A 57671-nucleotide genomic window follows, 5' to 3' on the forward strand; every position below is an offset into this window, starting at 1 on the left:
GCCGGCCGCGAGCATCGCCGCGGCTGCTTCCTCCATCGCGAGAATCTCCGAGCGGCGAGCCGCGACAGAAGCCGGGTCCGAAGGGTCGAACCCCGGATCGGCCACGTCGTTGCTGCGGTGCTGTTGCATGGACCCTAGTCTACCGGACCGGTCCGATTGTCGGGAGGGTCGTGCATAACTTTTTCAGGCTCCCGAAGCCACATGCGGGCGTTCACGGGAGGTATCCCCAGAAACGGCAGGCACTCAGCTTGGTCGATATTCGTAGCTGTGTGCGATTAGCCGCACTGTGTGCACGTGAAATAGCATTCACAAAAGTCTAACGAGGCGGAAGCTGGTCCCGAGGGGAATGCTCACGAAGGCCCCGTGACCCGCCGACGCCCCGACCCGCGCCATCACGGGCGCGCGCGCCCATCTCGCGCGCCCACCTCGCGCGCCCACCTCCGTGCCTACTTCCGTGCCGGTTCAGCCAGCAGCTCTCGGAGCGCGGTCAGCATTCGCGGGGCCTGGAAGCCTCGTCCGCGAGGAGTGACTCTGAGAGCTCCCAGAGTCTGCGAGCGGCATCAGGGTCGACGGCGTGCGGGACGACGCCGTGCACGCCGTCGGTGACCTCCTCGACGAGCTGCGCCGGGTGGCAGTCCTCGTAGTAGGCCGGCGTGCCGGGTCCGAGCTCGGCGCGGGTTGCGACGTACACGGACGTCGCGGCGCCCTGCTCGGGTGTCTTGCTCGGGAAGCGTCGCTTCATGTCGGCGAGCACCTCGGGGTCCCAGTGTCGCTGCAAGTTCGTCCAGATCCCTCCGGGCATGAGCGCCGCGGCCGTGATGCCGCGGTCGGCCCAGCGCCGCGTCGCCTCGAGCGCGAAGAGCACGTTCGCGGTCTTCGACTGCCCGTAGGCGAGCCCGGAGTCGTAGTCGTCCCCGACGAAGAAGGGGTCGTCGAAGCGGATGCCGCTCGAGGCGTGCCCGCTCGAGCTCACGACCACGACGCGCGCGTTCCCCGCCTCGGTGAGGGCGGGCAGCAGCGCATTGGCGAGCGCGAAGTGCCCGAGGTGGTTGACGGCGAACTGCAGCTCCCAGCCGCCCGGGGTTCTGAGCTCCGGGGTGTGCATGATGCCGGCGTTGTTCACGAGCAGGTGCAGGGGCCCGGTCCAGGCCTGGGCGAGCCTCTGCACGGTCGCGAGGTCGGCGAGGTCCAGGTGCTCGACGCGCACGTCCGGGTTGCCGGTGGATGCGCGAATGTCGGCCGCGGTGCGCTGGCCAGCGTCGAGGTCGCGGACGGCGAGCGTCACCGCCGCCCCCGCCGAGGCGAGCGCACGGGCCGTCTCGACGCCGATGCCGGAGCTCGCGCCCGTCACGAGCGCGGTCCTGCCGGTGAGGTCGACACCCTCGACGACGTCGAGGGCCGTCGAGCTCGCATCGAACTGGGGCGTGCCGAACGCGGGCGTCGTCTGGGGTGTCATGACTCGTTCCTATCAGCGCGCCGTGACGAGACCCTGACCGTTTCGGAGTGCGCCCGTCAGTCGTCGGCGCGCGGAACGGCGACGACGCGGACGCTCCCGCCCGGGACGGTGTCGTCGGAGCTCACCGCCCTGTCGGCGAGGAGGTCGTGCCCGGCGATGCCCGCGCCCGCATCCAGCGCCCCGTGGTTGATCTGGAACACGTAGTCGGTGCCGTCGCCGTGGCGCACGACGGTCTCGAGGTCGCTGATCGGTGAGTATGGGGAGTCGGCGCTGTCGAGCACGGCCGTGACGAACCCGTCGAGGTCTGCACCGTCGAGCGCGGTGGAGAGGTACCAGGCGGTGCCCTCTCCGAAGCTGTTCCGGGTGATCGCCGGTCGGCCCGCGCCGGGCCCGTCGGCGAAGTCGGTGACGCTGTGTGCGCTCTGGAGCTCGATGTCGTCGCTCCAGACACGGCCTATCGATCCGTCGGCGAGCGTCGTCCGCTCCCCGGCGCGCAGGGGGAGGAACTCCTCGATGACAAGTCCGAGCACGTCGCGGAGCTGCCCCGGGTATGGGCCGGTCGGCACGTCGTCGTTGCTCGAGACGATGCCGGAGAAGTAGGAGAAGGCGAGCGTGCCGCCTCCTGAGGCGTAGTCGCGGAGGTTGGCGGCGGCGTCGTCCTCGATGAGGTACAGGGAGGGGGCGAACACGACGTCGTAACCGGTGACGTCGGCGGCGGGGTGGACGAAGTCGACCGTCACGCCGCGGCGCCAGAGTGCCGAGTAGAACGCTTCGACCCGTTCCCGGTGGTCGAGGTCGACGGACGGCCGCCAGTCGAGGTCCTGCGCCCAGAAGGAGGTCCAGTCCCAGGCGATCGCGACCCGAGCGTGCACTCGGGACCCGAGGATCGGGGCGAGGGCGGTCAGGTCGGCTCCGAGCGCGACGGACTCGCGCCACTTCCGCGATGCCTCGCCGGCCTGGGGGATGAGGGCGGAGTGGAACTTCTCTGCGCCCTTCTGTCCTGCCCGCACCTGGAAGAACAGCACCGCGTCGGCGCCACGGGCCGCGTGTGCGAGGCTGTTGCGCCGCATCTCGCCCGGGCGCTTGGCGATGTTGCGGGGCTGCCAGTTCACGGCGGAGGTCGAGTGCTCCATGAGGATCCACGGCTTGCCTCGGGCGAGTGAGCGTGTCAGGTCGGCGGCGCGTGAGAGCTGGATGTGGTTGTCGTCCTGCTCGGCGGTGAGGTAGTGGTCGTTGGCGACGATGTCGACCTCGTCGGCCCACTGCCACAGGTCGACGCTCGGGCAGATGCCTGCCATGAAGTTCGTGGTGATCGGCTGCGGGGCGTGCTCGCGGATCACGTCGCGTTCGGCCTTGAAGCACTCGAGCAGCGCCGCCGAGCTGAAGCGATGGAAGTCGAGGCGGTGGGCGGGGTTGCTCGCCGTTCCCGAGGTGCGAGGGGCGTCGATCTCGTCCCAGGAGCCGTAGCGCTGTCCCCAGAAGTTCGTGCCCCAGGCTGCGTTGAGGGTGTCGAGCGTGGCGTAGCGGTCCTGCAGCCAGGCGCGGAACGCGGTGACGGAGGCATCGTCGTAGCTCTCCGTGATCGGGGCGCCGTACTCGTTGTGCACGTGCCAGAGCACGACTGCCGGGTGCTGTGCGTAGCGTTCTGCGAGCTTCGCCGCGATGGCCGTCGCCGCGAGGCGGTATTCCGGGGAGCTTGGGCTGACGATGCCGCGCGAGCCGAAGGCCAGGGGGGCGCCGTCGCGAGTGACGGCCCTCGTGTGCGGGTACTTCCGGTAGAACCAGGCGGGCGGGGAGGCGGTCGGCGTCGCGAGGTCGACGTCGATACCGGCGGCGTGGAGCAGCCCGATGATCTCGTCGAGCACCGTGAAGTCGTAGACGCCCTCCTCTGGCTCGATGAGGGCCCACGAGAAGATGCCGATGCTGACGAGGTTGATGCCGGCGTCGCGCATGAGGCGGATGTCCTCGTCCCACACTTCACGAGGCCACTGCTCGGGGTTGTAGTCGCCGCCGAAGCGGATCTTCTGGGGGCCGGGCATCCACGTCGATGTGTTCACCCGAGAGAGCTTACGTCATCGTAAATCAGACGCGCCATTGACTTACGAAAGTGAAAGTGACTGAATCGGTGCATGACCGACGAATCGCGCCCCGCCTACGAGGCTGCCCCAGACCGGTACGAGCGGATGCGCTACAGCCGTTCCGGGAGGAGCGGGCTGAAGCTCCCAGAGCTCTCCCTCGGCCTCTGGCACAACTTCGGGCGGGAGCGGCCCCTCGAGACGCAGCGGGCGATCCTGCGCCGGGCGTTCGACCTCGGCATCACCCATTTCGACCTGGCGAACAACTACGGCCCGCCGCCCGGCTCGGCCGAGGAGAACTTCGGCCGGATCTTCGCGCAGGACCTCGCCGCCCACCGCGACGAGATCCTCGTCTCCTCGAAGGCGGGCTACGCCATGTGGTCGGGGCCATACGGAGAGTGGGGGTCGCGCAAGAGCGTGCTCGCCTCGCTCGACCAGTCGCTCGGCCGCCTGGGCCTCGACTACGTCGACATCTTCTACTCGCACCGATTCGACCCGGAGACGGCGCTCGAGGAGACGATGGGCGCACTCGCCACGGCGGTCGACTCCGGGCGGGCGCTGTACGTCGGCGTCTCGAACTACGACCCCGCCCAGACGCGCGAGGCGGCGCGCCTCCTCGCGGGCCACGGCATCCCGCTCACCATCCACCAGCCCAGGTACTCGATGTTCGACCGCCACATCGAGCGGGGCCTGCTGCCCGTGCTGGATGAGGTCGGGGCCGGCGGGATCGTGTTCTCCCCGCTTGCGCAGGGGCTCCTCACCGACCGCTACCTCGGCGGTGACGTGCCGGAGACCTCGCGGGCCGCGACGTCCAGGTTCCTGTCTGCCGATGGAATCGACGCCGAGTACCTCGCCCGGGCCCGCGCGCTGAACGACATCGCGGCAGGGCGCGGGCAGACGCTGGCGCAGCTCGCGCTGAGCTGGGTGCTCCGGCACCCGCAGGTGACGAGCGCGCTCATCGGAGCGTCGAGCGTCGGGCAGCTCGAGCAGAACGTGGCCGCGCTGGAGGCGCCGGCCCTGACCGAGGACGAGCTCGCCGCGATCGAGCCCTTTGCCGTGGATGGCTCCGTCTAGCGTCTGGCCGAACGCGGGGGCTCGCTTCAGCTGGCGTCGGCTTTCGTCCCGAAGAGCTCGCGCGCGAGCTTCGCGATGACACGGACCTTGGCGCTCGGCTTGACTTCGGAGAGGCGCACGAAGCAGACGTCGAGGGGCGCGACCTTCTCGGCGATCGGCACCGAGACGAGTTCGCCTCCGTCGTAGGTCTGCGGCATCTCCGGGCGGTGGTTGAGGATCGAGAACCCGTGCCCGCGCGCGACGAGCGAGCGAACGGTCTCGTAGCTCCTTGAGCTGTAGCGCACGGCGGGGTGCACGCCCGCGTCGGCCAGCATGCCGAGGAAGTAGTCGCGCGAGTGGGCGATGTCGAGGAGGATCAGGTCCTCCTCGGCGAGCTCCGCCAGCTTGATCCGCTTCCGCTGCGCGAGGTGATGGTCGACGGGCAGGATGATGTGCGGCGGCGACGCGTACAGGTGGTCGAACGTGAGGTCGTGCACCGCCCCGAAGTCGTAGGCGATCGCCCCCTCCACCGAGCCGTTGAGGAGGAGCTCGACCGTGCCGTCGACATCGGCCTCGATGATCTCGATCTGCAGCTCGGGGTGCTCCTCCTTGACCCGGGAGATGAGCCTGGGGAGCACGAAGGGGGCCAGCGTGACGAAGCAGGCGAGGCGCAGGGTCCCGCGCACGGAGGTGTGGTGACCGCGCACGTTGTCGGCGACCTCGTCGACCTGGGCGAGGAGCGGCTGCGCGTCGCGGAGCAGCTGCGTGCCCGCATCCGTCAGTGCGAGTCCCTTGCTGCGCTGGCGGATGAAGAGCTGCACGCCGAGCGACCGCTCGAGCTGGGCGATGGCGGTCGAGACGGCCGACTGCGCGACGTGCAGGTCGAGGGATGCCTCGGTCATCGACTGCTTGGTCGCGGCGGCGACGAAGTACTGCAGCTGGGTGAGGGTCATGTCGAAGCGGCTGGATCTTGCCATGCACGGATGGTATCTCGACTGATGATGTGAGCGACGCTGAAGTTCACTAATTCTGATGCCGTTCTGGGAGGCCGAGAAACCCTCGTGGCCCGAGATTCCCGGCGACGACGGACCCACATCAAGAGATTCGATGGACTGCCTCGGCAACGCATATTTGCCGCCACTTCCGCGGTGGGGTTTGGTGGGAGTCACTCGGGGCGGACGACGTGGCCGCCCAGCGATCAGGTGCTTCCGGCTTCGGCCGGGGTGTGGCTCGCGAGCGAGTTTCTTCGCCAGCATGGAGGTTCGTATGTCGTTCCAGGAGACGGAAGTGCTCGTCGTGGGTGCCGGCCAGGCCGGAGTCGCGATGAGCGAGCACCTGACGAGACGTGGGGTGCCGCACCTCGTGATCGAGCGGGAGCGCGTCGCCGAGCGGTGGCGGACGGGCCGCTGGGATTCGCTGGTCGCCAACGGGCCGGCCTGGCACGACCGGTTCCCGTCGATGGAGATCGAGGGCGTCGCGCCTGACGCGTTCGCGACCAAGGACCAGATGGCCGACTACTTCGAGCAGTACGCGGAGCGCTTCGGCGCCCCGGTCCGCTGCGGAGTCGAGGTCACCGAGGTGCGCAGGCGCGAGGGCGTTCCCGGCTTCCACGTGCAGACGAGCGAAGGCCAGATCGATGCGCGCTACGTCGTGGCCGCCACCGGGCCATTCCAGCGCCCCGTCTTCCCGGCGATCGTGCCGGCCGAGACCGGCATCGAGCAGCTCCACTCGAGCGCGTACCGCAACCCGGAGCAGCTGGCAGACGGCGCGGTCCTCGTGGTCGGCGCAGGCTCCTCCGGCGTGCAGATCGCCGATGAGCTGCGCCGCTCCGGCCGGGAGGTCTTCCTCTCCGTCGGCCCCCACGACCGCCCGCCGCGTGCCTACCGGGATCGCGACTTCGTCTGGTGGCTCGGCGTGCTCGGCAAGTGGGAGGCCTCGGCGCCGCCTCGCGGGGCGGAGCACGTGACGATCGCCGTCAGCGGCGCGAGAGGCGGGCACACGGTCGACTTCCGTACGCTCGCGGCGAGCGGCATCACGCTCGTCGGTCGCACGAACAGCTGCGAGGGCGGGGTCGTCAGCTTCGGGCCGGACCTGGCGAAGAACATCGCCGACGGCGACGCCAACTACCTGTCCGTCCTCGACGAGGCGGATGCGTTCATCGAGCGCAACGGGATGGACCTCCCTGAGGAGCCGGAAGCGCGCGTCTTCGGTCCCATCCCGGAGTGCGTCGAGCATCCGCTCGAGCAGCTCGACCTGGCTGAGGCCGGCATCACCTCGATCATCTGGGCGACCGGCTTCGCCGTCGACTACAGCTGGCTGCCGGTCGAGGCCGTGGACGAGCGCGGTCGCCCCAAGCAGCAGCGTGGCGTCTCGACGGAACCCGGCATCTACTTCCTGGGCCTGCCCTGGCAGTCCCGGCGCGGCTCGAGCTTCATCTGGGGCGTCTGGCACGACGCGAGCTACGTCGCCGACCAGATCATGATCCAGCGCGGCTACGCCGACTACCGCACGGAACCGAGCACCAGCAGCACCCCCGTCCCCGCCTCGATCGGAGCTTCGCGATGACCACGCACACCCGCATCCGCCCCTTCAACACGAAGGTGACCTATCCCGAGCAGAACCTCGACAACGATCTCTGTCAGGCGGTGGTAGCCGGCGGAGTCGTCTACCTGCGCGGGCAGATCGGCCAGGACCTGGAGTCGCGCGAGTCCGTCGGGATCGGCGATGTCGAGGCGCAGGCGGAGAAGGCGATGGCGAACATCGCCATGCTGCTCGACGAGGCAGGCTCATCGCTCGACGACATCGTGAAGGTGATCGTCTACATCATCGACCCGCGCTACCGGGAGCCCGTCTATCGCGTCATGGGGCGGTGGCTGAAGGGCGTGCACCCAGTGTCGACCGGCATCGTGGTGAGCGCCCTCGCGCGCCCCGAGTGGCTCGTCGAGATCGACGCGACGGCTGTCATCAGCACGCCGGCGGACGGGGACGCCCAGTGACCTTCTCCATCGTGGCCAGAGACGAGACGGGAGCCCTCGGCTCCGCGATCTGCTCGTCGTCGCCCGCTGTGGCCGCGCGATGCGCGCACCTCGCCGATGGCGTCGGTGCTGTTAACTCGCAGAACGTCACCGACCCGAGGCTCGGACCGATCCTGCTCGAGGCGCTGCGCACGGGCGCGTCGGCTCCGGAGGCGATCGACACCGTGACCGCGCAGACGGAGCACATCGAGTACCGGCAGCTGCTGGTCGTGGATGCGGCTGGCAGGTCTGCCGTCTACTCGGGCGGCCGGGCGCTCGGCATCTTCGGCGACAGCCAGGGCCAGGGGGTCGCCGCGGGCGGAAACATGCTCGCAGCGGCCACGATTCCAGACCTCATGGTGGCCGCCTTCAGCAGTGCCGAGGGCGAGCTGGAGGAGCGGCTGCTCGCTGCGCTGCGTGCGGCCATCGCGGCCGGCGGCGAAGCTGGGCCCGTGCACTCGGCGGGGCTCTCCGTGGTTCGGGCCGCCGGCTGGCGGGTGACCGACCTTCGGATCGACTGGACGGACGCCGACCCCGTCGCCGAGCTTGGCGACCTCCTCGAGGTCTGGCTGCCGCAGCGCGACGACTACGTCTCCCGCGGCATCGACCCGACTGCGGCTCCTTCCTATGGGGTGCCCGGAGATGAGTGACCTCACCGTGGAGGACGCCAAGCGCCGCGCAGACGAGCGCGTCTCGGAGGCGGCGCCGTCGCTCATCGCGCTGTCCGAGCGACTGCACGCCAACCCGGAGACCGCGTGGCAGGAGCACCAGGCTGCCGCGTGGGTCGCGACGGCGCTGGAGGATGCGGGCTTCGCGGTACAGCGCGCCTACCTCGGCTTCGCGACGGCCATCCTCGCCGAGTACGGCACGGGGCCGCTCAAGATCGGCATCATGGCCGAGTACGACGCCCTCCCGGGGCTCGGGCACGCGTGCGGCCACAACCTGATCGCGGCCTCCGCAGTCGGGGCGGGCCTCGCGCTCCTCCCGCTCGCCGAGGAGCTCGGCGTGACGGTGCGCGTCTACGGGACACCCGCGGAAGAGGGCGGCGGAGGAAAGATCGAGCTCATCGAGGCCGGAGCGTTCGCCGACCTCGACCTCGCGATCATGGTGCATCCTGCCCCCGTCGACGTCGCCGAGGCGAGGCCGTTCGCGGTCTCCCACAGCCACATCACCTACGAGGGGGTCTCGGCGCACGCCGCGGCGTATCCGGACGAGGGCGTCAACGCGAACGACGCGTTCCTCATCGCGCAGCTCGCGCTCGGGCTGCTCCGACAGCAGCTGCCCGCCGACACGCGCGTCCACGGGATCCAGACCGTCGGCGGGTTCGCGCCGAACGCGATCCCCGAGCACACGGAGGGGCGCTGGTACGTGCGCGCCAACACGCTCGAGGAGCTGCACCGGCTCGAGGAGCGCGTGAACCGCTGCTTCGAGGCGGGGGCGCTGGCGAGCGGCAGCACGCTGCGCATCGAGCCGGAGAGCAAGCCATACGCGGAGTTCCGGACCGACGAGAAGGCGCTGGCGGCGTACACGGCCAACGCGATCGCCCGCGGGCGGGTCTTCGCCGACCCGTCGACCGCCGGCCGCATGAACCGCGCCTCAACCGACATGGGCAACGTCTCGCAGCTCGTCCCCGCGATCCACCCGTACATCGGCGTCGACTCGCTGCCCTTCGCAAATCACCAGAAGGAGTTCGCAGCGGCCTGCGTCGGGCCCGCCGCCGAGCGTGCGCTTGTGGATGCGTCGGTGCTGATCGCCTGGACGGTCATCGATGTCGCGTCCGCCGCAGCATCCGCGTCCCGCTTGGACGGCCTCGGCGAGGGCTGACGCCCCGCCTCGCTCATGAGCACCACGGTGAGAGGCATCCCGCGGACCGCGGGGCAACGACCGGGAGCCTCCTGGTGGGTGCACCACGCGGTCATGCTCGTCGCGATGGTCCCGTGCCTCGTGAGTGCGCACGAGCCGATGCTGCACGTCGGGGGAGCGGTGCTGATCTACCTGCTCTGCATGGCGACCGCCCGTCGATGCCGGAGGGACGGCCAGCACCTGCCGGCCCTCGTGGACGAGCTGGCCATGCTCGCGCTGCTCGTGGCCGGCTTCCTCGCGGGCCACGCCGGCGAGGCGACGCTGGCGTCGTCGCACCACGGGGGCCAGGGGAGCGTGCAGCTCGCGCACCTCATCGCCGCCGCGACGGCGTTCGCCTGGCTGACGGCACGCGGGCTGCTGTGGCGAGACCTCGCCATGGGCCCGCGGTTCGGGCAGGTGTCGTTCGCTGTCAACGCGACGATGGTGGCCTGGATGCTCGTGGCGACGCTCGCCGGGTGAGCCTGCCTGCGACAACGTCGGCATCGAAGATGCAGATGCAGTAGATCGAAATCGTGTGCTTGGTAGATGTGCCGACGTGACGCAGTGTGGATGCACCACCGACAGCGATGTCGCTCGGCCACGCGCGGGTCGACGACACCGCTGAGCATTCCAGAGCACGACCCGAGTGCCCCCGACGAATGGAGACGCAGATGGAAGAGCCCACCTCGATCGACTGGCACGCCCGCGCCCAGTCCCTCACGCCAGATGGGCGCCTCTTCATCGACGGCGTCCGCGCCCACGCGTCGGACGGCGCCGTCGTCTCCAGCATCAACCCCGCGACGGCCCAGGCGTTCGCCGCAGTCGCCGCCGGGACCACGCAGGACACCGAGCGAGCCGTCGCGACGGCCAGGGCCTCGTTCGAGGCCGGCACGTGGAGCGGCCTCGCCGCCGCCGACCGGGGCCCGATCATGCAGCGCTGGGCGGACCTCGTCGAGCTCCGCGCCGAAGAGTTCGCCCTCCTCGAGACCCTCGACATGGGCAAGCCGATCGGGCAGTCCATGACCGTGGATGTTCCCGGGTCCGTCGCGACCATCCGCTGGTACGCGGAACTCGCCGACAAGCTCGGCGACGAGGTGCCATCGACGCCCCCTGGCTCGACTGCCGTCGTCTCGCGCGTGCCGCTCGGCGTCGTCGCCGCCATCACGCCGTGGAACTACCCCATGGAGATCGCCTGCTGGAAGATCGCGCCCGCGCTCGCGGTCGGGAACAGCGTCGTCCTGAAGCCGGCCTCCGAGTCGTCGCTGACCGCGCTCCTGCTGGCGGAGCTCGCCGTCGAGGCAGGGGTGCCCGCCGGCGTCCTGAACGTCGTCACGGGCTCCGGCCGCGTGGTCGGCGAAGCCCTCGCACGGCACCGTGGCGTCGACGCCCTGACTTTCACCGGATCCACTGCGGTCTCGAAGCGACTGCTCGTGGCGTCCGGCGAGAGCAACATGAAGCGCCTCTCGCTCGAAGCTGGCGGCAAGAGCGCGAATCTCGTGTTCGCCGACGTCGAGTCGGTCGAGCTCGCGGCCGAGAAGGCGGCCTTCGGCGCCTTCTACAACCAGGGCGAGGTGTGCTCGGCGAACTCCCGCATCTACGTGCAGCGCCCCGTGCTCGACGCCTTCATCTCCGCCTTCCGGCTCGCCGCTGGCTCCTACGCGCCCGGGGATCCCCTCGACTGGTCGACCGGAGGCGGGGCGCTCGTGAACGAGTCCCACACGGACGACATCGAGCGTGCCGTGGATGCTGGACGCTCCGCTGGCGACATCCTCTTCGGCGGCGCGCGCATCGAGCGCGGAGCGTCGCGGGCGTTCTACGCGCCCACCGCGGTGGCAGGTCTTGACGCGAAGCACCCGCTGGTCGTCGACGAGCTCTTCGGGCCGGTCGCCACCATCATCGCCTTCGACGACGAGGACGACGCCGTCCGCCAGGCGAACGACTCCGCCTACGGCCTCGCGGCCTCGGTCTGGACCTCGAACTTCGCCAGGGCGCACCGTGTCGCCGACCGGCTCGTCGCAGGAACCGTCTCGGTCAACACCGTCGACGCGCTCGGCCTCACGACGCCGTTCGGCGGCTTCCGCGAGTCCGGGTTCGGGCGCGACCTGTCCCGCCACGCGATCGACAACTACGTCGGCCTCAAGACCACCTGGTTCCAGCACGGCTGAACCGCGTGCCGCACCCCGACCGCGCAACGGTCGAGTGGTGCTCCCGATCTCCGACGGGGAGAGTCCCCGTCGTTCCGCGCGAGGAGGCGCTCATGACCACAACAGAACCCCTGCACACCACGGGTCAGCGGGTGTCGCACCTCGACGAGGTCCGGCATCCGCTCGACCCGCTCACCGCCACCGAGATCGAGCGCGGCCGTTCCATCCTCGAGGCCGAAGGGCTCCTCACCGAGCAGAGCCGGTTCCCGAGCGTCATGCCCATCGAGCCGGACAAGGAGTTCGTCCGCGGCTTCACCGAGGGCGGCCCGCTGCGTCGCCGCGTCGAGTACGTCGTGCTCGAGACGGACACGGGCGTCTCCACCGAATACGTCGTCGACCTGGACGCCGGCGTCATCGCGTCCCGTGACGTGGTGGCAAGCGGGGAGTTCCCCTACGGGCAGCCCGCCTACCTCTTCGAGGAGTACGACCGCGCGATGGAGATCGCCAAGTCGAGCGAGGAATGGCAGGCCGCGATGCGCCGCCGCGGCCTCGAGGATCGCATCCAAGACGCGTTCTGCTCCCCGCTGGCCCCCGGCTACTTCGGCTACGAGGACGAGATCGGGCGACGGATGATCCGCTCCCTCACGTTCCTCCGCGACCACCCGGACGACGTCGCCTGGGCGCACCCCGTCGAGGGCCTGCTCGTGACGATCGACCTCACGACCGGGAAGGTCGTGAGCGTCTTCGACGAGGGCGACGTCGTCACCGCGGCGACCTCAGGGCGCTACGACGACGAGCACGTGGGGCCTGCGCGATCCACGCTCAAGCCCATCGAGATCACGCAGCCGGAAGGCCCGAGCTTCGCCGTCGACGGCTCCCTCGTCGACTGGGAAGGGTGGCAGTTCCGCGTCGGCTTCAACGCGCGGGAGGGGCTCGTCCTCAATCAGCTCAGCTTCCTCGACGGCGAGGAGCGCCGACCGATCATGTACCGCGGCTCCGTTCCCGAGATGATCGTGCCCTACGGCGACACCTCCCGGAACCGGTACTGGATCAGCTACTTCGACGCCGGCGAGTACTACCTCGGCAAGAGCGCCAACTCGCTTGCGCTCGGCTGCGACTGCCTCGGCGTCATCCACTACTTCGACGGCATGAGCCACGACGACCACGGACACGCCATGCGCGTGCCCCAGGCGATCTGCATGCACGAGGAGGACGCGTCGATCCTCTACAAGCACACCGAGTTCGGCTACGGAACGGATGTGCGTCGGCAGCGGCGCCTCGTCATCTCCTACATCGCCACGGTCGGCAACTACGACTACGGCTTCTACTGGCACCTGTACCTCGACGGCACCATCGAGGTCGAGGCCAAGGCGACCGGGCTCGTGTTCAACGGCTCGGGAGTGCCGGGGGCGTCCGAGGCGCACCGGCTGGAGATCGCGCCGGGGCTGTTCGCGCCGGTGCACCAGCACATCTTCTGCGCGCGGCTCGACATGGAAGTCGACGGGCCGGACAACTACGTCGACAGGTCGGAGGTGCGACGCATCCCGATGGGGGAGCAGAACCCCTACGGCAACGCCTTCACGTGGGCTCGCGAGCGGATCGAGACCGAGGGCGGCTTCGACGATGACCGCTCGGTGCGACGGACCTGGCACATCGGGTCGAACGCGCGCCGCAACGCGATCGGCAAGTCGACCGAGTACGAGCTGCTCGGCGAAGGGTGGCCGACGCTGCTCGCCGACCCCGAGTCGAGCGTCTACCAGCGAGCGACCTTCGCCGCCCACAACACGTGGGTCACGAAGTACCACGAGGACGAGCGCTGGCCGGCCGGCAAGTACCCGAACCAGCACGCGGGCGGCGCGGGGCTTCCCGCGTATGTCGACGATGCCGAGTCCGTCGACGGTGGAGACATCGTCGTCTGGCACTCCTTCGGTCCCACGCACCTGCCGCGCCCGGAGGACTTCCCGATCATGCCCGTCGACGTCTACCGTCTCCAGCTGAAGCCGTACGGCTTCTTCGACCGCAACCCGGCGCTGGATGTGCCCGACTGGGCGACACGTGGGGCTGGCTCCTGCTGCTCGCACAGTGCGGAGCGCCGGTACGGTCGCATGCCCGCCGAGTAGGCCAGGAACGACTCGAAGGTGCGCCGCGCGGAGATCCGCGTGGCGCACTTTCGTGTGTGCGCTGAGGGTCGGGGCGGACGCGAGCGCAGAGCCCGGCGTCGAAGCGGCCCGAGCACAGACTTTGACGCTGGCGCAGACCCTGAGGCCGATGCGCCGGACACCGCGTTTCTTGCCCGGTGCGATTGAATTCGTTGGGCGGAATGGTGTTCTCGGTCCGGCGCTGCGGCCTAGCTTCGCCGCCGAGGCACGTGGGTCACGGTGTAGCGACACGCTCTGGTTGAGAAGAACGGGTGTGGTTCGCTCGGTGCGTTTCGGAGCTACTGGCATTGCGCTCTCTTTCAGAGAGAGATTCTCATGTCGCACGCTAGTGCCGCGCTGAATTAGACGTCAGTGTCTGCGCGCACGAGTTGTAGTTGATGAGGGGTCGACAGTCGTTACCGCGGACCGTTCCTTCCGAGTTTCTTGGCCCATCGCCGACCGTTGGGCTGCCCGCGACGCAGCCATGGGCCAGCCAGTGATGCATGACCGGCCGACTTACCGGACGGCTCACGGATGGCGACTCCGCGACCGCTCATGGAGAGGATCATCGCTTTGGGGCGGCGTGAGCGGACGCCAGTCAGATCGCCCTGCAGCTGAATGTTATGGCCTTGAACGCGCACGCAGCCCTATCCAGGCTGATTGGAACAGGCTTTCGGACGGTGTTGTCCGCACCGATGAGCCCACTAGCCGATACGAGCAAGAGCATCCTGGCACGAGGATCTACGACTACGTGCACAAGCTCGGCGGTAAACGAACGGCCAGTTCCCACGCTGCAACCGCACTCTCACCTAGGGCTGGGCCCACGCCTGTGACTGCTCCAACGAAACCGAGCGCCGCTCGGCGAGCCGTGCCTTGTTTCACACCTACGATCACTACCGCAATCATGAAGAACCCACCTTCAGCAGTTTGAGCAACCTGCGTGAGCGGGAAACCCAACCGAAGTGCTCCAAACACGCTCGCCAGTGATCTTGTCCGCGTGCTCGGGCCCCTGCTCACCGACCAAGAATCATCTACCTGGACCCATTTGCGCTCCGTGCGGTGCTCAGTTAGCCATGGCGGTAGAGGGGAACCGGGAGGTATATTCCTATGAACGCTTCACTCAAGGACGAAGGAAACTATGCGCCTCACGATGTACCTGCTCCGCGAGGGGGCTGACGGTGGCAAGGAAGATCTGCGCCAGCGTGCTAACGTGCGTGAGCTTCGGGTCCGTGTCCGTGCGGATCGCCTGACCGCTTACATCGTTGAGGGCGATTCAAAGGCGCCGTCATGGATGAAAGAGCTCAATCGTATAGCCGACCTTGATGTCGAGCATCGAGAGACTCTGTCTCGTAGCTACGGTGCTGTCGTCTTCGTTAAAACGGGAGGACGTGTCCTCGCTGTTTGTTTTGGTACTGGCTTCCATGCTGTTGAGCCGGCGCAGATTGAGCGAGGGTTCGGCCTTCGGACAACCGCTAATCTCGTAGCTGCTGAGCGCGTTAGGGGCGCACAGACGAGGGGCGTCGCAAGTAACTCTCGGGACCAAAAAACCTTCTTGCCTACCGACGGTACCTTCAGCGACCTCGCTGTAGAGGTAGATGAAGATTGGCTTCGAGAGTTGTCCGGGAAGTCTGGCGTGCCGTCAATAGCGACGACGTTGGCGGGTGCTGACTCACTTCGAATCACGGTTCCTGAATTTTCCCTCAATGCTCTTCCGGAAAAGGCGGACGAAGTCTTCTCTGCTTACCAGAGTGATGATTACAAGGAGAGATTCGCGTTTCTGGGTCAGATTGCTCCACTCGACCGGAGTGACCCTCGCATCGACCAACTCGACCAACTTGTGGTCGAGCAGTTGAGTGCCCACGAAGCTGGAATCTCTTTTGCCATGCCTGACCCTTTCACCCAAGGTGACCTAGACCACTATGAATTTGCGTTGGGCTACCAAGGGCGTTATCGCCTCGAAGATGTTCTTCCGTCGGCTGTCTTTAAAATACTCGAACAATTGGACAAGGCAAAGAACCCGTTGGTGGATGTCAAGGTATCTGCGCTAAACGAAGACGATGAATTGGTCGATCGGGTTCATCCATTGAAATCTTATGTTCAAACTGAAGTCCAGTTTCAGGGCGAAGACTTCCTGCTATCGGCTGGTCTTTGGTTCGCTGTTCGCAAAGATTTCTCAAGCACCGTGCAGAGTCAGGTCGATCGAATCGCCGACCTCACTGATGAGCTTTCGCTGCCCGTTTGGGATGCGAAGGTGCTCGCCGATGACTCGCGGGATAAGACGGCCGAGGGGTCGTACAACATCGCGACAGCAGAGACTGAAGGGTACGCCCTGCTCGATAAGAAGCTAGTCATTTTCAGTGCATACGAGCGGCTTGAAATTAGCGATCTCCTCACTCCCGCCGGCCAGCTTCTATGCGTTAAATCTGCTTCGAGTTCTGCAACGCTCTCCCACCTCGTCGCTCAGGCCATAAACAGTGCGGGAGCGTGGGGTGATGTTCGATATCAAGACAAGCTTGGTGAGGCGTGGGTGTCGCTCCATGGTGATGCCACGTCCTCGCTAGGCCGTGAGGAGGCTGTCTTCGTGCTGGCGATAGCTACACCAAAACCCGGCCCACTCAGGGAATCGCTATTCTTTTTTGCCAAAGTTCAGGTCGCAAACTGTGCTCGCCTGTTGGAGCGAGCAGGATTTCGCGTGGCTCTTGCCCGCATTGAGATGATCAATTTCGAGCCGGTAAAAGTGCCTCGAAAGAGTAAGGTGGTCTTCAAGTGAGAAAGACTGCTCGCGGCCCGGAACTGTGCGAGATGTGGTGGTGATTTGTGTTGCGGCACTACGGCGAGAGAGAAAATGTTCGAGTCTGGGAGTGGCATTTTGGCCACGGCTATTAGCTTAGACAACGGTGTCAATGTTCGGAGTTCATGATTCGTCACGCTCGACCGAAGTGGCGGTTGAGGTTGTGGCCATTGCGCCACTCGACTTCCGCATCGTCCACCCATCCGAAAGCCTCTACGCCAGGTGCTTGAGTTGCGACACAGACTGGGTCCTGTTCATCTGTGTCGAGGGAATGTGCTCACTGCCTGCGCCGACGAGCAGGCCGATGCCGTTCATTGGTGAAAAATGTTGCCTGCACAGTCGCAAAGCTCACGGGCTGCGCGTCCGCGGGGACCGAATCGTCGGTGATCCCTAAGAGCATGAAATATCATTCGATGATGGGGGTCGGCTCTGTCCGGACGCACCGGAACACCCGCCCGGATGGGCCGTCGCTGGCACGCAGACAGAACAGGGAATTAGTGCCGAGAAGTAGAGGTACGTATTTTGCGGTCGCGCAAGTGTCTGAGTGGCATTTCCTCGACCTCTCCAGTGCGTCGAACTCGTAGGAGGCCCGCCGCATTTTCCTTCTCAATCGTCTCAGACCACATCGCGGGCACATGCATCTGTGACGAATTCATGAGGCTGGCTTCGTGCACCAACTGACAATGTCGCGCGTGTAATTGCCCGGGGGCGTGGCGCCGTCTTCATAGTCTCCTCGGGCCATTCGCGCGCGTGCGTGGTGAAGATGCGGCAATTTGCCCATACCGTGCGTACTTGGCAAAGCGACCCACCTATCAGCATTCGCACATCTACCTCCGCACTGACCCAACAGCCTCGGCACTACGAGCATGTCGCTAGCAGCTCGATAGCCGAAGGGCGCCTCCTAGACCATGATGGCTGGCTGTCTCGCTGCCCGGGCAACGCGGCGGGCGGTGTCGGCCAAGGGCCCGCTCGGAGTGGGCGCGAGCACCCGCTTCATCGTGACACTCGAGTCCTTGTCCTGGCGAATTGACCCGGACTCAGGCCGGAAAGCGGACCCTCGGAACGTTCTTACCTCGATCAAGCAATGGAGCCCGGGGGTGCGCACTGTCCGATGCATGTCGTAAGCGACCACCACGTAGGGTCGACCGTCGGTGGAGTGCTCGAGCATGGAGCGGAGTCGGAGTGGATCAAACGCCGAGCCTGCTCACGCCACGGCCACGGAGACATCCGTTGGTTACGCGCCGACATGCAATCCTCCTGGAATGTGGGCAGGACCCGCCAACCGTGCGCGACGGCGCAGCTCGACAGTCTGCCTCCTGACGATCAACCCCAGGCGTCGTGCCATCCGGGTCGTGGCGGATCCGTACCTACACCACCGCACACGGCGACCATGCTGATCCTCGGGTCCGTTCCTGCTGTTCAAGCGTCATCTTCGGGTCCACCTTTGTGCCCGCGTGAGAGGTCTCTGCAATCACAGGTTCGGGGCCTAGCCCTTGGCGACGGTCCCTGGAGCGGTGGAGTCCACCGCGACGGGCGCGCTCACGAGGTCGCCATCGTCCCGCTTGGTCACCTTGACGAGCACCAGGTAGGCGACCGCGCTGACGACGAAGCCGACGATCCACGCGACATCCACGTTCCCGAGGGGAGCCGCGAGCGGGCCCGTGTAGAACGCGGAGATCATGAACGGTGCCTGCGCGAGAAGGCCGAGCGCGTAGGTGCCGAGGCCGACGGCGTTCCAGCGACCGTAGCGTCCGCCGTCGCGCTGGAAGAGCTCATCGACGGCGTACTCGCCCTTTCGGACGATGAAGTAGTCGACGAGGTTGATGGCGGACCAGGGGATGAGCACGTAGAGCAGCAGCGCGACGAAGCCCTGGAAGACGACCATGAAGTCGGAGTCGCCGGCCATCGCGCCCAGCGTGGCGATGACGCCGCAGATGATCGTCGCCGTCACGCGGGTGCGGCTCGTGATCGTGATGCGGCTGAAGCTCGATTGCGCCGCGGTGAGCGCGCACATCACACCCGAGTACAGCTCGGCGGCGTTGATGACGGCGGCGGTCAGGCCGAAGATCAGCAGCACGACGATGCCGACGGGACCGAGCAGCTCGGCGAGCGCACCGAGCGGGTTCTCCGGGTTGGCGGCGCCGAGCAGCACGCCGAGGACCATGACGAACACGCTGCTCAGGACGAGCCCGAGGTAGGTCGCCCAGAAGGCAGCCGCGGGGCCCGTCTTCTTGGGGAGGTACCGGGAGTAGTCGGAGACGTAGGGAGCGTAGGCGAGCTGCCAGACGATGCCGATGGCGAGCATCCCGAAGAAGCCCTCCGTCGTGAAGCCGGCCTCGGCGCGCTGGGACGTGACCGCCGGATTCATGAGCAGTCCGACCATCGCGACGATGACGGCGACCGCGATGAGGGTCGAGAGCACCTTCATGATCTTCTGCAGCAGGTCGTAGCCGACGATCGCGATGACGATGCCGACGACGGCCAGCACGGGGATGGTCAGCGAGCCGGGGAGCCAGGGGAAGACGGCGACGAGGCTGTCCTTCGCGACGACCAGGATGCTCGCGAAGAAGCCGAGGAACATGAGCAGCGCGATGGCCGCCAGGAGGCTGCCGCCCAGGTAGCCGAACTGCGCGCGGGCCTGGAGCATCTGCGGGATCCCGAGGTGCGGACCCTGGGAGGCGTGGAGGGCAGCGCCGAACGCGCCGATGAGGTTGCCCGTCAGGATGGCGACGATGCTCCAGCCGATCGAGAGGCCGAATCCGCCGCTGGCGAGTGCCCCGGTGACGACGGTGAGGGGCAGCATGTTGATGCCGACCCAGATCGCGAAGAGCGACCAGACGGATCCGGTCCGCTCGTTCTCGGGGATGGGAAGGATGTGCCTGGTCTCGAATTGGACCACGGATGTTGCGGGTGTTTCGGGCATGGCGAACTCCAGGGGTCGGCGTCGTTGCCGCGTCGCAGTCCTGGCCTCAGATCTGGCGGAAGGAGTGCGGTTGCGTGCTTCGAACCTAGCCGCGCGGCGGCGCTCGGTGGATAGCGATTGGCGATCAGCCGCATCGCTTCGCGAGATGCGCCGCGGCTGCGTGTCACGGTGCCCGTCGCGCGGCTTCCGCTGGAGGGGCCAGGATGGATCCTCGACGTTTCTCATCCGTTTCAGGAATGTTGAGGCGACTTTGCATCACGGAAAGCGATGCACGTCTTCACGCTTTCGTATTTGCGTCGCCACGGTCGAAGCTCGGATGCTGGGAGCGAGCCCGAGTCGCAGACCGGCATCAACCGAGCGGAGTCGCACGTGAACGCAGAAGTCCAGCAGCTGTTCGACTACGTCGTCGTCGGCGGCGGAACAGCGGGGAGCATCGTCGCGTCGCGCTTGAGCGAGGACCCGAGCGTCACGGTCGCGCTCATCGAGGCTGGGCCCAGCGACGTCGACGAGCCGCGAGCCGGCAGCATCCGTCGCTGGGCCGAGATGCTCGAGGGCGAATACGACCTCGACTACCGCAGCGTGCCGCAGGCCCGCGGCAACTCGTTCATCCGTCAGGCCAGGCTGCGCATCCTCGGAGGCTGCTCGACCGCGAACACCATGATCAGCTGGCGCCCCCTGCGCGGCGACCTCGAGGAGTGGGCGGCGGCGGGAGTCGAGGGGTGGGGCTACGAGGAGGTGAGCCGGGCCTTCGACCGGATCGCTGCGCCGATGGTTCCGGTGGCGGATGCTGACCGCAACCCGTACATACAGGATGCGGTGACCTCCGCCGCCGCGGCGCTCGACCTGCCGCAGCGACGCCGGTGGAATGCCGAGGAGTTCGTCGAGGGCGCTGGCTTCTTCGAGATCGGCTACTACCCGGAGAACAACGACCGAGCCTCGAGCTCGCGCGCCTACCTCCACGACAACCTCGACCGGCCGAACCTGACGGTCGTGCTGAGCTCCATCGTCGAGCGACTGACCATCGAGGGCGGCCGTGTCACGGGCGTCCTCGTGCGGCCCGAGCGCGGCGAAGCGCACCAGATCACGGCGCGGCGCGAGGTCGTCCTGAGCTGCGGTGCCATCGACACCCCGGCGCTCCTGCAGCGATCCGGAATCGGCCCAGCCGAGGTGCTGCGAGCTGCCGGCGTTGAGCCCATCCTCGACCTGGCCGGGGTCGGCGAGAACCTCCAGGATCACGCGGAGGGCCTCGTCGTCTGGGAGGCGAGCGGCGAGCGCTCGGAGGTGTGCGCGACGGGCTGGGATGCCGGCTACGTCGTGCGCGTCGACCCCGAGAGCGCAGTTCCCGACATCTCGACGCACATCCCGCTCCACTCCTGGACGGTGCACGCCGAGCGGTTCGGCGCGGACATCCCGGCCAACAACGTGTCGCTCGCGCCGAACGTCGCGAAGCCGCGCAGTCGCGGACGCGTGTGGATTACGTCCCCGTCGCCCGACGTGGCCCCGTCCATCGACTACGGGTACTTCACCGATGCGGACGGCCGCGACGAGACCATGCTCGTCGAGGGTGCCAAGCTCGCGCGCCGAGTCGCCCAGCAGGAGCCGTTCGCCTCGCACCTCGTGCGGGAGGTGTTCCCCGGCCCCGACGTCGTGTCCGACGAGGAGCTCTCCGAAGTGCTCCGCGCGACGCACCAGACCGTCTACCACGTGTCCTGCACGGCACGGATGGGCGCGGCGGGGGATGCGCTCGCGGTGGTCGACTCGAGGCTGCGCGTGCACGGCATCGAGGGCCTGCGCATCGCCGACGCGTCGGTCTTCCCCACGATCCCGGCGCTGAACCCGGTCGGCACGGTCATGACGGTTGCGGAGCGCGCCGTCGACTTCATCCGCGAGGACGCCGGGGCGCGCTGAGCTTTTCCCTGAGTGTTCGCCGAGAGGCTCGAGAACTTTGTGACGCAATGGCGGTGGACCACGTCTCCCTTGTAACGCCCCACAGCGGTGCACCGGCACCAGGGCTCGAAACCAAGGAGAGCATCCCATGACGAACGTCACCCCCAACGCTTCCGCCACCCCCAGCACCGTGGCAGCGCCGAAGACGGACTCGGCCTCGAAGAGCGTCGTGACGTCCGGCCACGCGGGCACGGAGCTCGCCTCCACCCACGGCACGACGACCGTCGTGGACAGCGTCGTCGCCCGTGTCGCCGGCATCGCTGCCCGCGAAGCCCGTGGGGTCTACGACCTCGGTGGCGGTGCGGCCCGCGCGATCGGTGCCATCCGCAACGCGCTCAACGCGAGCGACCAGAGCCAGGGCGTGAGCGTCGAGGTCGGCGAGAAGCAGGTCGCCGTCGACATCACGATCGTCGCCGAGTACCCGGTCTCGCTGCAGGATGTCGCAGACGGCGTCCGCGCCGACGTGATCCGCGCCGTCGAGTCGATCGTCGGCCTCGAGGTCACCGAGGTGAACGTCACCATCAACGACGTGCACCTGCCGAGCGACGACAACCAGGAAGAGCCCGCAGAAGCGCGCGTCCAGTAGTCAGCAGCACGAAGCCAGCGCGCCTCCAAGCGGGTGCCTGGCCTCGGAACCCATCACCTCAGCCGGCCTGGCCGCCGATCGGCGGCCAGGCCGCGCCAGTTAACACACCCCGAAAGCGAGTCACCCATGTTCCTGCGAATCGTCACCTTCGTGCTCGGAATCGTCGTCAAGAAGCGCAGCGCCAAGAAGAAGCGCCAGCAGCAGGCGGACGCCCGCGCCAAGCACACCGCGAAGTCCAAGAAGTCCGGCAAGTCCAAGCACGGTGCCCGCTCGAAGCGGAGCTCGAGCAGCCGCGGCCGTCGACGCTGATCCTGCGTCCGTGCATAAAGCCCGCCCGTTCCCGTGGCCGAGCCCGGCCGCCGTCGCAGAGGCCGTCGCGGTCGCCGCTCGGTCGGTCCACGCCTGAGGACGCCATCGGCTGAAGGCCAGAACTCAGGCCTTCGGCCGATGTGCTCGGCCAGTCCGAGCGGAAGACTCATCTGGTCGGCGCGTGGTGCGCCGCAGGAGAGGCGTGAGTGAAGAAGTTCGTGAAGAGGGCACTGCTCGGGGTTGCGGCGGTATGCACGGTGGTTGCGCTCGCGTTGGTTTCGACGACGGTCGTGCACGCGGTGGCGTCTGGGATCGAGAGCGGCCGGATCGAGCAGTACGGGCAGAAGGTCGACGTCGACGGTCGCCAGATGAACGTCCTCGTCGCGGGCGACGCCGCCGACACGATCGTGCTGCTCCCCGGCTCCGGCACGGCGTCCCCGGTCCTCGACTTCCAGCCCCTGGTCGACGACCTGGCGCGGGATCACCGCGTCATCGTCGTCGAGCCGTTCGGCTACGGGCTCAGCGATGGCACGGATCGAGAGCGCACGACGGAGAACGTCGTCGCGGAGGTGCACGCGGCGCTGCAGGAGCTCGGCGTCGATCGCTACATCCTCATGGGCCACTCCATCGCCGGCATCTACGGGCTCGAGTTCGCCGAGCGCTACCCCGACGAGGTGACGGCGTTCGTGGGGATCGACACCAGCGTCCCCGGTCAGCCGGGCATGAACGAGGAGTTCCCGACGGGCCTCTTCGCAGCGGTCAGGAACCTCGGCCTCATGCGACTCATCACCGCCATCGGGGGAGTCGGCTACGACGAGCCCGTCTACACCGATGAAGCTCGCGAGCAGATCACGCTCATCAGCAACCGGAACTCGCTCAGCCCGACCTACCTCGACGAGATGGACCACTTCGGGAGCAACTTCGGGAACGCGCTCGGCACGAGCTTCCCGGAGCAGCTGCCGCTCCTCCTCTTCGTGGAGGCCGACAACGCGAACAACGGCGACTGGATGGGCCTCCACGAGCGGCAGGCCGCCGAGGTCAGCGACGGCACGGTCATGCCCGTGGATGGGGAGCACTACCTCCACCACACGCACGCCGCCGAGATCGCGCAGGACTTCCGGGAGTGGCAGCTGGCGCGTTCCCTCTGAGGGTTCTCGCTTGCCGGTGGATGCATCGGCGGCTGGTTGTCGACGTGCGAGGAAGTAGTGTCAGTCGGCGGGGCGGCACCATGGTCCGCGGCTGATCGCTCAGCTGCCGTGGAAGCCCCACCGACATCCGACGTGCTAGGAGGGCAGCCATGGCCTTGATCGACAATGGGATCTACGTGAAGGGGCGTCGCTGCTTCACCCCGGTGACGCTCGATGAGACGTTCGAGAAGCTGCGTGAGCACGCTGGCATGGCCTGGATCGGCCTCTTCCAGCCGAGCAACGAGGAGCTCGACGCGGTCGCCAAGGAGTTCGATCTGCATCCGCTCGCCGTCGAGGATGCACGGGTCGGGCACCAGCGGCCGAAGATCGAACGCTACGGCAGCACCCTCTTCGTGGTGCTCCGACCCGCCTGGTACGTCGATGCCACCGAGACGGTGCACTTCGGCGAGATCCACCTGTTCGTCGGCCCCGAGTTCGTCGTCACGGTCAGGCACGCGGCACGCCCGGAGCTGGGAGACGTCCGGCACCGGATGGAGCAGAGTCCCGCCCTCCTGAGCCTCGGCCCCGAGGCTGTCCTCTACTCGGTGCTCGACCAGGTCGTCGACGGATACGCCCCCGTGACCGCCGGCCTCGAGAACGACATCGACGAGATCGAGGATCAGCTCTTCGCGGGCGACGAACGCGTCACGCGCCGCATCTACGAGCTCCTCGGCGAGGTCATCAACTTCCAGCGGGCGACGAGTCCGCTGCGAACCATCCTCGAAGCGCTCCTGCGGGGCGCCGAGAAGTACAACACCAGCGAGGAGCTCCGCGCCCGCTACCGAGACGTTCTCGACCATTCGCTGCGCATCGCGGAGCGCGCCGACTCCTTCCGCGTGCTGTTGGAGAACGCCCTGACCGTGCACAGCACGTTGGTCACGCAGCAGCAGAACGAGGCCATGCGGGAACTCTCGGAGGCCAGCCTCGCGCAGAGCGAGGAGACGAAGAAGCTCTCCGAGCAGAGCATCGCCCAGAACGAGGAGATCAAGAAGATCACCAGCTGGGCGGCGATCCTCTTCGCCCCGAGCCTCGTCGGCACGGTCTACGGCATGAACTTCACGAACATGCCGGAGCTCGAGGCCGAATGGGGGTACCCGCTCGCGCTCTTCGGGATGGTGGCGCTCGGCGTCGTCCTCTGGTCGGTCTTCAAATGGAAGAAGTGGCTCTAGGCCGTATCCGACGAGGTCTCGCCGACCGCCGGTGAGCTCACCGGCCTGCGTGCTCCTCGATCAGCCCGAGACGCACGAACGCCGCGTGGAGTCCGCCCTCGTCCACCGCCCCGGTGACGAGGTCTGCGGCGGCCTTGGCCTCGGCGGTCCCGTTGCCCATCGCGACGCCGACGCCGCACGCCACCAGCATCTCGAGGTCGTTGCCGCTGTCTCCGACGGCGATCGTGTCCTCCATGCCGAGGCCGAGCACGGGGAGCAGGGCCTCGATCGCCGCCGCCTTGTGGACTCCGCGCATCGAGATCTCGCCCCCGCCGTTGCCGAGGCCCGGCATGGTGCCGCCGACGATCGCGTAGGCGCTCCCGAGTCGGGCCTGCACTCGATCGAAGGAGGCCTCGTCGTCGCTGCTGAACACGACCTTGGCGGTCTGGTCGAACTTCATCGGGCCGGAGTCGACGACGTGGTGCCGCAGGCCCGAGTTCTCGATGTCCGTGTAGCCGAACCCCGTGAGCAGGCGCCGCATGCGCGAACGGTGCCCCTCGGTCGTGTGCATCCCGTGTCGCCCCTGCAGGCTGTAGTCGATGCCGAGATCGTCCAGCTCCGCGGCCAGCGAGCGGGCGTCCGCCTCGTCCAGGTGCAGGTCCACGAGCCAGGTGCCCGCGTGCTGCACGTAGGCGCCCGCGCCCGCGACCATGCCGTCGAAGCCGATCTCCTCCACTCGGGGGTCGATCTCGAGCGGGCTCCGGCCGGTCGCGAGGAAGACGAGGTGACCCCTGGACTGGGCCGCGTGGATGGCCGCCGCCGCTGAGGGTGGCACGTTGCCGAGCCCGTCCGTCAGGGTTCCGTCGATGTCGAGGAACACGGCCCGCCGAGAAGTGGTGCTGATCGTCACCTGACTATTGTCCAGCCTGACGGGCCGAGCGCGCGACACCGGCCACGGCCGAGGTCGGCAGGTTGTCCTTCGGGAGTGGCTGCCCCGTCTCGACGGCCGCCGCCCAGTCGCCGCTCGCCGTGACCGCCGCCAGATTGGAGTGCAGGAGCGCCATCAGGGTGGAGTGCACGGTCTTCGCCGATGCAAAGCCGGCGCTGTTCGCGAGGTTGATCGCGCCCGTCGCGTCGGAGAGTACCTCCACGTCGATGCCGAGTTCCTCAGCAGCCACAGCAGACGCGATGATGCAGTTGTTGGTCATGTAGCCGACGAACGTCACCGTGTCGACGTCAGCCGCCCGCAGCCAGGCGAGCAGCTGGGTCTCGGCGAAGACCGAGCTGAAGCGCTTCGTGATCGCCTTCCACGCGGGCCGCCGTCGTGCCTCGACATCGGGGTGCAGCGCGAACTCCGGCATCGTCGGGTTGAACACGGGAGCCTGATCTCCGGACGAGTGCTGGATGACGGCGATCGGAATGCCCGCCGCCTCCGCGGCGTCGATCGTCGCCGTGATGCGAGGAAGCGAATCAACGTGGGGCGGGTGGTGGATCTCGAGGGGCCCCGAGAAGTACTGCAGCTGGACATCGACGAGGACAAGTGCTCTGCGAGGGGAGGTCATGATCTGCGCTCCTATTGGGCTGCGGGGTGTGGGTTGGAGCGGCGGCGCGTCGCCCGCATCCATCATCTGCCCTCGCTACGAGTGAAGCTATTGGCAGAAAAACCTCTCTACGATGGAAACACGCCAAAGGAAGCAGGGACATGAGAATTGCCGTGTACGCGTTCAATGGCGCGACGATCTTCCACCTCTCGGTGCCCCACCTCGTCTTCGACGAGGTCGCGCGCAGCGGTGCCGCGCCCTGGGAGACGTTCCTCTTCTCCGACGAGCCAGGGTCCATCCGAACCGCCGAGGGGTACACGATCGGCGGCATCCGAGGACTCAGCAGTGCCGCAGACGCCGACATCGTCGTCATCCCGTCCTGGATCGAGGACGGAGTTCCCCCGGCAGCGGGCCTCACCCGGATGCTGCGGGACCAGCACGACCTCGGCATCCCCATCGTCGGCCTCTGCCTCGGCGCGAACGCCCTCGCCGACGCGGGCCTCCTCGCCGGCCGCAGTGCCGTCACCCACTGGACGAGCACGGCAGAGCTCGCAGGGCGCCACCCCGACATCGACGTCCAACCGGCCGCCCTGTACCTCGACCACGGCGACGTCATGACCTCTGCGGGGACCGCATCCGGCATCGATGCCTGTCTTCATATCGTGCGAACCAGACTGGGGTCCGAGGTCGCGAACCGAGTCGCCCGTCACCTGGTCGTGGCACCCCACCGCGAGGGCGATCAAGCCCAGTACATCGAACGCCCGGTCCCGCCAGAGGCCTCAGGGGGAGCGATCGCTGCGACGTGCGCGTTTGTGCTCGAGCACCTTGCGGATGACCTCAGCGTCGACCGCCTCGCCACCGTCGCCCACCTGAGCCAGCGGTCGTTCGTGCGCGCCTTTCGGGAATCGACGGGGGCGACCCCCGCAGCCTGGGTGAGGTCGCGTCGCCTCGACGAAGCCCGCCGCCTGCTCGAGACGAGCGACCGCGCCATCGACCAGATCGCCGCCCTCTGCGGCTTCGGGAGCCCGGTCACGTTCCGCCAGAACTTCGCGACCGCGTTCGGCAGCACCCCGTCGAGCTACCGGCGCCGCTTCGACGCGCGCTGAAGCCCAACAGCGCCGCCGATGCCAGCAGCACCGCCAGCGCGGTTTCCCGTTTCTCACTTCTCACACCCTCCGCGAGCGCACGTGCCAAGGAAGTTGCCTCGGGGAAACAGCAGCACGCACCTCGTGAAACATGCGGTTTCTACGCTCTGACATGTCAGCGACCACCCGTCGCCGTTCATCAACGGAGGAGCCACGATGCGCGCACCCACTCGAGCACACCGAGACGAGCTGTGATGACCCCGAAACAATTGCCGCACGGTGACGAAACATCGCAGACCTACGCTCACGACATGCCAGCCCCCGCGCCCCGCTCTCGCCACGTCGTGGTGATCGGCGCTGGCATGGTCGCGCACCGATTCATCGAGTCGCTGCGATCGCAGGACTCCGATGGGGTCTGGGCGATCACCGTCATCGGCGACGAGCCGTGGCGACCCTACGACCGGGTGCAGCTCACGAGCACCTTCTCGGGCGTCGCCCCAGCCGCCCTCGAGCTGGGCAGGCCGCTCATGTGGTCGCACCCCAACGTGACGCTCCGCACCTCCGAGACCGTGACGAGCATCCAACCGGAGACCCGCACCCTCGTCACCTCCCTCGGCGCGACCGAGCACTACGACGAGCTCGTCATCGCCACCGGGTCCGCCGCCGCGAAGCCCCCGATCGCGGGAGTGGATGCGCCAGGCGTGCACGTGTACCGCACCGTCCACGACGTGGTCGGGCTCAAGGCGGAGGTTGCCGAGTTGTCACAGCGACTCGGCCGCACCGTCCGCGGCGCGGTCGTCGGCGGGGGACTCCTCGGCCTCGAGGCCGCAGGCGCCATGGTCGCCCTCGGCGCCGAGTGCACCGTCGTCCAATCGTCCGGCCACCTCATGTCCGCCCAGCTCGACGCGGGTGGCGGCGAGGCCCTCCGTCTCCTCATCGAGCACCTCGGCGTGGATGTGCGCACCGGTTCACGAGCCAGCGCCGTCGTCCTCGACAGCGAAGGCCGCGCGGCGGGGCTCGACTTCCCGAACGGTGAACCCGAGCCCGCCGACCTCGTCGTCTTCGCCGTCGGCATCCGGCCCCGCGACGAGCTCGCCCGCGACGCCGGGCTCGCGCTCGGCGCTCGCGGTGGCATCGAGGTCGACGACGCCTGCCGAGCATCCGCCGCCAACATCTTCGCGATCGGCGAGGTCGCCTCCATCGACGGTGAGTGCTTCGGGCTCGTCGCCCCGGGATACTCCATGGCCGAGGTCGTCGCGAACCGCCTCACCGGGGGAGCGGCGACCTTCCCCGGAGTCGACCTCTCGACGAAGCTCAAGCTCACGGGTGTCGACGTGGCGAGCTTCGGCGACGCCTTCGCCGAGTCGCCCGGCGCGCTCGAGGTCACCTACGCCGACCCGGTCGGCGGCGTCTACAAGAAGCTCGTCATGTCCGACGACGGGAAGGTGCTGCTCGGCGGCATGCTCGTCGGCGACGCCTCGGCCTACACCTCCCTGCGCCCGATGGTCGGGCGCGAGCTCGGCACCGACCCGGCCGCGTACCTGCTGCCGGCCGACGGCATGCCGGAGGTCGGCGGCGACCTGCCGGACGACGCCACCGTCTGCTCCTGCAACAACGTCTCGGTCGGCGCGGTGCGCGGCGCCGTCACCGACCACGCCTGCACCGACCTCGCGGGCGTCAAGGCCTGCACCAACGCGGGCACCGCGTGCGGCTCCTGCGTGCTGCTCGTGAAGAAGATCTTCTCCACGGAGCTCGCGAAGACCGGCGTCGAGGTGAGCAACGCGCTCTGCGAGCACTTCGCGATGTCCCGCGCCGGGCTCTTCGATGCCGTCCGCGTCACGGGCCTCCACACCTTCACGGGCATCATCGAGCGGCACGGCAACGGGGGCCGCGGCTGCGACATCTGCCGCCCGGTCGTCGCCTCGATCCTCGCGTCCCTCGGCAACGGGCACATCCTCAAGGGCGAGCAGGCAGCCCTGCAGGACACCAACGACCACGTCATGGCGAACATGCAGAAGGACGGCACCTACTCGGTCGTCCCACGCATCCCCGGCGGCGAGGTCACCCCGGACGGGCTCATCGCGATCGGCGCCGTCGCCAAGGAGTACGGCCTCTACACGAAGATCACCGGCGGCCAGCGCATCGACCTCTTCGGCGCACGAATCGAGCAGCTGCCCGAGATCTGGAAGAAGCTCATCGACGCCGGGTTCGAGTCAGGGCAGGCGTACGGCAAGGCGCTGCGCAACGTGAAGTCGTGCGTCGGCTCCACCTGGTGCCGGTACGGCGTGCAGGACTCGGTGGCCATGGCCATCTTCCTCGAACTGCGCTTCCGCGGCCTCCGCTCGCCGCACAAGCTGAAGTTCGGCGTCTCGGGATGCGCGCGCGAATGCGCCGAGGCGCGCGCGAAGGACGTGGGTGTCATCGCCACGGAGAAGGGCTGGAACCTGTACGTCGGCGGCAACGGCGGCTTCACGCCACGCCACGCGGAGCTGCTCGTCGAGGACCTCGACGACGAGCAGCTCATCACCGCCATCGACCGCTTCATCGGCTACTACATCCGCACCGCCGACCGGATGCAGCGCACGGCCCGCTGGATCGAGGACCTCGACGGCGGCATCGACACCCTCCGCGCCGTCGTCCTCGAGGACAGCCTCGGCATCGCGGCGGACCTCGACGCCATGGTCGCGAACCACGTCGACAACTACAAGGACGAATGGCAGGAGGCGCTCAACGACCCCGAGGTCATGGAGCGGTTCGTCTCCTTCGTCAACGCCCCCACCACGCCGGACCCCTCGCTCGGCTACGTGCCAGAGCGAGGGCAGCTCCGCCCGGCAAACGACACCGACCGCAGCGCCGGCACGGTCATCGCAGGAACGACCTTGGAGGTCCGACGATGAGCATCGCCATCGACACGCAGGCGGCCGACGCCGTGGCCGCGCAGACGCAGTGGGTCGCCGTCTGCCCGCTGAGCGCCCTCCACCCGGAACGTGGGGTCGCCGCCATCCTCGACGGAACGCAGATCGCGCTCTTCCGCCTCGGCGACGAGTCGGTGTTCGCCGTGCAGCAATCCGACCCGTACTCCGGCTCGCAGGTCATGAGCCGTGGCCTCGTCGGCACTCGCGGCGGACGGCTCACCATCGCCTCGCCCATGTTCAAGCAGGTCTTCGACCTCGCCACGGGCGAATGCCTCGACAGCGTCGGCAAAGAGGAGCGCACCCTCCTCACCTACCCCGTGCGCATCGAGCACGGCACCGTGCTCGTCGACCTCGGAGGCACACGATGAGCACGCTCATGGCACTCGACTTCACCGGCCGCGACGTCGTCATCGTCGGCGCGGGTACCGTCTCCGCGAGACGCGCCCAGAAGTTCGTCACGGCCGGCGCATCCGTCACGATCGTCGCCCCCGAACTCGGCGGCACGATCGGCGGGCTCGTCGCCGACGGACTCGTCACCTGGCTCGCCGAGCCCGTCCGCGCAGACCACCTCGACGGTGCCTGGTTCGTCCACACCGCCACCGGCGACCAGACCACAGACCTGCTCGTCGCCGAATGGGCCAACGAGCGACGCGTCTGGTGCGTGAACGCGAGCGACGCATCCGCCGGCAGCGCCAAGACTCCCGCCACCTCCGACGCCGGGGCCGTCGAGATCGGCGTCGTCTCGAAGCAGGGCGCCGACCCGCGCCGCAGCCGCCTCATCTGCGACCAGCTCGCCGAGAACCTGCGCGCCGGGGACATCGACCTGCGCCGCCACCGTGCAGGCACAGGGCGGGTCGTGCTCGTCGGCGGGGGACCCGGCGACGCCGACCTCTTGACGCTCCGCGGCCGCCGTGCCCTCGCGGAGGCCGACGTCGTCGTCACCGACCGCCTCGGGCCGCGCTCGGTGCTCGCCGAGCTGCCCGCCGACGTCGAGATCATCGACGTGGGCAAGCAGCCCAAGCACCACCCCGTGCCGCAGGACGAGATCAACCGCATCCTCGTCGAGAAGGCCGAGCAGGGGCTCGTCGTCGTGCGCCTCAAAGGCGGAGACCCCTTCGTCTACGGACGGGGTGGCGAGGAGGTGCTCGCCTGCAACGAAGCGGGCATCGACGTCGAGGTCGTCCCCGGCATCAGCAGCGCCATCTCCGTCCCGGCCGCCGCGGGCATCCCGGTCACGCACCGCGGCGTCGCCAACTCATTCCAGGTTGTGACCGGCCACCAGCGACTCGGAGCCGAACTCCTCAGATCGGTGAAGGGCGACACGTGCACCCTCGTGGTGCTCATGGGAGTCTCCGCCCTCGGCCGCATCTGCGACGAGCTCGTCGACGCCGGAGTCCGAGACGACATGCCCGTCGCCATCGTCGAGAACGGACACACGCCCCGCCAGCGCGTCACGCGCGGCAGCCTCCGCACGATCGACGCCACAGCGCGCAGCGTCGGCGTCGCCAACCCCGCCATCATCGTCATCGGCGAAGTCGCCCAGTTCGGCCTCCTGCAGGCCGCTCGTTCGCTCCAAGAACAGGACGCACTGTCAGCATGAGCCTCCCACCAGCGAGCGGTGCACGCACCCGCCCTCCCCAGGAACAGCACCTGGCAGGCGTCGTCGTCGTCGTGACGAGCGACCGCCGCTCCGGTGAGCTCGCGACCGCCCTCGAACGACGCGGGGCGATCATCCGCCACTCGCCCTCGCTCACCATGACCGCCGTCGAAGACGACGCCGACCTGCTCGACGCGACGAAGCGCGTCATCGCGAACCCTCCGGACATCGTCGTCGCCACCACCGGCGTCGGCTTCCGAGGGTGGATCGACGCAGCGGATGCGCACGGGCTCGCGGAGGACCTCGTCGCGGTGCTCTCAAACGCGCGCATCGTCGCGAGGGGGCCGAAGGCACGCGGGGCGATCCAAGCGGCCGGGCTCAACGCCGACTGGGTGGCCGAGTCGGAGACCTCCGCCGAGCTCGCCCAGTTCCTGCTCGCAGAAGGCGTCGAGGGCGCGCGCATCGCCCTGCAGCACCACGGCTCGGGAGCCGACGGACTCGACGAGGAGTTCCTCGCCGCGGGGGCCGACGTCGAGAGCCTCATCGTGTACCGGTGGGGGCCACCCGCCGACCCGGCGCTGCTCTCGCGGTGGGCCTTCAAGGCGGCGGACGGCGAGGTCGACGCGATCGTGTTCACGTCGGCGCCGGGCGTCTCCGCCTGGCTCGAGTCGTTCTCCAGCGACGCGGACGCGGACGACGCCGAGAAGAGCGGCGGCGCGCTCGACCGGATCCGTCAGCGCTGCCGCGATGGGTCGCTCGTGACCGTCGCCGTCGGCCCCATCACTGCCGCCCCGCTCCGCTCGGTCGGCATCGAACCCGTCGTCCCGAACCGCGGACGGCTCGGCGCGCTCATCCGCGAGCTCATCGAGCACTACGCGCAGCGCGCTGCCGAAGGCATCGAGACCGAAGCGGGACGCCTCTTCCTCCGCTCCAGCTGCGCCGTCATCGGCGACGACGTCATCGAGCTCTCGCCGGGTGCCCTGCGCGTCCTGCGCCTCCTCGCGGGCAACCCGGGCGGTGTCGTCACGAGGGAGCAGATCCTCGCCAGGCTGCCGGGCAGCCCGACGACCACCCATGCGGCCGACGTCGCTGTCGCCCGCCTCCGCGAATCCTTCGGCGACCGAGCGATCGTGCAGACCGTCGTGAAGCGCGGCTACCGACTGCGCATCCGCACGAGCTGATCCCAGGCCAAGAGAGTGAGCACGGAGATGAACGAGCAGCCCCCGCGTCCCACGATCCTCGTGGGTGCATCCCACGGGACGGACAACACCGACGGGCAGGCCGTCATCCGTGAGCTGCTGCGGCGCGCCCAGCAGCTGCGGCCCGACGTGCAGGTCGTCGAAGCGTTCGTCGACGTCCAGCAGCCGAGCCTCGTCGAGGTGCTCGCGGGGCTCCCGGAGGACGCCGACGTCGTAGTCGTGCCCGTGCTGCTCACGGTCGGATTCCACACGCAGGTCGACATCGCCGAAGCCGTCGCCGCACGCCCCGGCACCTCTGTGGCCGCCCCGCTCGGGCCCGACGCGCGCCTCTCGCAGCTGCTCTGGGAGCGTCTCCTAGAAGCTGGCGGCAGTGCCGAAGACGGAGTCGTCATTGCCGTCGCGGGCTCCACGGCCGCCGCCGCCGTGCCCCGCTTCCACGAGCTGCGCGAGCAGTTCAACGGCATCGGCGGTGCGGATGCGCTTCTCGGCTACGGCGCGGCCCTCGACCCGCGCGTGCTCGCCGCCGTCGATATCGCCAGGCGCCAGCGACCCGGCGCGAGCGTCAGCATCGCCAGCTACCTCCTCACCCCTGGCTTCTTCCACGACCGGGTGTCGGAGGCGGGAGCCGACATCGTGGCGGCGCCCCTCGGCGTGGACGACCGCATCGCGGAGATCATCCTCGAGCGGTTCGACGCCGTCGTCACCACGGCGGCGCTCGTCTGACGGCGCTTCTCACAGCGCGCGGACGGAGGCGAGAGGGAATGGAAACCAGAACGCACCGCACGAGCCACGGAGCCGAAACTGCACGCGAATAGCGTGTGGACACCGGGCCGAACACGGCCACAGAGCACCGCCAGAGCGAAAGGGAACCTGTGTCCTACGTCAAGCCGAACGACCTCGTCACCACCATGATCGATGCCGGCGAGAGCAAGATCTTCCTCTCGACCCGCGACACCATCATCCGCTCCACGATGGGCGGCGCCTTCCTCACCATCGCCGCGGCCTTCGCCGTCACCGTCAGCGTGACGACCGGCGTCCCGCTCCTCGGCGCCCTGCTCTTTCCTGTCGGCTTCATCATGCTGTACCTGCTCGGCTACGACCTCCTCACGGGAGTCTTCGTGCTCGGCCCGCTCGCCTGGCTCGACAAGCGGCCCGGTGTCACCCTCCGGGGCGTGCTCCGCAACTGGGGCCTCGTGTTCGTCGGCAACTTCATCGGCGCCTTCACGATCGCCGTGCTCATGGCCATCGTCGTCACGAACGGCTTCGCGACACCCCCGAACGCGGTGGGCGAGGCCATCGGCCACATCGGCGAAGGCCGAACCGTCGGCTACGCCGAGCACGGTGCCTCCGGGATGCTCACGCTGTTCGTCCGTGCGGTGCTCTGCAACGCCATGGTCGCGACCGGAGTTGCACTCGCCATGATCTCCAAGAGCGTCTCCGGCAAGGTCATCGCCATGTGGATGCCCATCATGCTGTTCTTCTTCATGGGCTTCGAGCATTCCATCGTGAACATGTTCCTGTTCCCGTCTGGCCTGCTCCTCGGCGCCGACTTCACGCTCCTGGACTACCTCATCTGGAACGAGATCCCCACGGTCGTCGGCAACCTCGTCGGCGGACTGCTCTTCGTCGGCCTGCCGCTGTACTTCACCTACGGCCGCACCGGTACGCCTCGAGCGGTGGCCGCCAAGCTCGCAGCGACCGAGGCGAAGGCCCCCGCCGCGGTCTGAGCTGGCCGCTCACCCGGCTGACCCGCTCACCCGGCTGACCCGCCCGCCCGGGTGGAAGAGTCAGCCAGATGCATCCTCCTTTGTTCGGGAGCCTGCTTCTGGCTGACTCTTCTCGGGTTTCTGCGCTGTTCTCAGCCCACCGCCACCGCCACCGCCACCGCCCAGCGGGGGAGCTCCGCGCCTCTCCGCGCACGCGAGAGGCCCCGGCCCTCAGGCGGTTGCCTGAAGACCGGGGCCTCGCGCGTTGCTTCCGCAGCTCGCCGAGCTCGCTACGCGTTGTGCTCGGTGCGGTCGCCGGACCAGTCGGTGTGGAAGACGCCGTCGCGGTCGACGCGCTTGTAGGTGTGGGCGCCGAAGAAGTCGCGCTGCCCCTGGATGAGGGCGGCGGGGAGGCGCTCGGCGCGCAGTCCGTCGTAGTAGGACAACGACGAGGAGAACGCGGGGGCGGGGATGCCGGCCTGCGCTGCCTGGACGACGACGCGGCGCCATGCTGCCTGCGCGGTGTCGACGGCCTCGCGGAAGAACGGTGCGGTGACGAGGGCGACGAGCTCGGGGTTCTCGGCGTAGGCCTCGGTGATGCGGTTCAGGAAGCGGGCGCGGATGATGCAGCCTGCACGCCAGATCGCGGCGATGTCGCCCTTCTTGATGTCCCAGCCGTACTGCTCGGCGCCGGCGATGATGGCGTCGAAGCCCTGCGAGTAGGCGATGATCTTCGACGCGTAGAGCGCGAGGCGCACGTCCTCGACGAAGCCGTCGGCGTCTTCGACCTGGAAGCCGTCGGGGCCGGGGAGGGTGCGGGATGCGGCGCGCTGCTCGAGCTTGGAGGACACGGAGCGGGCGAACACGGCTTCGGCGATGCCGGAGACGGGCACGCCGAGGTCGAGGGCGGTCTGGACCGTCCAAGCGCCGGTGCCCTTGGCCCCGGCGGCGTCGAGGATGACATCCACGAGCGGGAGCTGCGTGTCGGCGTCGACCTGGCGGAGCACCTCTGCGGTGATCTCGATGAGGTACGACTCGAGCTCGCCCTTGTTCCACTCGGCGAAGATCTCGGCGATCTCGGCGGGGGACTTGCCGGTGCCGCGGCGGATGAGGTCGTAGGCCTCTGCGATGAGCTGCATGTCGGCGTACTCGATGCCGTTGTGGATCATCTTCACGAAGTGGCCGGCGCCGTCGGTGCCGACGTGGGTGACGCAGGGCTCGCCCTCCGCGACCGCGGCGATGGTGCGCAGGATCGGGCCGAGGGTCTCGTACGACTCGACGGTGCCGCCCGGCATGAGGGAGGGGCCGTTGAGGGCGCCCTCTTCGCCGCCGGAGATGCCGCAGCCCACGAAGTGGATGCCCGTGGAGCGCACGGCTGCCTCGCGGCGGCGGGTGTCGGTGAAGAGGGCGTTGCCGCCATCCACGATGATGTCGCCAGGCTCGAACGCCTCGACGAGCTGGTTGATGACCGCGTCGGTGCCGGCGCCCGCCTGCACCATGATGATCGCCGTGCGGGGCTTCTGGAGGGAAGCCGCGAAGTCGGCGACCGACTCGGAGGGCACGAACCCGGCCTCGGGGTGCTCCGCGACGAGCGTGCGGGTGCGCTCGGGCGAGCGGTTGTACACGGCGACGGTGTTGCCCTCGCGGCTCGCGAGGTTGCGTGCGAGGTTGGAGCCCATGACGGCCATGCCGACGACGCCGATGTTCGCGCTTGGGGACGAGCCGGTTTCCGAGGAGATCGAGGGGGCAGCGTCAGTGGTCATAGATGCGTCTCTTTCAAAGTGGATGCGAGCTCCCGTCAGGGCGATGCACGGGACACTCCACGGTATTGCACGACGGGCAGTCGTACCCTGACTTGTGGCACGAGCGAGGCAACCATTTCAGAACATGACGAAACGGCGCCGGATTCGGCACACAGCCAGGACGATAGCTGGCTGCATGCGTGACCGCGAGCACCAAGACAGGAGACACTCCAGTGGCTGACCATGACGCCCGCACGAGAGCCTATGATTTCGGGCGCCCAGACGATGACGGCGACGCCATCACCGATGAGCAGCCCACGACGGCGATGCCGCGGACTCGCGCGACGCCGTCCACCTCTCGGGCGTCGTCATCCAGCCTGTACGAGGGAAGCGACGAGTCGACCCGCGTCATCCCGCAGCAGGCTCCGCCGCCGGCTCTCGCGTCCGCGCCAGCGGCACCTGGTCGTCCGGCAGCAGCGGCTCGGTCGCCGCGAGCCGGTCAGCAGTCCGGTCTCGCGGATGCGCGTGGCAGCGAGGCGCGAAGCGGCCGCGCCCGCGAGTCGGCGAGCCCGAACGTGTGGGCGCGCATCGGCTCGGTCTTCCTCGCCGTCCCGCTCTACGTGATCTGCGTGGTCGCGTTCAGCGCCATCCCCGTGCTGATCATCGTCTCGGGCGTCTCGTCATCGGCGGGCAGCTTCCTCGGCGACGGCGTGGGTGTCTCGCCAGTGTGGACGATGCTCGTCACGATGCTCGCGGCCGTCGGCTTCTTCCTCATGGCCCTCACGATGCGCCTGTCCGGCACGGGCTCGGTCGTCTCCGGGGCACTTTCGGTGCTCGCGGGGCTCGGCTGCTTCCTGCTGCACGCGCAGATCACGGCCGCGCTCGTCGCGGCTCCCCTCTGGCAGGAGGAGCTCTCGACGTTCCAGCTGTTCGCGGGTCCGGCATCCGGCATGGCGGTCTCGCTGCTCGCCGCCGAGCTCGTCGTCTTCGGGTTCGCGATGCTGGGCGCAGGAGCTGCTGTCAGCAGCGCCAGGCGCCACGGCTGGCGCAAGGCGGTTGGCTTTTAGCAGCTCGCTCCGGCGGTTTCGAGGAACGGCCCCACGCGGCGCCCGTCATGGCGTAAAGTGGGGGGCTGAACTTCGGCGAGGGGCCGTAAGGCCCGTGATCGACGCGGTGATGTGTCCTTGAATGGGCCTCCACACGCTTCCTCAGTCTGTCGAGAACCACCATCAAGGAGACAACATGGCAGAGACCAACAAGCTCAGTGTCGAACTGCGCGAATCGTTCGGCAAGGGTGCAGCGCGCAAGATCCGTGCTGCCGGCAAGATCCCCGCGGTCCTCTACGGCCACGGCACCGAGCCCCGCCACCTGACCCTCCCGGGTCACGAGACGATGCTGCTCATCCGCAAGGCGAACGCGCTCATCGAGCTCGACATCGAGGGTGACACGCAGCTCGCGCTCGTCCGCGACGTCCAGCGCGACCCGGTGCGCCAGATCATCGAGCACCTCGACCTCGCGGTCATCCGCAAGGGCGAGCGCGTCGAGGTCGACGTGCCGCTGCACCTCATCGGCGAGCCCTTCCCGGGCACGATCGCCGTCCAGGACGCGACGACGATCCTCGTCGCCGCAGACGCAACGGCTATCCCGAGCTTCATCGAGGTCTCGGTCGAGGGCCTCGAGGATGGCACGCTCATCCACCGCGAAGACCTCAAGCTCCCCGAGGGCACCGTTCTCGTCGACCTCGCTGAGGACGCCGAAGAGGTCGCTCTCGTCTCGATCCAGACGCCTCGTGGCGAGGACGAGGACGAGGACGCCGAGGAAGAAGCAGCCGCGGCCGAGTAGTTCCTCGTCTGGCGTCGTTGACTCGACGTATCGTCGGAAGGCGGGTGGCTTCGGCTGCCCGCCTTTCGCGTCCCATCATCCATGGACGAGCCGCCGCCCGCCGCGTCCCGTCCCATGAAAGGCTTTGCAGCATGGCAGCAGACACCTGGCTCGTCGTCGGACTCGGCAATCCCGGCGAGAAGTACGCGAAGAACCGTCACAACGTCGGGCAGTTCGTCGTGGATGAGCTCGCGAAGCGCATCGGGGCCAGCTTCTCGCGGCACACCAAGGCGAACGCTCGTGTGGCGGAGGGGCGCACGGCTCCCGGCGGCCCGAAGCTCGTGCTGGCGAAGTCGAACGGCTACATGAACACCTCGGGTGGCCCCGTCTCGCAGCTCGTCGACTACTACGGGGTCGATGTCGACCACGTCGTCGTCGTGCACGACGAGCTCGATCTGCCCTTCGACACGTTGAAGCTCAAGGTCGGCGGCGGCCACGGCGGTCACAACGGCCTGCGCGACATCAGCGCGGCGCTGGGGGATCCCGGGTACCTGCGTGTGCGCGTCGGCATCGGGCGCCCGCCCGGACGTCAGGACGCCGCGGACTTCGTGCTGAAGGACTTCGCGGGCAGCGAGCGGGACGTGCTCCCCGTCCTCGTCGGCGACGCGGCAGACGCGGTCGAGCTCATCGCGCTCGAGGGCATGCAGGCCGCGCAACTTCGAGTGCACACGGCAGCTGGCGCGTGAAGCTCGTCGTCCAGCGCGTCACCGAGGCGAGCGTCACGGTCGGCGATCGCACGGTCGGCCGCATCGACGAGGCCGGGCTCCTCGTCCTCGTCGGCGTGACCCACGCGGATACCGCGGCGGATGCGGCCAAGCTCGCCCGCAAGCTGCTCGGGCTGCGCATCCTGAACGACGAGAAGTCCGTCGTCGATACGGGCTCGCCGCTGCTCGTCGTCAGCCAGTTCACGCTATACGGGGATGCGCGCAAGGGTCGGCGCCCGTCCTGGTCGCTCGCGAGCGGTCGCGAGCATTCCGAGCCGCTGGTCGAGGCCTTCGTCTCGGACCTCCGCGCCGGTGGAGTGCGCGTGGAGACCGGTGAGTTCGGCGCCATGATGAAGGTCGCGAGCGTCAACGACGGACCGTTCACCGTGCTGCTCGAATCGGCAGAACTCGCGTAGCTCGCTCTCAGCGCAGAAGAGAGCCTGGGGACTGTAGGAAGTATCTTCCCCTCGGCGCGTACAATTCCCCGAGTGACTCTGCACGGCTTCGTACGCTCCATCCAGTCCACCCCTTCCTTCGAGCGCGCCATGGGGCGCGCCGGTCGCGACACCGACTTCTCGCTCGTCGATGGGGCAAGGGCCCCGCTCATCGCGAACCTCCTCGCCGCACGCCAGACCGAGCTCGGCGCCGCCCCGATGCTGTTCGTGCTCACCGCGACGAGCCGTGAGACCGAGCAGTTCGGCGCCGACCTGCAGACGTTCGTGCCGGATGCGCACATCGCGGAGTTCCCGGCGTGGGAGACGCTCCCGCATGAGCGGCTGAGCCCCTCCGTCGAGACCACCGGCCGCCGGCTTCGCGCCATGCGCGAGCTCACCGACTGGAAGGCGGGGGAGCGTACCGCGCCGTTCGTGCTGCTCGCCTCCGTGCGCGCCGCCCTCCAGCCGCTCCTGCCCGGCCTCGACGCGGCCACGACCATCCGCCTCGAGCGCGGCTCTCGTGGCAACGACCTCTCGAGCCTCGCCCTGCAGCTCGTCGACCTCGCCTACTCGCGGGTCGACATGGTCACGCGACGAGGCGAATTCGCCGTCCGCGGCGGGATCCTCGACGTGTTCCCACCGGACGCGTCGCACGCCCTCCGCATCGACTTCTTCGGCGATGAGGTCGACGAGATCCGCGTGTTCTCGGTCGCGGATCAGCGCTCGCTCGAGTCCGAGGTCACCGAGGCGCTCATCACCCCGGCGCGCGAGCTGCTGCTCACTGAGAGCGTGCGCCAGCGCGCACGCGAGATGCAGCACGAGTTCCCGAACCTGCAGCAGATGCTCGCGAAGATCGCCGAGGGCATCCCGTCCGAGGGCATGGAATCGCTCGCCCCTGCGCTCGTGAGCGAGCTCGTCCCGATCACGAGCTACCTGCCGGAGGACGCCGCCATGGCAGTGCTCTCACCCGAACGAGTCGCGACGCGCGCCGTGCACCTCTCGGAGACGAACCACGAGTTCCTCGAGGCCGCCTGGAGTGCCGCGACCGCCGGTGCGGATGCCCCCATCGACCTCAGCTCCGGTGACTTCCTCAGCGTCTCCGGCCTCCGCGACGCTCGCGGTGCCCGGCCGTGGTGGTCGCTCTCGCCGTTCCAGTCGCTGGAGATCCCGGAGGAGCAGCTCGACGCGAGCGAGATCCTCGCGGTGAAGATCGAGGGCGACGCGGTGCCCAGCTTCGCCGGCAACGCCGACGGCGCGATCGAGCACGTCTCGGCGCTCCTCAAGGAGGGCTGGCGCGTCGTCGTCACGAGCCAGGGGCCTGGCCTCGTGGAGCGTGCCAGCCAGCTGCTCTCCGAGCATGGCGATGCTGCGAGGCTCGTCGACGAGCTGCCCGACGAGCTCGAGACGGGCGTCGCCTACCTCACCCAGTCACCCGTCTCCACGGGCGTCCAGGTGCCAGGCCAGAAGCTCGCGCTCGTCACCGAGACCGACTTCTTCGGACGCGCCGTCGGATACGACTCGCGCCAGCCGAAGAAGCTCGCCAGACGACGCGCCAACTCGGTCGTCGACCCGCTGCAGCTCAAAGCCGGTGACTTCGTCGTGCACGAGACGCACGGCATCGGCAAGTTCATCGAGCTGCGCCAGCGAGAGGTCCAGGCGGGCGGCAGGAACGCCCCCAAGACCGTGCGCGAGTACCTCCTCATCGAGTACGCGCCGTCCAAACGCGGCCAGCCGGGTGACAAGCTGTTCATCCCGACCGAGCAGCTCGACCAGCTCACGAAGTACGTCGGCGGCGAGGCGCCCGCCCTCTCGAAGATGGGCGGCTCCGACTGGTCGGCCGCGAAGGGCAAGGCCCGCAAGGCCGTGCGCGACATCGCCGTGGAGCTCGTGAAGCTCTACAGCACCCGCATGGCCTCGAAGGGGTACGCGTTCGGGCCCGACACACCCTGGCAGCATGAGCTCGAGGAGGCGTTCCCGTTCGTGGAGACGCCCGACCAGCTGCAGACCGTCGACGAGATCAAGCGCGACATGGAGCGACCCATCCCCATGGACCGCCTCGTCTCGGGCGACGTGGGCTTCGGCAAGACCGAGGTCGCCGTGCGTGCCGCGTTCAAGGCGGTGCAGGACGGCAAGCAGGTCGTCATCCTCGTGCCGACGACGCTGCTCGTCCGTCAGCACCACGAGACCTTCTCGGAGCGGATGGCGGGTTTCCCCGTCACCATCAAGCCCCTCAGCCGGTTCCAGTCGAAGAAGGAGTCGGAGGAGACGATCCGCGGCCTCGCCGACGGCTCCGTCGACATCGTCATCGGAACGCATCGCCTCCTCACCGACACCATCGCGTACAAGGACGTCGGCCTGATCGTCATCGACGAGGAGCAGCGGTTCGGCGTCGAGCACAAGGACGCGCTCAAGAAGCTGAAGGCCAACGTCGACATCCTCGCGATGAGCGCGACGCCCATCCCTCGGACGCTCGAGATGGCGGTGACGGGGATCCGCGAGATGTCGACCCTCGCGACCCCACCGGAAGACCGGCACCCGATCCTCACGTTCGTGGGCGCCAAGTCCGAGCGGCAGGTCGCCGCCGCGATCCGCCGCGAGCTGCTGCGCGAGGGGCAGGTGTTCTACGTGCACAACCGCACCGCATCCATCAACCGGGTGGCGGCGGAGATCGCCGAGCTGGTGCCGGAAGCGCGGGTCGCGGTCGCGCACGGCAAGCTCAGCGAAGCGCGGCTCGAGCAGATCATCGTCGACTTCTGGGAACGCAAGTTCGACGTGCTCGTCTCGACCACCATCGTCGAGACCGGCCTCGACATCGCCAACGCGAACACGCTCATCATCGACGACGCCGAGCGCTACGGGCTCAGCCAGCTGCACCAGCTGCGCGGACGTGTGGGTCGTGGACGCGAGCGCGCCTACGCCTACCTGCTGTACGACGGAACGCGCCCGCTCACGGAGACCGCGACCGACCGCCTCGAGACGATCGCGGCCAACAACGAGCTCGGCTCCGGCATGCAGGTGGCCCTCAAGGACCTCGAGATCCGCGGCGCGGGAAACCTGCTCGGCGGCGAGCAGTCCGGCCACATCGCCGGCGTCGGCTTCGATCTGTACCTGCGCATGATCGGCGAGGCCGTCAACACCTTCCGCGGCGAGGTCGCCGAGGGGCAGACGGAGCTGCGGCTCGAGATCCCCGTGGATGCCCGCGTGCCCGAGGACTACGTCGCGAGTGAGCGACTGCGCCTCGAGGCCTACCAGAAGCTGTCGAGTGCCTCCAGCCCCAACGCGAAGCCGGGCCAGATCGGGCTCGTCCTCGAGGAGCTGCGGGACCGCTACGGGGAGCCGCCCATCGAGGTGCAGCGCCTCATCGAGGTCTCGAAGCTGCGCCGCCTCGCCGTCAAGGCTGGCCTCGGCGAGCTCGTCGTGTTCGGCAAGACGCTGCGCATCGGACCCGCCGAGCTGAGCGACTCCAAGCAGATGCGCCTGCGGCGCATGTATCCGGGGTCGAAGATCGTCGATGCCACGAGCTCGCTCGCGATCCCCATCCTCGAGGGGCGCGACGGCAACCCGCCGAGCGACGAGGAGATGCTCATCTGGGTGCGCAGCATCCTCAAGGCCATCTTCGAGGTGGAGGACGAGGTCGTCGAGGTCCCCAGCGACACGGAGGCCAAGTAGCCGTGGGGGAGGCGAGCGATCGTCCCGAGCTGCTCCGGCTGCTCAGCGTCGTGGAGGCGTTCCGCGGAGACACCGGATGCGCCTGGTACGAGGAGCAGACCCACGCAACGCTCGTGAAGTACCTCACGGAGGAGTCCGCGGAGCTCATCGAGGCGCTCGAGAGCGACGACCCCACCGATATCCGCGAGGAGCTCGGCGACGTGCTCTTCCAGGTGCTCTTCCACTCGGACATCGCCGCCCAGCGGGCGCAGGGCGGCTTCACGCTCGAGGACGTCGCTCGTGAGCAGGCCGACAAGCTCGTGCGCCGGAACCCGCACGTCTTCGGGCCGACGCCCACCCGCGACATCGACGAGATCATCCGCCTCTGGCAGGAGGCCAAGGCCATCGAGAAGCGCGACCGCACGAGCGTGCTCGACGGCGTGCCCCGAGGGATGTCGGCGCTTGCGCTCGCGCAGAAGCTGCTCGGCAAGGAGCGCCAGCTCGGTGCGGCCGATGTCTCGCCCGCCGCCTCGCCCGCCGCCGCCTCAGCCGCTGCCTCGCCCGCCGCCTCGCCCAGCGATTCGGGATGGGTTGGGCGCTTCGGGATGGAAAGCAAGCCATCCGGAAGCGTGGAAGCCATCCCGAAACCCGGGGTGGGAGAGGAGGGCGCAGCCACCGGGGACGCGCCTGACGAGGAACTGACGCTGGGGCGAACGCTGCTTGCGCTCGTGCGCGACGCGGATGCACGGGGGCTCGACGCCGAGCGTGCGATGCGGCTCGCCAACCGCGAACTCGAGGCGCGCATCCGATCGGCCGAAGCCGAAGCCGAAGCCGAAGCCGAAACGCGAGACGCCTGAACTACGTGATCGCTGCCCGTTGAATACCCCTCCGGGGCAAGACTTGGAGGGCGAAGCGCCGGGCAGCGTTCGACCAGGCCGGCGGGCCGGGCAGGCAGGCGGGAAGGCCGGCCGCGGCGTTGCGTCAGCTCGTCGACGTGAGCGCGCCGCCCAGGTCGCGGGCGAGATTGCCGCGGTCGGCCACGACGATGTCGTCGAGGTGCTGCCAGGCGGCGGCATCGCGCAGCAGCACGGCGGTGCGTTCGGCGATGTCGGCGGGCGCATCCGCCTCGCTCCATGCAGATTGCACACGCAGGATGCGCGACTGCCGGTCGTTCTTCAGGTCGACGCGGCCGACCACCGCGTCGCCGAGCAGGATCGGCAGGGAGTAGTAGCCGTAGACGCGCTTCTCGGCGGGTGTATAGATCTCGATGCGGTAGTGGAAGTCGTGCATCCGCTCGGCTCTCGGTCGGAACCAGACGACGGGGTCGAAGGGCGAGAGGAGCGCTGCCGCGTCCATCGCGCGTGGCCGCCTCGCGTCGCGATGCAGCCACGCCGTTCCCGACGGACCGTCCTTGCCCCACTCGGCGACTCGGACGGGCAGGACCTCGCCGGAGTCGGAGAGCTCTTCGAGCGCCGTCTTCGTGAGCGCCATCGGCACGCGGAAGTAGTCGGCCAGGTCGGCCGTGGTGCCGATGCCGTGGGCGGCGGCGGCCATGCCGGTGAGCGCACGGACCGCGTCGCGCGTGCTCACCTCGGCGCCGAGCACCTCGGGCGGCAGCACCTGCTCCGGCAGCGCGTAGCGCCGCTCGAAGCCCTTGCGGGGTGCTGATGCGAGCTCACCCCAGCGGAAGAGGTACTCGAGCACGATCTTGACGTCCGACCACTCCCACCAGGAGCCGCGCCGCTTGTTGGCCTCGTGGTCGAACTCGCTGGCGGCGAGCGGGCCTCGCTCGAGGAGTTCGGCACGCAGCCACGCGATCGTCGCCGCGTGGCCCTCGAGGAACTCTGCGTTCTTGCGGCGGTCTCGTTCCTCTTTGTCGCGCATCCGCCACCCGAAGAGCGGCAGTGACGAGACGGGGAGCAGCGCCGCTTCGTGGGCCCAGTACTCCGTGAGGCGCGGTTGGCGACCGGACGCGAGACGGTCGAGTGCTGCCTTGTCGTAGCCGCCCAGTCGAGAGAAGACGGGCATGTAGTGGCTGCGCTCCCACACGTTCACGGAGTCGATCTGCAGCAGGTGGATGCGCGAGAGCAGCGAGCCCAGCTGCCGCGTTCCGGCTTCGGTCGCGGCCTTCCGCCCGCCGAACCCCTGGGCCGCGAGCGCGATGCGTCTGGCCTGAGCCGCACCGATGAGGGGAAGCTGGTCGGTCACGCGGCGCCCCCGAATCCGTCGCATGCGATCATCCTGCGAGAATAGTGCAATGGCTTCTCAGATCACTCCGCCTCGTGGCATGCGCGATTTCCTTCCGGCAGACAAGCGCAGGCGCGAGCGCATCCTCGGGACGATCCGCGAGGTCTACACGAGGCACGGCTTCGATGAGATCGAGACGCCGGTCGTGGAGGACGCCGCGCGGCTGCACTCGGGGCTCGGCGGCGACAACGAGAAGCTGTCCTTCGCCGTCATGAAGCGCGCGCTCGACGCCGAGGCGCTTGCCGCTGCCGCCGAGGCCGGCGACCCTCTCGCGCTGAGCGATCTGGGCCTGCGCTTCGACCTGACGGTGCCGCTCGCGCGGTTCGTCGCCACGCATCGCGGAACCCTGCCCGGGGTATTCCGCAGCCTGCAGATGGCGCCGGTCTGGCGCGCGGAGCGGCCGCAGAAGGGGCGCTACCGGCAGTTCGTGCAGTGCGACATCGACATCATCGGCGAGCCGGGTGCGCTCGCCGAGGTCGAGCTGCTGGTCGCGTCATCGGCCGCGCTCGTCGAGCTCGGCCTCGACAACTGCACGATCCGAGTCAACGACCGGCGCCTGCTCACCGCTCTGCTCGTGCACTGCGGATTCGCGGAGACCGAGCACGGCGCCGCACTCATCACGATCGACAAGCTCGACAAGATCGGTCCAGAGGGAGTAGCGGCTGAGCTCGCGACGCTCAACGCGACGGCCGCGCTGCAGCTCGCGGCGGCGCTCGCCACGTGGGCGCCCCTGCTGGAGACCGGCATCCGTCTCGATCGCGAGACGGTCCTCACGAGCCTGCCCGGTGCCCTCCGGGAGGACCCGGCCGTCGTCGAGGTCGTCGAGGGCATGGTCGAGATCGCGGATGCGGCCTTCGCGGCGGGCGCATCCATCCGGCTCGTGTTCGACCCGAGCCTCGTGCGTGGCATGGGCTACTACACGGGCACGATCTTCGAGGCGGCGCACCCGGAGTCGGGCTCCTCGGTCGGGGGTGGCGGACGCTACGACGGCATGATCGGCCGTTTCCTCGGTCAGGATGTGCCGGCGTGCGGGTTCTCGATCGGCTTCGAGCGCATCGTCGACCTCGCGCAGCTGCCCGACTCGGGCGACGAGCGTGCCGTGGCGCTGCTCTTCGACAAGCGAGCGTCGATCGCCGACATCGCGAAGGTCAAGGGCGCGGTCGTGCGCTCCGGAGCGTCGCGGGTGCGCGTCGCCAAGAAGCCCAAGAACGTGCGCGGCCTTCTTGCCTCGCTCGCCGAGCAGGGGTTCACGCACGTGGCCCACGTGCGCGACGAGCACGTCGCCGCGCCCGAGACGCTCAGCTTCGAGGCGCTCCAGGGCTCGTAGCCTGGCACCTCCGAACGAGGGGGAGCGCTTCTCGGCACGATCCCCGCGGGGCGGAGGTCGCAAGCCCACGTCGCCCACCTCGTGACGTCAGCGCGTCCGCGCCCTCCTCACGTTCCGCCGACCCCGATACACTGACGAAGGACCGCGTCTCTGGCGGTCCGTACGCTACTGATTCGCAAGGAGCATCCTGTGGCCCTTATTGACGTCGTCCACGCCCGCGAGATCCTCGATTCCCGAGGCAACCCAACCGTCGAGGTCGAGGTTCTGCTCGATGACGGATCGACCGGCCGCGCGGCTGTGCCGTCCGGCGCATCCACCGGCGCCTTCGAAGCCTTCGAGCTGCGCGACGGCGACGCCGACCGCTACCTCGGCAAGGGCGTCCAGAAGGCCGTCGAGGCGGTCATCGACGAGATCGACCCCGCCATCGAGTTCTTCGACGCCAGCGACCAGCGTCTCGTCGACGAGGAGCTCAAGGAGCTCGACGGCACCCCCAACAAGAAGCGCCTCGGCGCGAACGCCATCCTCGGCGTGAGCCTCGCAGTCGCGAAGGCAGCAGCCGACTCGGCTGGCCTCCCGCTCTTCCGCTACGTCGGCGGCCCCAACGCTCACGTGCTCCCCGTGCCGATGATGAACATCATCAACGGTGGCGCGCACGCTGACAACGGCATCGACGTGCAGGAGTTCATGATTCTCCCCATCGGTGCAGAGACCTTCAGCGAGGCGCTTCGCTGGGGCACCGAGGTGTACCACCAGCTCAAGAAGACCCTGCACTCCAAGGGCTACGCGACGGGTCTCGGCGACGAGGGCGGCTTCGCCCCCGACCTGCCCAACACGCGTGCGGCACTCGACCTCATCGTCGAGGCCATCGGCGCGACGAAGTACGAGCTCGGCACCGACATCGTGCTCGGCATGGACGTCGCCTCGAGCGAGTTCTTCAAGGACGGCAAGTACCACTTCGAGGGTGCTGAGGTCTCGGCTGAGGAGATGACGTCCTTCTACGAGAAGCTCGTCGCCGACTACCCGATCGTCACGATCGAGGACCCGCTGGACGAGGACGACTGGTCCGGCTACCAGGCCCTCACGGCCGCCATCGGCGCCAAGGTGCAGATCGTCGGCGACGACCTGTTCGTCACCAACCCGGAGCGCCTCCAGCGCGGCATCACGGAGGGCGCAGCGAACTCGCTCCTCGTGAAGGTCAACCAGATCGGCACGCTCACCGAGACGCTCGACGCTGTCTCGCTCGCGCAGCGCGCCGGCTACACGGCAATCCTGTCGCACCGTTCGGGCGAGACCGAGGATGCGACGATCGCGCACCTCGCGGTCGCCACGAACTCCGGCCAGATCAAGACGGGTGCGCCTGCCCGCACCGACCGCGTCGCGAAGTACAACGAGCTCCTCCGCATCGAGGAAGAGCTCGGCGACGCAGCCGTCTACGCAGGCCGCAGCGCCTTCCCCCGCCACAAGGCATAGGGATTCGGGCCGGTCGACACGGCTCACCGCCGCGCTGATCAGCGCGACACACGAACGGGTCGGGGCAAGTCCCCGGCCCGTTCGGCATGATGGGAAGCCGACACGGGAGGGGGATGCGCATGGCGAAGTCGACGGGAAAGTCGAGCTCGGGCCGGAGCGGGGGAGCCGAGTCGAAGGCCACGCCGCGCGCTCCGTCGAGGCCGAACGCGAGCGCGAAGTCGAGCGGGAGCGCCAAGCCGAAGGGCGGCACCCCAGCCAAGGCGGCGGCGAAGGGCTCGTCGAAGTCCACCCCGTCGAAGTCCACGCCCTCGAAGGCCTCGCCCTCGAAGTCGAGGTCCCGCTCCAAGCCGTCGTCGTCGTCGCCGCGCAAGCAGTCGTCCAGCGGGTCGTCGAGCGGGCCGTCGAAACAACGGCGTCGCATCCCGACCGTGCGCCCGAACGGCGCGACCGTGCTCGTGGCACTCGTCGTGATCCTCGGCATCGCGGTGCTGGCACCCACCGCGCAGCGCTACATCGCGCAGCGGCAGTACGTCGCGCAGCTGCAGGCCGAGCTGACCGAGACGCAGCAGAGCGTGGATGAGATCGCCACGGAACGCGACAGGTGGAGCGACCCCGCCTACATCCAGTCGCAGGCCCGCGGACGCCTCCTGTTCGTCATGCCCGGCGACACGAGCTACCTCGTGCTCGACCCGCCCGCCACCAACAAGCAGCAGCAGAGCAACATCAGCACCGAGCTCCACGAGACGCAGGCCAGCTGGCTCGACAGCTTCGTCGAGTCGATGGTGACCGCCGGCACCGCGCCGGCACCCGCGCCCACCCAGGGCGACTAGCGCCACGAAGCACATCGAACCCCGCGGATCGTCACTCCAGCGCATCCGCCCGCAGAACCGAAAGCGACTAATGCTCGAGTACTCAGTAGCCAGCGAACGCGACCTCGAGGTCATGGGGGAGCAGCTCGGCCGCCCCATGCGGGGTGTCGTCGGGATCGGCGCCCGGTGCGTCTGCGGCAACCCGACGGTCGTCGTCACGCGCCCACGGCTGCCCGACGGCACGCCGTTCCCCACGCTCTACTACCTGTCTCATCCCGCCGCGACCATCGCGATGTCGCAGATCGAGGCGGAGCAGATCATGCCGGAGATGCAGCAGCGGTTGAGCGACGACGAGGAGTTCCGTGCCGCCTACCTGGCCGCACACGAGCGCTACCTCGCCGAACGCGAATCGCTCGAGGTCGTCGAGGAGATCGCCGGTGTCACCGCCGGCGGCATGCCCACGCGCGTGAAGTGCCTCCACGCCCTGGCCGCCCATTCGCTGGTCGCGGGGCCCGGCGTGAACCCCGTCGGAGACTGGGCGCTCGAGCTGTCCACCTGGTCTCCGAAGCGCTGCGTGTGCGCGAACCCGGGCGATGCACTCGCCCGTGACGCGCAGGAGTAGACTTGACAAGGTTTTCCTCGCCCAACCATCGCATGCAGGGAGTACAAGTACGTGACTAAGATTCTCATCGTTGGCGGAGGCTACGCCGGCTTCTACACGGCGTGGCAGCTCGAGAAGCAGCTGAACCCGGGCGAAGCCCAGGTCACAGTCGTCGATCCGCTGCCGTACATGACGTACCAGCCATTCCTCCCAGAGGTCATCAGCGGCAACATCGAGCCGCGTCACGCAGTCGTCTCGCTGCGTCGCCACCTCAAGCGCTCGCGCGTCATCACGGCTGAGGTCACGAACATCGACCACGCCACGAAGACGGCGACCATCACGCCCCAGATCGGCGAGCCGTACACGGTCAACTACGACATCATCGTGGTCACCGCCGGCGCCGTCTCGCGCACCTTCCCGATCCCCGGCATCGCCGACAACGCCATCGGCGTGAAGACGGTCGAAGAGGCCACGTGGATCCGCGACACCATGATCGACAACTTCAACAAGGCGTCGACCATGGCCCCGGGCCCGGAGCGCACGCGCCTCCTCACATTCGTCGTCGTCGGCGGTGGCTTCGCCGGCATCGAATCGTTCGCCGAGATGCGCTCGCTCGCGACCGCGCTGCTGGAGGACTACCCGTCGCTGCAGTTCGACGACGTGCACTTCCACCTCATCGAGGCTGCCGGGCGCATCATGCCCGAGGTATCGGAAGACACCGCACTGTGGGTCATCAAGAACCTCGCAGAGCGCGGCGCGACCGTGCACCTCAACACGCAGGTCACCTCTGCGGTCGACGGCGTCGTCGAGACCTCGGCTGGCGACAAGTTCCCCACCGATGTCATCGTCTGGACCGCCGGCGTCATGGCAGCTCCGATCATCAAGAGCAACAGCGACCTCCCGGTCGACGAGCGCGGACGCCTCCGGGCACGCGCCGACCTCCGTGTCGAGGGCGACAACGGCATCGTCCAGGACGCCTGGGCAGCCGGCGACGTCTCGGCGGTCCCCGACCTCTCCGGTGGTGGAGTCGGCGGCTTCTGCGTGCCGAACGCCCAGCACGCGGTCCGTCAGGGCAAGCTCATGGCCTCCAACCTCGTGGCGACGCTCCGCGGCGGAACGCCGAAGGACTACTACCACGAGAACATGGGCGCGGTTGCCGGTCTCGGCATCGGCGTCGGCGCATTCCAGTCGGGCACCTTCGCCCTGACCGGTGTGCTCGCCTGGCTCGCCCACCGTGGTTACCACGACCTGGCGATCCCGACCGTCGAGCGCAAGATCCGCGTGCTCACCGGCTGGATCAACAACTTCGTGCTCGGCCGCGACTTCGTCTCGCTCAGCGCCCGCGAGACGCCTCGCGCCGGTTTCGAGCGGTTCGCTTCGCGTCCGCGCCCCGCAGCCCCCGAGGCCAAGGCGGATGCACCGAAGAAGCTCCCCGCGTCGAGCGAGCACGGCGGCGACAAGGCTGCTGCCTCGACCGAGAAGCCTGCGGCGGACACCAGCGGCAAGACGGTGACCGAGAAGGTCGCCGCTGAAGCGGGATCGGCTGCTCCGAAGCCCGCCGCGCGTTCGGCCAAGGCGCCTGCTGGCGACAGCAAGTAGCTGACCTCGTCGGGGCCGTCACATCTTCGGATGCGGCGGCCCCGACGTGTACGCCCCACTAGCCCAATTGGCAGAGGCAGAAGACTTAAAATCTTTCCAGGTCAGGGTTCGAGTCCCTGGTGGGGCACCAAGAGACGACTCCGGCTCGCGTCGAGCTTCGCGCGCAACCGCCGCGTCCCTCACCTCGACGTCCTGCCCGTCTGGTCGCTGTGGTGTGTCCGCGTTCGAGGCAGCTGCTCGGGCGCACTCGGCGCCGACCCGCGATACTGGCCGTATGCCGATTCTCAACAAGGACATGACCCTCTGCATCTCGCTCGCCGCGCGGCCGTCGAACCTGGGGACGCGGTTCCACAACTACCTCTACGAGGAGCTCGGTCTCAACTTCATCTACAAGGCCTTCACGACGGATGACATCGAGGGCGCGATCCGCGGTGTCACCGCGCTCGGCATCCGCGGATGCTCCGTCTCGATGCCCTTCAAGGAAGCCGTGATCGCGCTCGTCGACGAGCTCGACCCTTCCGCCCTGGCTATCGAGTCGGTCAACACGATCGTGAATGACGGCGGCAGGCTCATCGCGTCGAACACCGACTACGAGGCCATCGCCGAGCTCATCGCCGAGCACGACATCAGCTCGTCGCTGCCGGTTGTCGTGCGCGGCGCCGGTGGCATGGCGAAGGCCGTCGTCGCGGCGTTCCGGGACGCCGGCTTCGGCGATCTGACCGTCGTCGCACGCAACGAGATCGCCGGCACCGCCCTCGCAGAGAAGTACGGGTACCGGTGGCAGCGCGCCGACCCCGAGCCAGGTGCCTTCGTGCTGGTCAATGTCACGCCCTTGGGCATGACCGGGGCAGACGAGGCCGCGCTGTCGTTCAGCGAGGAGCAGGTGGCCGCCGCTGCACTCGTGTTCGACGTCGTCGCCTTTCCGGCGGAGACCCCACTCATCAGGCTCGCACGAGCGCAGGGTGTTCCCGTGGTCACCGGTGCCGCTGTTGCCGCCCTGCAGGCGGCCCGGCAGTTCGAGAAGTACACGGGGGAGCGCATCACCGCCGAGCAGGTCGAGCGGGCGGCCGCCTTCTCTCGAGAGCTCTAGGCCGCCCGACGGGATCGGGGCGCCGCGGTCTCGGTGGCGGGCCAACCCGCTACGTGGTCGTGGCTGCTCGGCGCCCAACTCGTTCGGCGCGCTGGGCGCCGAGCATTGCATGCACGATCATGTCCTCGTCGAGCAGCTCGGAGCGTCCCTCGAGCGCGGTCCTGCCGTTGGCGAGCACCACGACGCGGTGGCTCCACCTGAGCAGCTCGGTGAGATCTGTGCCCAGGAACACGACCGCCGTGCCGGTCTCGGCGAGGCTGTGGAGGAAGGTGAAGACGGCACGACGTGCGCCGACGTCGACGCCCTGCGTCGGGTGAGCGAGCACGAGCACCGTGCCGCCGCGCTCGACGGCACGGATGAACTCGGCTTTCTGCTGGTCTCCGCCCGAGAGCTCTGCGAGCGCGGTGTGGATGCTCGCGGTGTTGATGCGCAGTCGGTGCACGAGGTCGATCATCTTCCTCGCCCGCGAGATCTCCGCGCCGAGGGTCGCATCAGTCGCGCCGACGCCGTGGATGAGGCTCCGATCGGCGTCGAACCCCGGAACCGCGTCCGCGAGGAAGCTCACGCCGTGAGCTTCGGCGATGCCTGCCTCTGCCAGGTCGACAGGCTCCCCGAACAGTTCCACGTGGCCCTGCTGCGGGCGGGTCGCGCCACCGAGGATCTCGATGAGCTGACGGACGCCCGAGTCGTGCGTCCCTGTGACGCCAACGACCTCGCCCGGCCGCACGTGGAGATCGACGCCGTGCAGGAGGCACCCGTCGCCGACGCCGAACGCGGCGAGCGCGGCACGGTGCGCATCCTCCCCGGAGCTCGCGAGGCTCGCTTCCGCGTCCGGCAACTCGCCGATGAGCATGACCGTGAGCTCCTCGGCGCTGAGCCCGCCGATGGGGGTGTCGATGGCGATCGTGCCGTCACGGAGCAGGAGGACGCGGTCGACGATCGACTGCACCTCGTCCATGCGGTGCGTGATGTACAGGATGCTTCGGCCCTGCGAGGCGAGCTGCCGGAGGACTCGGTGCAGGAGCGCGATCTCGTGGTCCGCGAGCGTGACGGCCACCTCGTCGATCACGACGAGCTGCGCCTCCTCGGCGAGCATGCGAACGACCTCGACGAGCGCGCGACGACCCCGGTCGAGCTCATCGATCATCGCGTGAAGATCGAGTTCGGTGCTGGTCTGCTCGACGAGTTCCCGTGCGCGTTCGAGAACCGCCTCGTGCGACTCATCGGCCCGATAGGTGTTGCGGAAGAGCGCCTGCGCGACCGTCAGGCCCCTCGGCGGCTCCGCGTTCTGGGTGATCACTCCGACGCCGCAGGCCTGCGCCTCCGCGAGTGAGGCAGGCGCGTACGGCTCCTCGCCGAGAATCATGGTTCCGGATTCGAGCTGCTGGCGTCCGACGAGTGTGCTCACGAGCGTGCTCTTTCCTGCGCCGTTGACTCCGATGAGCCCGACGATCTGCCCCCGATACAGGGTGAGATCGACCGCCCGGAGCACCTGCCGGTTGCCGTACGAAGTCGTTGCGCCGATCAGGTGCACAAGAGTTTCCATCGTTCCCCCTCGATAGATGTGCGAAGCATGATTCCGAAAGCAAAACAGCTCCGCGTGTCTGCCCCCTCGCGGAGATCCGCGAACTCAGACGACTCGAATCTATACGAGATCGGCGCTCTGGATCGCCAGAGCGACGCTCGGGTGTGCGCTACTGTCGTGTCGGCTGCTATCTGCAGCTGATGCCGACACGTACAACGTCGGCCTGATGTTCACGCGCAGACACCCTTCTCGTCGGTCGATCGGATGAGGGAACCGGGTCCACCTGCCGCGCGGACGACGGCCGAAGTGACGGGGTGGCCGCTCCGTGAGCATGCAGGACCGCTCGCGTACGGTGCGCCGCTCGCGGATCGTTGTCCCGTCGGCATGGGTGAGTCGGATGCCTCATTCACTTCGACAGGGACGATGGTGCAGGACGACATCTGACCTGCAGGTCCGGGGTCGATGAGGCAGCGACACAAAAACAAGGGGGAGACAAGACATGAGTTCACTCGATGAGGCCATCAACCAGCTGCTGAGCATCGAAGGCGCGACGGGGGCCGCGATCGTCGACTACGCGAGCGGCATGGCGCTGGCGCAGGGCGGCAATCCGTCGTTCGATCTCGGCATCGCCGCCGCGGGCAACGCCAACGTCGTGCGCGCGAAGCTCAGCACGATGTCCGAGCTCGGCATCGCCGATGAGATCGACGACATCCTGATCACGCTGAGTTCGCAGTACCACCTCATCAACGTCCTCAACTCGCAGGGGTCGAGCGGTCTGTTCATCTATCTGGTGCTCAATCGCACGAGCGCCAACCTGGCGCTCGCTCGCCACAAGCTGAAGGTGGTTGCTGCGCAGATCGCGGTGTAACCGGCGTCGGTCGTGCCGGCATGAGGGCCGCCCAGAACGGTGCCCCTCGTGCCGGCAAGCAGTTGTTGTACTTCGTACAGAATATGCAACACTGTCGTCATGATGCATGTGCTGACGCCGGGATTCGAGCCCACCACGGTCGACTACGCGGAGGCTCTCGCGCTCCAGCGGCGGCTGCACGCCGAGCGCGTTCGGGGAGACCGGGGCGACGCGCTTGTCCTCCTCGAACACCCGAGCGTCTACACTGCGGGGCGCCTCACCAGGCGGAGCGAACGGCCCAGCGACGGCACGCCCGTCGTCGAGGTCGACCGCGGAGGGCGGCTGACCTGGCATGGGCCCGGCCAGCTCGTCGGCTATCCGATCGTCAAGCTGCCCGAGCCCATCGACGTCGTCGCCCACGTCCGCCGCCTCGAGGCGGCCCTCATCGAGCTCGTCGCCGAGTTCGGCGTCGAGGGCGTGCAGGTCGACGGCCGTTCCGGCGTGTGGGTCGAGGACGACCACGGTGCTCGGAAGATCGCCGCGATCGGGGTCCGTGTCGTCGAAGGCTGCACGATGCACGGCTTCGCGCTCAACTGCTCCAACTCCCTCGAGCCCTTCAGCCGCATCGTGCCGTGCGGCATCGCCGACGCCGGAGTCACGTCCCTGAGCGCCGAGCTCGGGCGGTCGATCACCCCCGCGGAGGTTGCTCCGAGAGCGGCCGAACTACTCACCGCTCACCTCGGTGTCGACGCGGGAGTCGCAGCGTGACGATCAAGCCCGAGGGCCGCAAGCTGCTCCGCGTCGAGGCGCGGAACGCCCAGACGCCCATCGAGCGCAAGCCGGAGTGGATCAAGACGAGAGCGAAGATGGGGCCGGAGTTCCGGCAGGTCTCAGAGCTCGTCAAGGCGGGCGGCCTGCACACCGTCTGCCAGGAGGCAGGCTGCCCGAACATCTACGAATGCTGGGAGGACAGGGAAGCCACGTTCCTCATCGGCGGTTCGCAGTGCACCCGTCGCTGCGACTTCTGCCAGATCGATACGGGCAAGCCTGCCGACTACGACACCGACGAGCCGCGCCGGGTGGCGGAGTCCGTCACGACCATGGGGCTGCGCTACGCGACCGTGACCGGAGTCGCCCGTGATGACCTGCCGGACGAGGGCGCCTGGCTGCACGCGGAGACGGTCCGGCGCATCCACGCCGAGAATCCGGGGACCGGTGTCGAGATCCTCGCGACGGACTTCTCCGGCAATCCTGCGCTTCTCGGAGAGGTCTTCTCCTCGAGGCCCGAGGTGTTCGCGCACAACGTGGAGACCGTGCCTCGCATCTTCAAGCGCATCCGCCCCGCCTTCAGATACGAGCGCTCGCTCGACGTCCTCACGCAGGCCAGGTCCGCGGGGCTCGTCACGAAGTCCAACCTGATCCTCGGCATGGGGGAGGAGCGCGATGAGATCGAGCAGGCGCTCGTCGACCTCCACGATGCGGGCTGCGACATCATCACGCTCACGCAGTATCTCCGGCCGAGCCCAAGGCATCTGCCCGTGGCGCGGTGGGTCAAGCCGCAGGAGTTCATCGCGCTCAAGGCCGTGGCCGAGGAGATCGGCTTCCTCGGGGTGCTCGCCGGCCCGCTCGTCCGCTCCTCCTACCGCGCCGGTCGACTCTGGGCACAGGCTGCTCGACGCCGCGGGATGCCCATCCCGCAGCATCTTCAGCACCTCGCGGACTCCGCATCCAGCGAATTCGCTCAAGCGGTGGGCTGACCCCGCCGTCTCGCAGTCGAGGCGGGTTACCATTCCGGCATGCTCGAAGTCTGGATCGCCGTCGGAGCCGTGCTCCTCATCGTCATCGCCGTAGTCGTCTACGTCGTCGCCACCAACCGCTCGCTCAAGCGCCTGAGCGCCCGCGTCGACGGAGCGTGGAGCGACATCACGACGCAACTGGCGGCCCGCGAGGAGCTGCTCCCGCAGCTCGAGACGCGTGTGCGCGGCCTCGCGACGCATGAGGACAAGGTCTTCGCGGCGTTCCAGGAGGCCCGCGCTGCGAGTTCGCGCGCGACGACACCCGAAGAGGTGAGCGCGGCCGAGAACCTCGTGCAGGGCTCGCTGCGCGGCGTGTTCGCCGCGGCAGAGGCCTACCCGCAGCTCCAGTCCAGCCGCGAGTTCCTGCAGCTGCAGTCCGACCTCGTCGACGTGGAGAACCGCATCCAGGCGTCGCGTCGCTTCTACAACGGGGGAGTGCGCGAGTACAACACCAAGGTGAAGGTGTTCCCGAACAACCTCGTCGCGGGCCCGCTCCACTTCGAGCAGCGGACCTTCTTCGAGGTCGCCGACCGGGCTGCCATCTCGCAGCCCCCTCGGGTGCAGTTCTAATGGCATCGCAGCGTCCGCGGGCGCTCCTAGTATTGAGCCTATGACCGAACGCGACCTCGACGAGACTGCCGCCAAGGCGGCATCGCCGAGAACCGGCTCCACCCTGGCGCAGAACCCCACGCCAGCGCTCCGCAACGAGAGCGAGGACGAGCTCGTGCCCCGGGGGCTGCGCATCGGCGCGGCCTGGGCCTGGCGCACCGTGGCCATCCTGCTGGCCCTGATCCCCCTCGGGTGGCTCGTCGCACAGGCATCGATCCTCGTCATTCCGCTGCTCGTGGCCGCGCTCCTGGCGTCGCTGCTCGCACCGCTCATGAAGTGGCTCGTGGGTGTCGGCCTCCCGAGGTGGGCAGCGCTCATCCTGTCGCTCATCGTCCTGCTGGTCGCGATCGGCACGCTGATCAGCCTGGTCGTCAGCCAGTTCGCGCAAGGCTTCAACCTCGACCTGGGCAAGCTCGAGGCTCAGTACCAGCTGGCGCTGCAGTTCCTCAGAGACTCCCCGCTGCATGTCACCGAGGAGCAAGTCGACGCGGGACTCAGCGAGATCGTCGGCTGGGTGCAGTCGAACGTGAACTCCATCGCGTCCCAGGCGGTCTCGGTCGGCTCCAATGTTGTCGCCTTCCTCGCCGGCACGCTCGTCACCGCCTTCGCCCTGATCTTCTATCTCCTCGACGGCCGCAGCATCTGGCTCTTCATCGTGTCGATCTTCCCCAAGAAGGCGCGCGCCG

The 57671-nt window shown here is 68.3% G+C and carries 47 protein-coding genes and 1 tRNA gene (1 of these 48 running past the window's edge); 39 read left to right on the plus strand and 9 right to left on the minus strand.

Annotated features, from left to right (window positions below):
- Nucleotides 1–487 precede the first annotated feature (487 nt).
- Nucleotides 488–1456, minus strand: coding sequence for an SDR family NAD(P)-dependent oxidoreductase (locus tag C5E05_RS00005; RefSeq protein ID WP_104340772.1), 969 nt, complete (start codon nt 1454–1456; stop codon nt 488–490).
- 56 nt (nt 1457–1512) lie between these two features.
- Entirely contained in the window at nt 1513–3495 is a 1983-nt protein-coding gene (locus C5E05_RS00010) for a beta-galactosidase (protein ID WP_104341178.1), read from the minus strand.
- Nucleotides 3496–3585: 90 nt separating this feature from the next.
- Between C5E05_RS00010 and C5E05_RS00015 the strand changes: the two genes are divergently transcribed.
- Nucleotides 3586–4605 (plus strand): aldo/keto reductase, encoded by a 1020-nt coding sequence (locus tag C5E05_RS00015; protein ID WP_104340773.1) that lies wholly within the window; start codon nt 3586–3588, stop codon nt 4603–4605.
- Between the two features lie 26 nt (nt 4606–4631).
- Here the strand turns inward: C5E05_RS00015 and C5E05_RS00020 are convergent, their stop codons facing one another.
- Nucleotides 4632–5561 (minus strand): LysR substrate-binding domain-containing protein, encoded by a 930-nt coding sequence (locus C5E05_RS00020; protein ID WP_258064723.1) that lies wholly within the window; start codon nt 5559–5561, stop codon nt 4632–4634.
- A gap of 289 nt (nt 5562–5850) precedes the next feature.
- On the opposite strand from C5E05_RS00020, the gene C5E05_RS00025 reads away from it, so the two are divergent.
- From C5E05_RS00025 to C5E05_RS00060, 8 genes are all read left to right on the plus strand, one after another.
- Entirely contained in the window at nt 5851–7149 is a 1299-nt protein-coding gene (locus C5E05_RS00025) for an NAD(P)/FAD-dependent oxidoreductase (RefSeq protein WP_104340774.1), read from the plus strand.
- Nucleotides 7146–7580 carry a RidA family protein gene (locus C5E05_RS00030; protein WP_104331627.1) on the plus strand — a complete coding sequence of 145 codons (435 nt, stop codon included), beginning with the start codon at nt 7146–7148 and terminating at the stop codon, nt 7578–7580. The genes C5E05_RS00025 and C5E05_RS00030 overlap by 4 nt, the downstream gene beginning before the upstream one ends.
- Nucleotides 7577–8248, plus strand: coding sequence for a DUF1028 domain-containing protein (locus C5E05_RS00035; RefSeq protein WP_104340775.1), 672 nt, complete (start codon nt 7577–7579; stop codon nt 8246–8248). The genes C5E05_RS00030 and C5E05_RS00035 overlap by 4 nt, the downstream gene beginning before the upstream one ends.
- Entirely contained in the window at nt 8241–9422 is a 1182-nt protein-coding gene (locus C5E05_RS00040) for a M20 family metallopeptidase (RefSeq protein ID WP_104340776.1), read from the plus strand. The genes C5E05_RS00035 and C5E05_RS00040 overlap by 8 nt, the downstream gene beginning before the upstream one ends.
- Nucleotides 9423–9437: 15 nt before the next feature.
- Nucleotides 9438–9920: a hypothetical protein gene (locus C5E05_RS00045; RefSeq protein WP_146080975.1), complete on the plus strand. Its 483-nt coding sequence runs from the start codon at nt 9438–9440 to the stop codon at nt 9918–9920.
- 191 nt (nt 9921–10111) lie between these two features.
- Nucleotides 10112–11605, plus strand: a complete 1494-nt coding sequence (locus tag C5E05_RS00050; protein WP_104340778.1) for an aldehyde dehydrogenase family protein — start codon at nt 10112–10114, stop codon at nt 11603–11605.
- 92 nt (nt 11606–11697) lie between these two features.
- On the plus strand, nt 11698–13704 hold the full coding sequence (locus C5E05_RS00055) for a primary-amine oxidase (protein WP_104340779.1): 2007 nt from the start codon (nt 11698–11700) through the stop codon (nt 13702–13704).
- 1156 nt (nt 13705–14860) lie between these two features.
- The gene (locus C5E05_RS00060; RefSeq protein WP_104340780.1) at nt 14861–16492 is read left to right on the plus strand and encodes a DUF6119 family protein; all 1632 of its coding nucleotides are present in this window, start codon (nt 14861–14863) and stop codon (nt 16490–16492) included.
- 1507 nt (nt 16493–17999) lie between these two features.
- On the opposite strand, the gene C5E05_RS00070 is transcribed toward C5E05_RS00060, so the two are convergent.
- Entirely contained in the window at nt 18000–19436 is a 1437-nt protein-coding gene (locus tag C5E05_RS00070; RefSeq protein WP_104340782.1) for a cytosine permease, read from the minus strand.
- Between the two features lie 369 nt (nt 19437–19805).
- Here C5E05_RS00070 and C5E05_RS00075 point away from each other — a divergent pair, with 369 nt between their 5' ends.
- The 5 genes from C5E05_RS00075 (at nt 19806) to C5E05_RS00095 (ending at nt 24634) form a co-directional block, all read left to right on the plus strand.
- On the plus strand, nt 19806–21344 hold the full coding sequence (locus C5E05_RS00075; protein WP_219819479.1) for a GMC family oxidoreductase: 1539 nt from the start codon (nt 19806–19808) through the stop codon (nt 21342–21344).
- 127 nt (nt 21345–21471) lie between these two features.
- Nucleotides 21472–21969 carry an Asp23/Gls24 family envelope stress response protein gene (locus C5E05_RS00080; RefSeq protein ID WP_104306994.1) on the plus strand — a complete coding sequence of 166 codons (498 nt, stop codon included), beginning with the start codon at nt 21472–21474 and terminating at the stop codon, nt 21967–21969.
- Between the two features lie 126 nt (nt 21970–22095).
- Nucleotides 22096–22278, plus strand: a complete 183-nt coding sequence (locus tag C5E05_RS00085) for a hypothetical protein (RefSeq protein ID WP_104241672.1) — start codon at nt 22096–22098, stop codon at nt 22276–22278.
- Between the two features lie 206 nt (nt 22279–22484).
- Nucleotides 22485–23426, plus strand: a complete 942-nt coding sequence (locus C5E05_RS00090) for an alpha/beta hydrolase (RefSeq protein ID WP_104340784.1) — start codon at nt 22485–22487, stop codon at nt 23424–23426.
- Nucleotides 23427–23575: 149 nt separating this feature from the next.
- Entirely contained in the window at nt 23576–24634 is a 1059-nt protein-coding gene (locus C5E05_RS00095; RefSeq protein WP_104331616.1) for a magnesium and cobalt transport protein CorA, read from the plus strand.
- A 37-nt stretch (nt 24635–24671) separates the two neighbouring features.
- Here the strand turns inward: C5E05_RS00095 and C5E05_RS00100 are convergent, their stop codons facing one another.
- Entirely contained in the window at nt 24672–25523 is an 852-nt protein-coding gene (locus tag C5E05_RS00100; protein ID WP_181059250.1) for a Cof-type HAD-IIB family hydrolase, read from the minus strand.
- A gap of 4 nt (nt 25524–25527) precedes the next feature.
- Nucleotides 25528–26175, minus strand: a complete 648-nt coding sequence (locus tag C5E05_RS00105; RefSeq protein WP_104340786.1) for an isochorismatase family protein — start codon at nt 26173–26175, stop codon at nt 25528–25530.
- 140 nt (nt 26176–26315) lie between these two features.
- Here C5E05_RS00105 and C5E05_RS00110 point away from each other — a divergent pair, with 140 nt between their 5' ends.
- The 7 genes from C5E05_RS00110 to C5E05_RS00140 all read left to right on the plus strand — a co-directional run bounded on the left by C5E05_RS00110 (nt 26316) and on the right by C5E05_RS00140 (nt 34677).
- Nucleotides 26316–27260 (plus strand): GlxA family transcriptional regulator, encoded by a 945-nt coding sequence (locus C5E05_RS00110; protein ID WP_104306990.1) that lies wholly within the window; start codon nt 26316–26318, stop codon nt 27258–27260.
- Nucleotides 27261–27550: 290 nt separating this feature from the next.
- A complete protein-coding gene (nirB, locus tag C5E05_RS00115) occupies nt 27551–30136 on the plus strand; it encodes a nitrite reductase large subunit NirB (RefSeq protein ID WP_104340787.1) in 2586 nt (861 codons plus the stop codon).
- On the plus strand, nt 30133–30522 hold the full coding sequence (gene nirD / locus C5E05_RS00120) for a nitrite reductase small subunit NirD (RefSeq protein ID WP_104340788.1): 390 nt from the start codon (nt 30133–30135) through the stop codon (nt 30520–30522). The genes nirB and nirD overlap by 4 nt, the downstream gene beginning before the upstream one ends.
- The gene (gene cobA, locus C5E05_RS00125; RefSeq protein ID WP_104306989.1) at nt 30519–31754 is read left to right on the plus strand and encodes a uroporphyrinogen-III C-methyltransferase; all 1236 of its coding nucleotides are present in this window, start codon (nt 30519–30521) and stop codon (nt 31752–31754) included. The genes nirD and cobA overlap by 4 nt, the downstream gene beginning before the upstream one ends.
- Nucleotides 31751–32932 carry a uroporphyrinogen-III synthase gene (locus C5E05_RS00130; protein ID WP_104340789.1) on the plus strand — a complete coding sequence of 394 codons (1182 nt, stop codon included), beginning with the start codon at nt 31751–31753 and terminating at the stop codon, nt 32930–32932. The genes cobA and C5E05_RS00130 overlap by 4 nt, the downstream gene beginning before the upstream one ends.
- Before the next feature lie 27 nt (nt 32933–32959).
- Nucleotides 32960–33673 carry a sirohydrochlorin chelatase gene (locus C5E05_RS00135; RefSeq protein WP_104242135.1) on the plus strand — a complete coding sequence of 238 codons (714 nt, stop codon included), beginning with the start codon at nt 32960–32962 and terminating at the stop codon, nt 33671–33673.
- Between the two features lie 149 nt (nt 33674–33822).
- On the plus strand, nt 33823–34677 hold the full coding sequence (locus tag C5E05_RS00140; RefSeq protein WP_104241662.1) for a formate/nitrite transporter family protein: 855 nt from the start codon (nt 33823–33825) through the stop codon (nt 34675–34677).
- A gap of 269 nt (nt 34678–34946) precedes the next feature.
- Here the strand turns inward: C5E05_RS00140 and gndA are convergent, their stop codons facing one another.
- The gene (gndA, locus tag C5E05_RS00145) at nt 34947–36419 is read right to left on the minus strand and encodes an NADP-dependent phosphogluconate dehydrogenase (RefSeq protein ID WP_104241661.1); all 1473 of its coding nucleotides are present in this window, start codon (nt 36417–36419) and stop codon (nt 34947–34949) included.
- Between the two features lie 212 nt (nt 36420–36631).
- Here gndA and C5E05_RS00150 point away from each other — a divergent pair, with 212 nt between their 5' ends.
- From C5E05_RS00150 to C5E05_RS00175, 6 genes are all read left to right on the plus strand, one after another.
- Nucleotides 36632–37465: a hypothetical protein gene (locus C5E05_RS00150; RefSeq protein ID WP_104340790.1), complete on the plus strand. Its 834-nt coding sequence runs from the start codon at nt 36632–36634 to the stop codon at nt 37463–37465.
- A 175-nt stretch (nt 37466–37640) separates the two neighbouring features.
- Nucleotides 37641–38240 carry a 50S ribosomal protein L25/general stress protein Ctc gene (locus tag C5E05_RS00155; protein WP_104241659.1) on the plus strand — a complete coding sequence of 200 codons (600 nt, stop codon included), beginning with the start codon at nt 37641–37643 and terminating at the stop codon, nt 38238–38240.
- Between the two features lie 131 nt (nt 38241–38371).
- Nucleotides 38372–38965 (plus strand): aminoacyl-tRNA hydrolase, encoded by a 594-nt coding sequence (gene pth / locus C5E05_RS00160; protein ID WP_104306986.1) that lies wholly within the window; start codon nt 38372–38374, stop codon nt 38963–38965.
- A complete protein-coding gene (gene dtd, locus C5E05_RS00165; protein ID WP_104306985.1) occupies nt 38962–39399 on the plus strand; it encodes a D-aminoacyl-tRNA deacylase in 438 nt (145 codons plus the stop codon). The genes pth and dtd overlap by 4 nt, the downstream gene beginning before the upstream one ends.
- 72 nt (nt 39400–39471) lie before the next feature.
- Nucleotides 39472–43086: a transcription-repair coupling factor gene (gene mfd / locus C5E05_RS00170; protein ID WP_374953236.1), complete on the plus strand. Its 3615-nt coding sequence runs from the start codon at nt 39472–39474 to the stop codon at nt 43084–43086.
- Between the two features lie 2 nt (nt 43087–43088).
- On the plus strand, nt 43089–43922 hold the full coding sequence (locus C5E05_RS00175) for a MazG nucleotide pyrophosphohydrolase domain-containing protein (RefSeq protein WP_104340791.1): 834 nt from the start codon (nt 43089–43091) through the stop codon (nt 43920–43922).
- 124 nt (nt 43923–44046) lie between these two features.
- Here C5E05_RS00175 and C5E05_RS00180 read toward each other — a convergent pair whose 3' ends face one another.
- Nucleotides 44047–45297 carry a winged helix-turn-helix domain-containing protein gene (locus tag C5E05_RS00180; RefSeq protein ID WP_104340792.1) on the minus strand — a complete coding sequence of 417 codons (1251 nt, stop codon included), beginning with the start codon at nt 45295–45297 and terminating at the stop codon, nt 44047–44049.
- A gap of 25 nt (nt 45298–45322) precedes the next feature.
- On the opposite strand from C5E05_RS00180, the gene hisS reads away from it, so the two are divergent.
- The 7 genes from hisS to C5E05_RS00220 all read left to right on the plus strand — a co-directional run bounded on the left by hisS (nt 45323) and on the right by C5E05_RS00220 (nt 52208).
- Nucleotides 45323–46639, plus strand: coding sequence for a histidine--tRNA ligase (hisS, locus tag C5E05_RS00185; protein ID WP_104340793.1), 1317 nt, complete (start codon nt 45323–45325; stop codon nt 46637–46639).
- 189 nt (nt 46640–46828) lie between these two features.
- Nucleotides 46829–48109 (plus strand): phosphopyruvate hydratase, encoded by a 1281-nt coding sequence (gene eno, locus C5E05_RS00190; protein WP_104241653.1) that lies wholly within the window; start codon nt 46829–46831, stop codon nt 48107–48109.
- Nucleotides 48110–48228: 119 nt separating this feature from the next.
- Nucleotides 48229–48939 carry a septum formation initiator family protein gene (locus C5E05_RS00195; protein ID WP_146080976.1) on the plus strand — a complete coding sequence of 237 codons (711 nt, stop codon included), beginning with the start codon at nt 48229–48231 and terminating at the stop codon, nt 48937–48939.
- Nucleotides 48940–49009: 70 nt separating this feature from the next.
- Complete coding sequence (locus C5E05_RS00200; protein WP_228496610.1) at nt 49010–49540, plus strand: DUF501 domain-containing protein; 531 nt, start codon at nt 49010–49012, stop codon at nt 49538–49540.
- A 51-nt stretch (nt 49541–49591) separates the two neighbouring features.
- Entirely contained in the window at nt 49592–51118 is a 1527-nt protein-coding gene (locus tag C5E05_RS00205; protein WP_104298523.1) for an FAD-dependent oxidoreductase, read from the plus strand.
- Nucleotides 51119–51170: 52 nt separating this feature from the next.
- Nucleotides 51171–51248 (plus strand) — tRNA-Leu (locus C5E05_RS00210).
- 144 nt (nt 51249–51392) lie between these two features.
- Nucleotides 51393–52208 carry a shikimate 5-dehydrogenase gene (locus C5E05_RS00220; RefSeq protein WP_104340795.1) on the plus strand — a complete coding sequence of 272 codons (816 nt, stop codon included), beginning with the start codon at nt 51393–51395 and terminating at the stop codon, nt 52206–52208.
- Nucleotides 52209–52257: 49 nt separating this feature from the next.
- Here the strand turns inward: C5E05_RS00220 and C5E05_RS00225 are convergent, their stop codons facing one another.
- Nucleotides 52258–53754 carry an ATP-binding cassette domain-containing protein gene (locus C5E05_RS00225; RefSeq protein ID WP_104340796.1) on the minus strand — a complete coding sequence of 499 codons (1497 nt, stop codon included), beginning with the start codon at nt 53752–53754 and terminating at the stop codon, nt 52258–52260.
- A 478-nt stretch (nt 53755–54232) separates the two neighbouring features.
- On the opposite strand from C5E05_RS00225, the gene C5E05_RS00230 reads away from it, so the two are divergent.
- The 5 genes from C5E05_RS00230 to C5E05_RS00250 form a co-directional block, all read left to right on the plus strand.
- Complete coding sequence (locus C5E05_RS00230) at nt 54233–54601, plus strand: hypothetical protein (RefSeq protein WP_104241648.1); 369 nt, start codon at nt 54233–54235, stop codon at nt 54599–54601.
- Nucleotides 54602–54700: 99 nt separating this feature from the next.
- Nucleotides 54701–55348: a lipoyl(octanoyl) transferase LipB gene (gene lipB / locus C5E05_RS00235; RefSeq protein ID WP_104298526.1), complete on the plus strand. Its 648-nt coding sequence runs from the start codon at nt 54701–54703 to the stop codon at nt 55346–55348.
- Nucleotides 55345–56337 (plus strand): lipoyl synthase, encoded by a 993-nt coding sequence (gene lipA / locus C5E05_RS00240; RefSeq protein ID WP_104340797.1) that lies wholly within the window; start codon nt 55345–55347, stop codon nt 56335–56337. Before lipB ends, lipA begins: the two co-directional genes overlap by 4 nt.
- Nucleotides 56338–56376: 39 nt before the next feature.
- The gene (locus tag C5E05_RS00245) at nt 56377–56946 is read left to right on the plus strand and encodes a LemA family protein (protein WP_104298528.1); all 570 of its coding nucleotides are present in this window, start codon (nt 56377–56379) and stop codon (nt 56944–56946) included.
- Nucleotides 56947–56986: 40 nt separating this feature from the next.
- Nucleotides 56987–57671: the 5' portion of an AI-2E family transporter gene (locus C5E05_RS00250; protein WP_104241644.1), read on the plus strand. The gene runs 548 nt beyond the window's last position; only the first 685 of its 1233 coding nucleotides appear in the window; its start codon is at nt 56987–56989; its stop codon lies off the right edge, out of view.

Origin of the sequence: Pseudoclavibacter sp. AY1H1, from assembly GCF_002931055.1 — a bacterium.
Taxonomy (GTDB): domain Bacteria; phylum Actinomycetota; class Actinomycetes; order Actinomycetales; family Microbacteriaceae; genus Pseudoclavibacter.

What these genes read in the sequence shown, in the direction of transcription:
- C5E05_RS00050 (WP_104340778.1), top strand. Translation starts at nt 10,112, where the DNA reads ATGGAAGAGCCCACCTCGATCGACTGGCACGCCCGCGCCCAGTCCCTC.
- C5E05_RS00010 (WP_104341178.1), bottom strand. Translation starts at nt 3,495, where the DNA reads ATGCCCGGCCCCCAGAAGATCCGCTTCGGCGGCGACTACAACCCCGAG.
- C5E05_RS00045 (WP_146080975.1), top strand. Translation starts at nt 9,438, where the DNA reads ATGAGCACCACGGTGAGAGGCATCCCGCGGACCGCGGGGCAACGACCG.
- cobA (WP_104306989.1), top strand. Translation starts at nt 30,519, where the DNA reads ATGAGCACGCTCATGGCACTCGACTTCACCGGCCGCGACGTCGTCATC.
- pth (WP_104306986.1), top strand. Translation starts at nt 38,372, where the DNA reads ATGGCAGCAGACACCTGGCTCGTCGTCGGACTCGGCAATCCCGGCGAG.
- C5E05_RS00060 (WP_104340780.1), top strand. Translation starts at nt 14,861, where the DNA reads ATGCGCCTCACGATGTACCTGCTCCGCGAGGGGGCTGACGGTGGCAAG.
- C5E05_RS00015 (WP_104340773.1), top strand. Translation starts at nt 3,586, where the DNA reads ATGACCGACGAATCGCGCCCCGCCTACGAGGCTGCCCCAGACCGGTAC.
- gndA (WP_104241661.1), bottom strand. Translation starts at nt 36,419, where the DNA reads ATGACCACTGACGCTGCCCCCTCGATCTCCTCGGAAACCGGCTCGTCC.
- C5E05_RS00020 (WP_258064723.1), bottom strand. Translation starts at nt 5,561, where the DNA reads ATGGCAAGATCCAGCCGCTTCGACATGACCCTCACCCAGCTGCAGTAC.
- lipB (WP_104298526.1), top strand. Translation starts at nt 54,701, where the DNA reads ATGATGCATGTGCTGACGCCGGGATTCGAGCCCACCACGGTCGACTAC.
- C5E05_RS00155 (WP_104241659.1), top strand. Translation starts at nt 37,641, where the DNA reads ATGGCAGAGACCAACAAGCTCAGTGTCGAACTGCGCGAATCGTTCGGC.
- C5E05_RS00200 (WP_228496610.1), top strand. Translation starts at nt 49,010, where the DNA reads ATGCTCGAGTACTCAGTAGCCAGCGAACGCGACCTCGAGGTCATGGGG.
- C5E05_RS00245 (WP_104298528.1), top strand. Translation starts at nt 56,377, where the DNA reads ATGCTCGAAGTCTGGATCGCCGTCGGAGCCGTGCTCCTCATCGTCATC.
- C5E05_RS00080 (WP_104306994.1), top strand. Translation starts at nt 21,472, where the DNA reads ATGACGAACGTCACCCCCAACGCTTCCGCCACCCCCAGCACCGTGGCA.
- hisS (WP_104340793.1), top strand. Translation starts at nt 45,323, where the DNA reads ATGGCTTCTCAGATCACTCCGCCTCGTGGCATGCGCGATTTCCTTCCG.
- C5E05_RS00180 (WP_104340792.1), bottom strand. Translation starts at nt 45,297, where the DNA reads ATGCGACGGATTCGGGGGCGCCGCGTGACCGACCAGCTTCCCCTCATC.
- C5E05_RS00220 (WP_104340795.1), top strand. Translation starts at nt 51,393, where the DNA reads ATGCCGATTCTCAACAAGGACATGACCCTCTGCATCTCGCTCGCCGCG.
- C5E05_RS00070 (WP_104340782.1), bottom strand. Translation starts at nt 19,436, where the DNA reads ATGCCCGAAACACCCGCAACATCCGTGGTCCAATTCGAGACCAGGCAC.
- C5E05_RS00230 (WP_104241648.1), top strand. Translation starts at nt 54,233, where the DNA reads ATGAGTTCACTCGATGAGGCCATCAACCAGCTGCTGAGCATCGAAGGC.
- C5E05_RS00195 (WP_146080976.1), top strand. Translation starts at nt 48,229, where the DNA reads ATGGCGAAGTCGACGGGAAAGTCGAGCTCGGGCCGGAGCGGGGGAGCC.
- C5E05_RS00025 (WP_104340774.1), top strand. Translation starts at nt 5,851, where the DNA reads ATGTCGTTCCAGGAGACGGAAGTGCTCGTCGTGGGTGCCGGCCAGGCC.
- C5E05_RS00005 (WP_104340772.1), bottom strand. Translation starts at nt 1,456, where the DNA reads ATGACACCCCAGACGACGCCCGCGTTCGGCACGCCCCAGTTCGATGCG.
- C5E05_RS00085 (WP_104241672.1), top strand. Translation starts at nt 22,096, where the DNA reads ATGTTCCTGCGAATCGTCACCTTCGTGCTCGGAATCGTCGTCAAGAAG.
- C5E05_RS00030 (WP_104331627.1), top strand. Translation starts at nt 7,146, where the DNA reads ATGACCACGCACACCCGCATCCGCCCCTTCAACACGAAGGTGACCTAT.
- C5E05_RS00040 (WP_104340776.1), top strand. Translation starts at nt 8,241, where the DNA reads ATGAGTGACCTCACCGTGGAGGACGCCAAGCGCCGCGCAGACGAGCGC.
- C5E05_RS00095 (WP_104331616.1), top strand. Translation starts at nt 23,576, where the DNA reads ATGGCCTTGATCGACAATGGGATCTACGTGAAGGGGCGTCGCTGCTTC.
- nirD (WP_104340788.1), top strand. Translation starts at nt 30,133, where the DNA reads ATGAGCATCGCCATCGACACGCAGGCGGCCGACGCCGTGGCCGCGCAG.
- C5E05_RS00225 (WP_104340796.1), bottom strand. Translation starts at nt 53,754, where the DNA reads ATGGAAACTCTTGTGCACCTGATCGGCGCAACGACTTCGTACGGCAAC.
- C5E05_RS00110 (WP_104306990.1), top strand. Translation starts at nt 26,316, where the DNA reads ATGAGAATTGCCGTGTACGCGTTCAATGGCGCGACGATCTTCCACCTC.
- nirB (WP_104340787.1), top strand. Translation starts at nt 27,551, where the DNA reads ATGCCAGCCCCCGCGCCCCGCTCTCGCCACGTCGTGGTGATCGGCGCT.
- C5E05_RS00105 (WP_104340786.1), bottom strand. Translation starts at nt 26,175, where the DNA reads ATGACCTCCCCTCGCAGAGCACTTGTCCTCGTCGATGTCCAGCTGCAG.
- C5E05_RS00055 (WP_104340779.1), top strand. Translation starts at nt 11,698, where the DNA reads ATGACCACAACAGAACCCCTGCACACCACGGGTCAGCGGGTGTCGCAC.
- C5E05_RS00130 (WP_104340789.1), top strand. Translation starts at nt 31,751, where the DNA reads ATGAGCCTCCCACCAGCGAGCGGTGCACGCACCCGCCCTCCCCAGGAA.
- C5E05_RS00135 (WP_104242135.1), top strand. Translation starts at nt 32,960, where the DNA reads ATGAACGAGCAGCCCCCGCGTCCCACGATCCTCGTGGGTGCATCCCAC.